Source organism: Hahella sp. CCB-MM4 (genome assembly GCF_002260525.1).
Classification (GTDB): domain Bacteria; phylum Pseudomonadota; class Gammaproteobacteria; order Pseudomonadales; family Oleiphilaceae; genus Hahella.
The window spans coordinates 1-57,671 of sequence record NZ_MRYI01000008.1 but is presented as its reverse complement, the minus strand read 5'-3'; the positions used below and the strand labels follow the sequence as shown (position 1 = coordinate 57,671).

Here is a 57,671-nt window from a genome sequence, read left to right as displayed (position 1 = left end):
CCAGACATCGACCCCCACAATGGGCTTGATTCCGGCACCAATCGCATTTTTGTAGTATTTCACCAGGCAGCACATATTGGACTGGTCGGTAATTGCTGCCGCCGGCATTTTCATATCAACCAGCTTGCTGACCAATGGCTTGATTTTCACCAGCCCATCGACCAATGAAAATTCAGAGTGGATTCGTAGATGAATAAAGTCGCCCATCGGGCAAAAAACCTCTTGCGTTGATTCAAACCGGTTCTACGAGCAACCTTGAGTCACTCCCGGCCATTTTGCGAAACTAGTCCGGCTTTATTGAGATGCCGTTTTTTTCAGGAGTCCCTGCTGTGTCTGGGGACCCTGTAGGGTATCTACCAGAGTACCGTTGTGAATCAGGTAGGTTACCGGGAGCACTGACGGCCAGGGTAAACTGATATCACCAACCTGTCCTTCCAGAATAACCGGAAACTGGATCTTCATTCTGTCGATAACTCCCGTCAGCTCAGCGCCTTCATGCCTGTCAAAATCCACGCCGAGCACCTGAATGTCCGGCGCTTTGTCCAGTTCATTGAGCTCGGGGATTTCCTTTCTGCAGGGCGCGCACCATTCGGCCCAAAAATTGACGACCACCCATTGTCCTTCCAAAGAGGCCGTTTTGATAGGCCCTGCATTGGCAGTGGCCAACTCATCCGTGGCTATTTCAGCTTTTTCAGATTCCTGAGGCTGGCAGGCGGTCAACAACAGCACTAGTGCGCCTGGCCAAAGAACGCTCCTGACGAAAATCAATGAATGCTCCCTGGGTTATCCGGTTTTATTAGCTAAGTTCGGCGCACATGTCCATCTCATTTAAATCAATCCATCTCATATTTAAATCAATAGAAAGACAGCTGGAGGTAACGTGGCGATCTTGGGCATTCTACTTTAAACTTGCCTACCCATCACAACCCCATATGAAAATTAATGGCAGGTCGGAAGAGATCGTACATTTTTTGGGCAATTTCACACCTAATCAATGCACATGAATCAATCTTCCGGCAATCTGCACATAGCAAGTGCGCAATATCCAAGAGGAATGTCCATGGCCACATTAACTATCTGGCACAACCCACGCTGCTCTAAATCCCGTCAGACTCTGGCTCTCATTGAGGAAACCGGTACCGAAGTCGACATCGTCAAATACCTGGAAGATTCCCCCTCTGCCAATGAAATCAAAGACGTATTGAAAAAACTGGCCATTTCAGCCCGAGATCTGATGAGAAAAGGAGAAGATGAATATAAAGCATTGAATCTGTCTGATCCTTCATTGAGTGAAGACGACCTGATTCAGGCCATGGTCCAGCATCCTAAACTCATTGAGCGCCCGGTGGTTATAAAAGGCGATTCTGCTGTTCTTGGCAGACCGCCGGAAAACGTCAAATCACTGCTTTAACATCAACCCCGAGTTACTAGGGAGTCATAAGGTGTCCTACATCCTGATCCTTTACTATAGCCACAGCGGCGCGACCCGACAGCTGGCACATCACGTTGCCAGAGGCGTTGGCAAAGTTGACGGCCTTGAAGCGCGAGTACGTACAGTTCCCCCGGTTTCCCCCACTTGCGAGGCCACTGAAGCAGACATCCCTGCTGAAGGCGATATCTATTGCACATTAGAGGATCTGGAGCATGCTGCCGGACTGGTGATGGGATCACCAACAAGGTTCGGTAACATGGCAGCACCACTGAAGTATTTCCTGGACCAGACCGGTGCACTCTGGCAGGCGGGTAAGCTGGCAGATAAACCTGCCGCTGTGTTTACCTCAACCAGTAGCCTTCACGGTGGCCAGGAATCCACATTGTTATCCATGATGCTGCCACTGATGCATCATGGCATGGTTCTGGCCGGCCTGCCCTACGGAGATGGACATCTCCAGCAGACTCAGGGTGGCGGTACGCCTTATGGGGCCAGTCACTGGTCCGGACCAAACGGGTCACGCCAGCCCGATGATACTGAGCTGGCTCTTTGCCGTGCGCTTGGCGAACGGGTTGCCAGACTTGCAAGGCAGCTGCAGACCAACCGCCAGCATTAAAACCGGATAGCCCCTGTTTCGACTTTATTTCCAATTTAGGTAACCACATTTTCCAATTTAGGTAACCACATTGCATACGATTAAACTGTTTCGCCAGTCCTACCAGATCAGCTACTTAATCCTGTTGGCCCTGGTCATCGCCAGCACCTGGCAGAGCATCCAGCATACCGACGCCTCATGGTTACTGATTACGGCAGTGAGAGTATTGCCGCTGCTGGCGTTTGCACCGGCGGTGTTCAAGGTCAATATCCGTGGCCTGATATGGCTATGCTTTGTACTTTGTCTGTACTTTACAGACGCCGTTGTCCATTCCATGACCGTGGCTCCGACGGCCCTGAACATTGGCATGGCAATCTTCTCAGCAGGGTTATTTATTTTCATCATGCTGTTTATCAAAGCGAATGCCAAAGCTCGCAAAGCCTGCGCCTAATCTTTCAGAAGGTTAATCCCCCATCTGGCAGACAAGCGATAAGCTATAATGTCGAAAGCGACTTGAAGAATGGACACTACCGCCATATGAACTCTGTATCAAAAGAATTAACCCGTGACTGGCTCACCCCTTTCGACGTTTTAAGCCGCTTGGTGAGAATCGGACGTCTAGCCCAGGACGAGGCAGACAAGTTTCTCGCCATGCCTACCAGCAAAGAAGACAAAGCTCTTCACCCTCTGGAACAGATCGTTAAAGCAGAACTTAAAGATCTGAAGTCTGGTAAGAAATTTGACCTTGAACAATTGACTGAGTGGCTGGCTAAAGAATCCGGCCAACCCTACTATCATATTGACCCTCTGAAAATCGATACCCGCGGCGTTGCCAGCCTGATGAGTTTTGCCTATGCACAGCGGCATCGTATTCTGGGGGTGGAGATTCGCTCCGATCATGTTGTCATTGCCAGTGCGGAACCTTTTGTCACCGGGTGGGAAGAGAACCTGCGCCATGTGATCCGCAAGGATATTCGCCGGGTTGTTGCGAATCCGGCGGATATCTCCCGCTTTACAGTGGAATTTTATCGGCTGGCTTCTTCTGTGGACAAAGCCATTGGCGGGCAGGCGGCAGCTCCCGGCATCGGAAATTTTGAGCAATTGCTCGAACTGGGTAACGTTGCCAACCCAGATGCCAATGACCAGCATATTATCAATATCGTGGACTGGCTTTTGCAGTATGCGTTCGATCAGCGGGCCAGCGATATCCATATTGAGCCACGCCGGGAAATCGGTCAGGTCCGGTTTCGTATTGACGGCGTTCTACATAATGTTTACGAACTTCCCTCCCAGGTTTCCACCGCCGTTGTCAGCCGCCTGAAGATTCTCAGCCGGATCAACGTGGCAGAAAAACGGAAACCCCAGGATGGCCGTATTAAAACCAAAAATCCGGACGGTCTTGAAATAGAACTTCGTCTTTCCACTTTGCCGACAGCCTTCGGCGAAAAGCTGGTCATGCGGGTATTCGATCCGGAGGTGCTATTAAGATCTTTCAATGATCTGGGGTTCGGACAGGACGACAGCAAGCGCTGGAACAGCATGACCCGCCAGCCTAACGGCATCATTCTCGTCACCGGTCCAACTGGGTCGGGTAAAACCACCACCCTCTACTCTACTTTGAAATCTCTGGCGACTCCTGAAGTAAACGTCTGCACCATTGAGGATCCCATAGAAATGGTGGAGCCGGCCTTCAATCAGATGCAGGTACAAAGCAATATCGGAGTGGACTTTGCGTCTGGGGTCCGAGCTCTGTTGCGTCAGGACCCGGACATCATCATGGTCGGTGAGATACGAGATCTGGAAACCGCAGAAATGGCGATACAGGCAGCCTTGACCGGCCACTTGGTGCTTTCCACTCTGCACACCAATGACGCTCCTTCAGCCATCACCCGGTTAATGGAGTTGGGCGTTCCTGGTTATCTGGTTAAGGCAACCGTCCTGGGCGTTATGGCTCAACGATTGGTCAGAATACTGTGTCCTCAGTGTAAACAGACCAGCACCATCAGCACTGAAGACTGGCAGAGCCTGATTCGCCCCTGGAAAGCCCCAATGCCCGACCACACCTGTATCCCCAATGGTTGTCTTGAATGCCGCAATACCGGCTACAGAGGTCGAGCAGGCGTTTATGAAATTCTGATGATGTCCGAGATGGTCAAAGAGGCCATTTCCGACAACTGTGACCTGGACCGGGTCAGGAAAATCGCCATTAAAGAAGGTATGAGAACACTGAGACTCAGTGGCGCACAGAAAGTTGCCAATGGCCAAACCACAATAGATGAAGTATTAAGGGTGACACCATCTTCTCAGCTAAGCATAGAGTAACGGTTCAATAAGCGCCTCAATCTCTATAACCAGATGGAAAACCTGTCACTTGTAAAAGAAAGAACAACAACCCCAAAATACTGCGCCATCTGGCGACACCAAGCGCCAATGAAAGAGAGGGAAAAATGAAACTAATTAAAATAGTCTTTGGAGTCAGCCTGTTTGCATTAGCAATGAACAGCCTGGCGGAATTATCTCCAGAAGACCGTGGCCTGGAAATCGCCAAACAAGCCGACCGTCGGGACCGTGGCTGGAAAGACAGCCAGGCTGACGTCAAGATGATACTGATCAACAAAGGTGGCGACGAAACTGTCCGGGATATGCGTATGTGGGGGCTTGAAGTCCGGCTGGACGGTGACAAGAGTCTCACCATCTTTGATAGCCCCAGAGATGTTCGTGGAACCAAACTACTGACCTATTCCCATAAAGCAGAAGACGATGACCAGTGGTTATACCTTCCGGCACTGAAGCGCGTAAAAAGAATCGCCTCCAAAAACAAGTCAGGCCCATTCATGGGAAGTGAATTTGCTTTTGAAGATCTTTCCTCACAAGAGGTGGAAAAATACACCTATAAATACCTGCGCGACGAAGCCTGCCCGGAACCCTATCAAGATATTAAGTGCTTTGTCGTGGAAAGTTATCCGGTGGACGAGAACTCGGGTTACAGCAAACAGGTTAACTGGATTGATCAAGAGGAATACCGCACATTCCTGGTCGAATTTTATGACCGCAAAGATAGCTTGCTGAAAACTCTGACAGCGAAGGAATTTAAGCAGTATCTGAACAAATACTGGAGAGCCCACTACAGTATGATGGAAAATCTGCAGACGGGTAAAAAGACACTGTTGAAAACAGACAAGATCGAGTTCAAGACAGGTCTGGATGACAATGACTTCACCCAGAACAGTCTCAAGCGGGCTCGCTAAAAACAGAACCGATTATACAGTTGAAATGTATTTAACTTCGTAACCGTTGCATTCGAGCTGTTCAACGGGCTCCCACAGATTACTCGCCATCTCGAATACGTGATCTGGAACCGCCATGGAATAGGTGGTTCCCTGCTCCCTGTTGCGCCGCTGAACCCGCATCCGCCGAATTTCCCTCGGCGCATCCAGCACATAAATTCTCATCATGTAACGGGCAAACTCCACCTTGTCGAAAAATTTTTGCCGACTTGCCTGTTGAATCAGTCCCAGCTCAAGAATGACGTCGTTTCCTGAGCTGATTATCTCTGAGGTGACTTTCCAAATCTGCTCTATGCAACGTTCTTTACGCTCGATATACCATTCAATGGCATTTTCCATTGGGCGATCCGGGCTGAATAGGGTGACCATCCAGTCATCCAGATTCAGCACAGGCGCTCGATATTCCTGACCCAGTTGCGAAGCGTAAGTGGACTTACCTGCTCCCACCGGTCCTTCTACCAAATGTATGATTGCCAAAACATGTCCTTTTTATTGATAGCGCTAGCTTTGCCTGTGATTGATAGCACCAGCTTTGCCTGTTAATAAATAGTGTCAGCTTTTCCTGGGATTTATCGCTTTCTGTTTGATAGCCTTCTGTTTCCTAACCTTTGGCTTCGTTATCCCTTCTGGCACGAGCTCCCATCACCTGGCTGGTAATCTTTTCCGCTGACCGGCCGGCAACATACCCTCCCAAGCCTATTTGCAATAACAGCCAGGCTTCATCCGCCAGAGGCGTTGCCAGAATCCCGAAGCTATCAAATACCACCAGGACCAGAAAAGTTAACATGGTGATAGGACGCCAACTACGCTGCAGCCACGACTGTCCCATGGCCTCAGCCTTGATGATTGTGGCCTGGTTATCCATGAGTTTGGTCTCATATTCCAGCACCTTACCGAGAAACTCATTCTCAATCTGCTGAATCCGACGTCTCATATCCAGCTTTTCTTCTTCGCTGGTGTGCAGCTCATCCACCAACCTAACCGCTGGCTCAAAGATACTGCTGATAAATGACAGGACATTCATTGTTTTTCTCCTTGGCAATCAAAATTCCAACTTGTCTTCACGCAGCTTTCCTTTTTAGTTTCAGGCTTTCATGTATCAGGAAATGCGCTTAAAAGCATCGTAGAAGTTCTTTATCCGGCGACCGTATATATCCTTCTGGCCACTCCCGTTATACAGACCGGCAAACCCAACAAAATTGAGAACCTGGAGATATCTGATCATTGCCGCTGACATAAAATCGAACATGCCGGTGATCTGAGCTCCCATGTCCGCAGAGAATGCGTTGTACATCTCCTGCACCGAACGAAATCCCAATGCTTCATAGTTAAAGCCCATAATCTGGGGGCCCCCCATGCTGATTGACATCAGTGCAGCATCGTTATCAATCGAACGGGCAAACTCCAGGACCTCCCACTCGGCCTTCTGTATACCGTGAAAGATTTGCCAATGGTCACCGGGCGATTTGCGCCACTGGTGGCCTTTCCAAACCTGATTTGCATCATAGGTAAAATGTTGTCGATAACGAGCAGGGTCCGTCTTCCCCCAGTATTTCCAAAACTTATGATTTTCGAATCGGATGACCATGCGATTTTGATTATCCGGATCGAAGCCCTCACCCGAACTTTCGACGCACAAAACAGCTACAGAGCATGCTTCATCCACCCCTTCAGTATCACTGAGTTGGGCAAGCAGGCCTCCATACTTATTCCAGGTCGATGCGACTTTGCGCTCTTCGGCGGACCCCGAAACGGGTAACTGATTAGCCGGACTAAAGCGTTGATCTCCACCGACTGGGGCTGTAACAGCATCAGACGATAGAGCTTCGTCCAGTTCATTGGCGGCAATCGGGATGGAAGGTGTGACCTCTTTCTCCGGAAGAAGCTTGATGTATTGGGCGGCGACGTAACCTCGGCTGTTATTAAATGAAATCTCGTGCCAAGCGCCCAAGGTCGACTCAACAGTGATTTCCGCCTGCCTTCTTAGCTGGCCGAGAACAGGAGCTTCGGAGGTCGGATTCGACCTGACATTCAACAAACTTGCGCTCACCACCCCTTGTCTTCGTTGGCCTTGCCGATGCAGTTCAATATAAGAGGCTGAGCAATAACCGAGACTTCCATGAAAAGGAATTTCCAGCCAACCGGACTGACTTGATACCACAGGAACCACGGTTCCACTCCCCAGGGTACCTATCACCTCCGCGCTCACGGCCGGACGGCTCCTCACATTCAATAGGCTCGCAGTCACTACCCCAATCTGACGGGGGATATCATTATCGAGCTGTATGTAGTCGCCATAGACAAAGGCTGGTCTGCCCTGGTACTGAATTTCAAACCAACCGCTCTTCTGGCCAACGACCTCTACCAGAGTTCCCGAAGCTATTTCACCCAATATCCGGCTATTGGTATTGGGCTGAGATCTTACATTCAGATGTGTGGCAGTAACGGCTCCCATCATGTCTGAATCCTCTTATTGAATCATCAGGACCAATGACGTGTTTGCAGAAGGGAATCGTGGAATTCGCGCTTTCGTTCACCGGCCAGTTAGGAAATATGTGAAATTCCAGAGAGGAAGGATTTACGCAAGCGGAGTTATAGAGTGAACAGAAAAACTTATGCATTGTTGCTGATCCACATCTGCAAGTATCAATCGTTTCCGTGCAAAAATACCTGATACTGCCTGGCAACTACGCACTGATTAATTTTTGTACGCCCTTGGTGACTGAGTGTCAATATCTTTATACCCAGTCATATACAACCTGATCATAGCGACAGGAGTCAGCAAAATCGTCTGCTATTCGCTCTAGTCCAGTGTGTAGCGGCATCATGAAAAAGACCAACCCACAGAAAAATAAATCATCTATGGCAGGTTGGTCTGTTTCACCAAAAACTGACGGAAGGTGGGCCTATGAGATGATGGTCCATCCTTCCTTAATCAAATCCAGAAGGTATCCATATTGGCTGCTCAGCACTCCGATACATAAGCCCGAAAAAACCAGTCCAACATGTTTCAGGGGGCTGTCTGATTCTGCTTGCTGAGCACGACTGTCAGTCGTCAGCGCCTTCAGGTTACAAGTGCTCAATTGCTCCAGAGATACCCCAAACACCTCATCAAGCAGGTAAATATCCGGCATTTTTTTCCTTTCCAGCTTCCAGAGTGCTTTGCGTAATGCCCTGATCTGGAAGAAGGTTAGTCCCGGCTTCGGTCGCATTCTGGTCCTGGGTCCTCCAAAATACAGGCATCGAAGCACCTGTAAAATGGCATACCAGTCACCCTCTCGCTTTGGGGCTTGGGTCGGATCATGATTTTTAATGACGAAATCAGGAAGTGCACGATAGAGGCGTTGAGGAAGCTTCGCCATATTATCCAGGCACGCAGCTCCAAAATTATTAAGATATAACCTTCCATCCGGCCTGATAACAATATTGGCAGGTTGGATATCACCGTGCACAATTCCCTGCCGGTGCAAAGAACCGACGACAGCCACAAGCTGCCATATAATCCGCCGCTTTACCTGGGCACTTAGCGGATAATGAGAATCCTTCATCATGTTTTCCAGTGTCCGTCCCTCGTGCCACTCCAACAGCAGAAATGGAATACCATCCTCGTTTCCTGAAATAAAGCTTCTTATCACGGATTCATGCTGAATCTTATGAAGCATGTCCCCCTCACACAGCAACGTATTAACCGCTTCTCGGCAATCTATCCACTGGTTTTTCAGGGTTTTGAATGCAAGAAAATGCTCCTGCCCCAATTCCGCCAACCTCCACAAATCCTGAGCTTTGAACACCACAAAGGCCCCCGACGAACAGGATTTTTCTACCAAAAGATATCGATCATTGACGATCTGCCCGACGGAAAATCCTTTCCCTGTTCCGCCGACAGATAGTGCTTTTCCTCTTGCTATCGAGGCGGAGTTGGACTGCAAACGTACGACACTACTTTCCATGGAATTCATAGGTTCCTTCCTTAATGGCCATGATAAATTTAGAGAGATTAGGGTTGAGGCGTTAGTGGTGACGTCCCTGTTTTTCCTCACCCAGCAAGGCTAACAACATATCAAAATCAGAGCTCTTGAATTCAGCGGGCAAGGTTTTTCTTTTCCGGTGGTTGTCCGCTAAATCTATGACCTCTCCCTTGTTTAGCCAGGGAGGTAGAAATATATCTGAGTGATACTGAGCAAGTACCTGATAGGAGCCAATTCGAAATTGGTCACCATGACGAATGGCATAACGCCCACCCTGAGCCAGAGGCATTGTATTGCGACAGATAATCAAGCCATCAGCGGCCAAGCCTTCAATCAAGAATTCGCCGTCGGAAAATATCACTTTTGCATGCCTTGGATGAGTATTCCGCCCCACAGGCAAGCACCAGTCACAATCGGTTGAGTGACCGATCAAACCACCGCGGTAATCGAAGGTATAGGAGAGATTAAAGACAGAACCAGAGTCGGTTCCAAGTACAGAAAAGGTTACTTCCATATGATGACATCCCTGTTTGTATGATGAAAATTTCTGGCTATCCGTGCCAGGGATGTGAACCATATCAAAAAATGATCAACTTTGCCAAGCGGACAAATGACCTATTGTCATTTTCCAAGGAGTCCTATCCAAACGGCTAGAAATCTCAAGGACTGGGAGGGTTTCCGGGGCTCAGCCCGCATTGTGCAAGTAACTCAGTCCATAGGATACCGTGTTCAGTGAGGCTCTGTTTGAAAGAGCGCATCAATGTATGATCAGCCAGATAAGCCTGGTAAAAGGCATTATCTTCATTTCCTTCAAGCGCGCTGTAGCTACGCTTCAGCATTGGCCTCCACTGCTCCATCCCCTTATTCAACTCCGCTAGATAGGGCTGGACTTTGACAATAAAAATATTGGTCAACACATTACTCAGTATTCTCGCTTTAGGATTGGGAGTCTGGTTAAAGCAAACCGGACGGCGCGACATTACCTGGCGCAGCCCTTGATTAATATTCTCGATTTGCAAGGTCGCCTGCCGGACGGACAATAGCAAACGGCCAACAACGGGATAGGACACCAGCTTCAGATTCATCTCTTCAGGTTCCGAACTATTTTCCATCCGAGTCGGATGCTCAGAGCCCTCCACTAATAATCCCAGTGCGGCGGTTAACTCTGACCAGTCGGCATATCGAAAGTCGGTTGGCAGAGGACCATCATGAAAACTCATGAGCTGTTGAAACTCGGGTCCAGCCCATGTGGCATTCCAGGCAATATCCACCATTTCGAGAGATTTCACCCTCAACACTTCAGCTAACTGTTTCTGCAGATCCGGTTTACGCTCCTCCTTCTGGAGCATTTCAAGGCATTGCTGCCCCACAACCAGAAACTCCTGTTCATAACGCCATCTCTGGCTGGCACTCATCACCTTACCAAGAGAACTGTTTCGCTGCCCAACCAGCCGGTTGAGGTCACAATGCATGATGGAGAAAAAGTCGAGCCAGTTAATGGTAAAGGCAGATGTACTGCGGCGAAGATTTTTCGGAAGAGAATATCGAATAGCCGGATCGCCGACATCAAGTTCTGGAAACTCCGTATCCAACACCCGCTCCAGACGTTCCTGATAGTCCTGGATACGGCCTTGCATGGTGTCTTGCTTCGCACAGCCTGTGGTGGATAGCAGCATCACCAGGATCATCAACGTGACAACCATGCCCTGGGGATTCATTCGCTCTTTCAGGCTGATTGAGAGAGATTGCTCTTGAATAAGCACACAGTCCTCAATGCGTCGCATGATCAGGATAATACGCTTGTTTTCAGGCCTTGGATGAGAAAAGACCTCGGCTAATCGAGGTCTTCCCGTCGAGATTTATTCAACCACACAATGAATATAACCGTACAAAGACCCGTGGTCGTCATATCATTCTCAGGCGAAGCTAAATACAATCCAAATAGTCCTCAGACCAGCCAAATAGTCCTCAGACCAGGGCAAAGGTCGCTCTCACCTCATCAAATGTTGCCGCCACGGGATAACGATCCTGTTTGGTCACTTCATCGACACGGACCAGATGACAAACCTTCAGTCCAGAAGCGGCAGCGGCATCCAGCTCATCCGGCACATCGGAAAGAAACAGGATTTCCTCTGCGGGTAATCCAATTTTCTCAACAATCCCGGCATAAGATGCAGCTTCCTTTTTACCGCCTATTTTGGTGTCAAAGTAGTCTGAAAAGAGCGGGGTCAGATCACCAAAATCCGAGTATCCGAATATCAGCTTCTGGGCAGCCACAGAGCCGGAGGAATACACATACAGTTTTAACCCTTGCTCATGCCAGGATTTCAGGTTGTCAGCCGCATCTTGATAAACATGACCGGTAAAGTCCCCTTGAGCATAGCCATGCTTCCAGATCATCCCCTGCAGGGCTTTCAAGGGAGTAATTTTCTTGTCTTCCCTGATCCAGTCAAGCAACTGTCGACATAGAGCATCCACATCTCTCACGTCGATACCTGATTCAACGGACACTGCAGTCAACTGAGCCTGCACCTCATCATCGCTCAGGTGCTCCCTGACAAATGCCTCCAGACGGCTGGCGGCATAAGGAAACAGCACTTCGTGAACAAAGCTGATACTGCTGGTGGTTCCTTCGATATCGGTCAAAATAGCTTTGATGGTCATGCTGTCTCTTGTTTTCCTATATCTGTGTGTCTTTTACTTCAATTAAATCTGTCTTCTACTACGAAGATTTCAGGTCTATTTGGGCGAACTCAGCAGGCCTCAGGTAACAACTGCTCGAATCGAGGCCCATGGGAGGCGATTTCATCACCAGTAAACTGGGCTACCCAACCTTCAGGGTTGGTAAACAGACGAACACAGGTGAATTCCGGAGTCGGTCCCATATCAAACCAGTGCTTGGTGCCATTGGGCACACTGATCAGGTCGTCCTGGCAACATTGCACAACATAGACTTTGTCTTCCAGATGCAGATAAAACAGCCCCTGCCCTCTGACAAAAAAGCGGACTTCATCTTCCGAGTGGCGATGTTCGTCCAGGAATTTCTTACGCAACTCATCCTTTTGGGGATGATTGCTGTTCAAACTGATGACATCCGCCGTGGTAAAACCGTTTTCCTTTTTCAAACGCTCTACTTCATCGGCATATGCTGTCAGAATATCATCCGGAGACGCACTTGCTCCCAAATCACGAGTTGACCAGCGTTCAAAGCGAACCCCCATCTCATTGAGTTGCCGACTGATTTCCGCACCGTCTTCTGTATACGATACCGGCTCACCAAAATCAGTCTCGTTATAAATTCTCAAACTACTCATCGTTTAATCCTCAGCATTTCTAATTCACAGCTTAACAAGAATTCCATCGCTTCTATATGGCGCAGGCATTCCTGCATAGTTTGCCCCCAGGTGTAAACACCATGCCCTCGGATCAGGTATCCCGGACATTCCGGATGCTCCAGGAAGAGCTTCCTGGTATCTTCGGAAAGCTGCCCGATATCCTGTGTATTCTCGTATATGGGGATGTTCACCATCCCTTCATGGCTGGTAATCCCGGCAAACGCTTTCTGCAATTCATAATCCTGCAGCTCAAGACTGTTGCGATCCGCATAGTAACGTGACACGACCGTCGCACATACAGAATGGGTATGCAGTACTGCACCGACTTCAGGCTTTTCCTGGTAGATCACGGTATGCAGCAATGTCTCAGCAGAAGGCTTCGCCTCACTGGCAACAGGCCTTCCCTTTAGATCCACGACCATAATGTCCCTGGGAGTCAGTTCGCCTTTGTGTTTGCCGGAAACGGTGATGGCCACGTGTTCCCAGTCTATTCGGGATGAATAATTGCTACTGGTGGCCGGGGACCAGCCTTTGCCGTATAAAAACTGACCTGCACTGATAATTTCCTGGCTGCATTCAGCCAATCGTCTGATATCGAACACTTGCAGTTTCCCCCCAACATATTATTCGGAACCCTGGGCCGCATGCACTGATCATCGGCGGGTTTTTATGGACCAATATTATAGAGGCGAATGATCCGGGAAGCGAAGCTCTGACTTGAAACATCTTCATGACAGAGGCCGGTCTGATTGATACCATTTCAGCAATTCATCCGAAATATGACGGGAGGTCATCATGGAGTTATCTGTTGAACTCAGTTTTTATCCGTTTGATGCCGATTTTAAACCACCGGTTAAAGATGTTATCGCCAAATTGACTTCCTTCGCCGATATAGAGGTTCAGCCTAATCGCATGAGCACCCAGGTCTTTGGTGAATATCAAAAGGTTATGAATGCCCTTAATCAAACCATGGCCTGGTCCTTTGAAAAATATGGCCACTGCGTTTTCGTCGCCAAGTATATGCAAGGGGACAGGCGGCCCAAAACCGTTTGATGTCATCGCAGAAAGCTTTCGGCCCAATACTTTCCCCCAAAGCCGCCCGCTGGTTCTGGACACAAAAAAAAGCCCATCGACTGGCGGGCCACCGGCAACCGATTTTAGTCGAAGTCTGCGCACCCTCTTGTGCTCTCTCGGCACACACCCATACGGAGCGGCATCCAGAATCACACACGGAACTCCATCATGCCTCACATAGCATGCTGAAGTGGGTCGTGCGGCAGAAAGTTTATTCCAGGATACTTTGGGTTTCCTCGATTAACTACGAGTCCGATTCGAGCAGCACCGGCTTTTCCAGGTCTGTGGTTCATCTCACTGCCGGCAAATACAGCTCCGTTCTCGGACAAGAATTTGACTGTGTCATCTTCGACATGTTTTCCGGTCTGCATCCAGATGCATTTACTGCATTAAGCGGCACCCTGACAGCAGGAGGCGCTTTCATTCTGGTTGGCCCAAGACTGAAGGACTGGCCCACGTTCGCTGATCCGGAATATCACCGGCTTCTTGCCTACCCTCAAAGTCAACAGGACATCAAAGGCCACTTCCTTCACTATCTTTCCAGGCATATCTCTCAATCAAAGTCCTGGGCAGTATTCAATCTGTCTTTGCTACAGGACAATTCACGACTGGAGATACGGCGTTCAATCCAGGTATCAGGCAATCATCCGGTAAAAGTGTCAATACAGGCAAATCTCCCGGAACGTAGCACTCTGCCCTCCTCAAATGCTCCCCCACGTTTTACCGCTACCGGGGACCAGCAGAAACTCATCCAATGGGTCCTGAAAATGTCTCCCGGTCGCAGGAATGCCTTGGTCGTCACTGCAGGCAGGGGGCGGGGAAAGTCGTCAGGGTTAGGTCTTGCGGTAAACCAATGGCTGGAGAAATTTGCCGGCCAGATCTGGGTAACGGCCCCTTCGAAAGCCACCCTGCACAGCTTCTATCGTTTTCTTGCCGACAACTCCGCGGAGAGTTCCGATCCAAGGGTACATTTCTACGCGCCGGATGACTTGTTGCAGAAGGGACAGCTGCTAAGTCCCAAAGAACTGCCCACGCTGGTCATCGTTGACGAAGCCGCCGCCATTTCCACCAGCCTCCTGAAGGCTATGGCGAATACCTTCCCCCGACTGATATTTGCGACAACCACGCACGGTTACGAAGGTACCGGGCAAGGGTTCGCGCTAAAGTTTTTCCCTGTATTGTCATCTCTGTTCCCCCGCTGGAAAACGATTACGCTGAAGCACCCGGTCAGATGGCAACCCAAAGACCCATTGGAAAACTTTATCGAGAAAAGCTTCATTCTCGATAATCAGCCGGTGTATCAGAAATCATTCGATGAAGCGGCGTTAAATGCTTTTTCCCTACGTCGGCTAAAGATGTCACTTCACCCGGCGGAAACGCTGTGTGGCGATCAGCATTTGTTAGGCAAACTTATGCGACTTCTGACCATCGCCCACTATCGCACAACGCCTGACGACCTCAGGACAATCCTCGATGCTCCAGGGGTCAGAACATTCTCCGTAACCCTGAGAGAGGGAAAGGGCGAGGGAGAAAGAGAGGAAGTGGTCGCAGCGGCGCTGATTTCCATGGAATCGCCTTTTACTGACCCCACGATGATCGATGCGATCTGGCAGGGTGAAAGACGGCCCAGAGGTCACCTTCTGCAACAATCACTGGCTCAACAGCTGTGTATCCGGGAAGGCTTGGGAACACCTGTGGCCAGGGTAATCCGTATCGCCGTTCATCCCTTACTACAACATAAAGGCATTGGTTCCTGGTTATTGGGCAAACTAAAGCAGCACCTGAAACCACAGGTTTCATTGATAGGCGCCAGCTTTGCCGGTGAACCTGACGTCGTGCGGTTCTGGCTGAAGAACGGTTATCACTTGGTACGCATGGGTTCAAAACGGGACCACGTCAGCGGCACCTATGCCGCGATGGTGCTGTGCCCAATGAGTCCAGAGGGTAAGCACATACTCCGTACGGCCAATATCAGGTTTCAAAGACGTAGCCATTACGATCTTCATTTTCAGAAATACCCGCGCCAAACCTCTGAAATATTGGAACAGGCTTTATTATCTTCCCGTTCAAAATTACCATCCCGTTCAAAATTACCATCCCGTTCAAAGCGCAATTCCCAGTGGTCCCCAAGGCAAAGACTATATGATGGAGAAAAAGCACTGCTGGCACTATTTGCAGAGGGAGCCCGCCCGTTTGAAAACATTGAAGATCTGCTGACAAGACTGCCAGGGGTTTCAGATTATCCCGCCTTGAAATATCTGCGCGATAAGGCGCTCAAACAGGAATCCGTTGAATTACAAGCGCTGGCGTCCTGGTTTTCGCTTACGGGTAGAAAGCAGGCTGTCCAATTGTTAAGAAAAGAACTGAAAGAGTGGCTAATAGCTTCAGATAAACCTTCCTGATTTGCCAAACAGAAAATTTAGTTCTGTAATCATAAAAGGAATATGAAGCCCGTTATTTGACTTGACGGAAGAACTCAAAATCTGGAGCCATTGCTTCGGTAGTGCTCCAGTTAGCCATAACTGGTGATAGTCGGTCATATAAGTAGTCTACCCGATTGTTGGAGTTCCCGCGGTTATGTTCCTATAGCGCGCATTCCACAACACCCGTGCCGTCCTGCTTTGGCGGCTGTTTATTTGTCTATCGGAGGCGATGATGTCTGATACCCGTCTGGAACATGATTTACTGGGAGACGAAGCTGTCCCCGCTGAGGCTTACTACGGCATCCAGACCCTCCGGGCACAACGGAATTTCAATATCACCGGCGTTCCCATCAGCCATTTCCCTGAGCTGATCATCAGCTTGGCCATGGTCAAAATGGCCGCAGCCAGAGCCAACGCAAAGACCGGTCACCTGCCGGAAGACAAGCTCAACGTGATTGAGAAAGCCTGCCAGGACATCATTGACGGAAATCTTCACGATCACTTCATTGTGGACCTGATCCAGGGCGGTGCCGGCACTTCCACCAACATGAATGCCAACGAAGTCATTGCCAACCGGGCTTTGGAGCATCTCGGACATCAGAAAGGCGAATATCAGCACCTTCATCCGAACAATGACGTCAACATGTCCCAGTCGACCAATGACGCCTACCCCACAGCCGCTTCCATGGCCATCATCTTTGCCTCAGAGCCACTGCGGCAGCATCTGCATAATCTGATCCGGGCTCTGGAAACAAAGGCGACTGAATTCAATGAAGTGATCAAGATGGGCCGCACCCAAATGCAGGATGCTGTCCCTATGACACTGGGCCAGGAATTCGGTGCATTTGCCGTGACCCTGCGCGAAGATATCGATCGTATCGAATATGCTGCCAGCCTGCTGCACGAAGTTAACCTCGGAGGCACGGCTATCGGTACAGGACTTAATGCCCATCCGGATTACCCTGACTACGCCATTGCCGAGCTGACAGACATCTCCGGCCGCCCCATGCAGCTGGCCCACAATCTGGTGGAAGCCACCTCTGACATGGGCGCTTTCGTGCTCTTTTCCGGCGTTCTCAAACGTTTGGCAGTTAAACTGTCCAAGATCTGTAACGACCTGCGTCTGCTGTCAAGCGGCCCTCGCACAGGTTTGAATGAAATTAACCTGCCCGCCATGCAACCCGGTTCCTCAATCATGCCCGGGAAGGTCAATCCGGTGATTCCAGAGGCGGTCAACCAAACAGCATTTCAGGTCATCGGCAACGATATGGCGATCACCATGGCCGCTGAAGCGGGCCAATTACAGCTCAACGCCATGGAGCCTTTGATTATTTATAACCTGCTGAATGGCATGCGTATGCTGGGCAAAGCCATCAGTATGCTGGAATCCAAGTGTATTACCGGTATAACCGCCAACGTGGAACACTGTGCCAATCAGGTCAAAAACAGTATCGGCATTATTACCGCGCTCAATCCCTACATTGGTTATCAGAATGCCACCCGGATTGCGAAAAAAGCCCTTGAAACAGGACGTGGCGTGGTAGAGCTGGTTCTTGAGGAAAAGCTGATGTCTGTTGAACAGTTGGATGAATTGCTGCAACCCACCAACATGCTGTCCACCCGTCGAAGCTAAAACCCGAGTCGAAGCTAAAATCTGACTCCAAGCTAAAACCTAACAAGTTTTCATGGGCAAACATTCGTTTGCCCTTCTCCCTCTTCCCATAAACTTTGTCCTTGTTAATCTTTTTTAACTGTGGCTAAATTTCCCGGTTCGAAATTTCTAAATTCGGGAACGATGAAAGGGACTCCTCATCAACAAAATCAATTCAGGAAACCTGGGCATCAGTTACTGCTGACCCTGTTGTTGTCCTGTTTGATGCTGCAGGCACTGATTCCCCACGGCTATATGCCGGGCAATCTTGCCGCTGGCGATGGTGCGTTGGTATTTTGCGGGCTGGATCTTTCCCAAAATGCGGATAACCCGGATGACAACAGCCAGGATTCCCATTATCTGGCGGAAAAGCACAATCTCTGCGCATTTACTTCATTTGCCCAATCCGCCACCCTAACCTCATTCGAAGCTCCTGATCTTTATATCTCCGCGTTAACGAATTCATTTACCGGCTATGATCCACCATCCGACCTTCTAACTCCCCACTACATCCTACCGCTCTCCCGGGCACCTCCCGTTTCTCCCTGCTAATCACCCTTAAATCCCAGCACAATCCGGTCTTTGCCAGATATTTGCCTGTTGCTGAAACCTGGCGTTTATCATGCTTCTTCGGAAATACATATGGCCATTGTGTTGCGGAATGACATCACTAAATTAGCAAGGAAACAGTATGAATCCGCTACAATCAGGCGGCAGAGTCGCATTGCTTTTCTCTGTCCTGACAGTGCCCGCTGCTCTTTTCGTATCCGCTACAGTACAGGCACACGTCTCAGTTACCTCGAAGACGGCATTTGCCGGCTCTTACTACGAAGCCACTCTTGCGGTCCCTCATGGGTGCGACGGAGATGATACTTATAAAGTTGTAATGACCATTCCCGGAACATTCGGAAAGGTTCGAGCCATTCACAGCAGCTTCGGTCCAAGCTCCATTGAAACCATAATGGATGGTGAGACCATTACCAGCTATACCGTTACCTGGGAACGTAGCGGCAACGTATCGGAAGCAGATACTGAGAGTTATAACTTCGGCTTTAGAACCAAGCTACCCGACACACCTTTTACCAGCATACATTTTCCCACAGTCCAGTATTGCCGCGATGACGAAACTCTTGAGGAATCCACTTCCGAATGGGTCGGTACTGCCGGTCATGATCATGACAGCACATCAGACGAGCTTCCTGCTCCCAGCTTATTCATTTATCCAAAGCGCTACCCAGGCTGGAACCAGTATACCGTTGATGAACACATTCATGATCTGAGCGTTTTCGATGACGCAGAAATCGTCTGGTTCGGCACCAGTGCTTACAGCAGCAATCCTGTCACGATGGAAATGATCAGAGCTGATGGAAATGCCGGCGTACTCGAACAGATTCATCCCGGCTCTGAAATCTGGGTGAAGTACTGAGGAGGCAACCATGCTCTACCGATTCCTGCAAAAGGTCTCGTTATGTCTTGTACTGGCTTGGTCAGTCGTGGCGTGTAGCAACGGTGACAATCCCTCCTCAGAGACAAAAGACAATACCAGTTTCCTGGATCAACTGAATCCTGTCGAGAAGCAGGTAATGGCTCCTCCCCGAACTTTGCGCGGCCTCAGCAATGACCTGAAGCCACCAAAATAAGAATGAATGGTGCTTGGCACAAGGCAACTTGTGCCTTTTTTTCACCTTATAACTTTCGAACGATTGCCAACGACTATTTAAAACTTACCAACGACTATCAGGAAAACATCCAATGAAAAAGTTCATGGCTTTTTTTGCATGCACCCTATTGCCTATCACCGGCTGCGGCGGTGGAGGCTCCACCAGCACATCCAATGACGAACCGTCCGCTGATCACTCCGCTTCAGTGACTGTCAATATTCCTTTTGAAGCCAGCGCCAACAACATCCCCATAGATTGCGATACCGTTTTGACTGGCCTGGGGATTGCCGGCACAGACGCCAGTTTGAAGGACTTTCGCTTCTACCTTCATGACATTGAAGTCACCACGGATGCCAGCCGCACACTCCCTGTCACTCTTGATACCAGCATCTGGCAATCCAACGGTGTTGCACTGCTGGATTTCCAAAATAAAAGTGACTCCTGTTCGGGCGACGCCAAAGAGACTCACAAGTCCATTAGCGGCAAAGTCAAACTAAAAGCGGGAGAATCCATTACCGGTATCGGCTTTAAAATTGGTCTGCCATCCAACCTGAACCATCAAAACCCCACCGACGCTGTTAGCCCGATGAATATCCCAGGATTAAGCTGGGGCTGGCAGGCCGGGCACAAGTTCATGCGCCTGGATATTGCGCCTGTCGGCGGAATTACACGGCCAACCGACGGCAACTACAACGGAACCAGCTGGAATTTCCATCTGGGCAGCACCAACTGCACCGGAACCCCTGCGCTAGGTGAAGAAGTTGTTTGTGGCCGCAGTAACCGTCCAGAGGTCAATCTCAACGACTTCACGCTTGGGAAAGATACGATTGTCGTGGATTATTCGGCCCTGGTCGCCAATGCCAATCTTGGCCAGGATGAAGGAGGTGCCGGGGGCTGCATGTCCGGCAGCACAGATCCGGAGTGCGCAGCCATCTTCACGGCCCTGGGATTGGATCTTGCGGAAGGCTCTTCTATCAGAACACCCGCGCAGACCGTTTTTCGGCTGAAATAGGTTGGGCAATCACTTATGAATGATGTATTGGTGATTGCCGGAAAACCTCCCCGGTACGATCAGGCACGAATACCTGGGCTTTTTCTGATAGCTGTCGTGGCTCTGCTCACTGCCTGCGGAGGGGAAAGCAAAACCACTTTTGATGACCTCGGCGTTAACCGAACGGCTTTTAACTGGTATTTGCCGGATTCAGCTCCTCTTCCTGTCGAGCCGGAAATCAATCCCATGACAGAGGCCAAGTTTCAGCTTGGCCGTCATCTGTTTTATGACCGCCGGTTGTCCGGTAACGGCACACAATCCTGTGCAGATTGCCATCAACAGTCCATCGGATTTACCGATGGACTGGCAGTTTCAGTGGGATCAACAGGGGAGCTACATCCTCGCAATGCACAACCATTGTTGAATGTTGCGTACAACGCCACCCTGACTTGGGGGAACCCCTCACTTCGCACACTTGAGCAGCAGATTCTGGTCCCTCTGTTCGGAGAGTTCCCGGTGGAACAGGGAATTAACGATGGTAACCAGGAGCAAATACTGGAAAGGCTAAGGGACGAGTCCCGCTACCAGGAATTATTTCCTGATGCTTTTCCTGAACAAGGTGATCCCATCGACTACAACAATATCGTCTTTGCGTTGGCCTCATTTGTCCGCGGAATGGTGTCGTTCAACAGTGACTTTGACCGTTATGAGCGAGGCGATTCGTCAGCGCTAAGTGCCAGTGCAAAGCGAGGCCGTCAACTGTTTTTTGGGGAAGACATGGAATGCTTTCACTGCCACGGAGGCTATAACTTCAGCGATTCAACATTTGACCGCACCCAAACTTTTATTGAACGGCCCTTTCATAACACCGGTTTATTCAATATTAACGGTACAGGAGCATTCCCGGAGAACAACCGTGGGGTATTTGAAGTTACAGAAGATCCCTCAGACATGGGTAAATTCCGCGCCCCCACCCTACGCAATATTGCCTTAACAGCCCCCTATATGCATGACGGCAGCATGAATTCTCTGGAAGACGTCATCGAATTCTATGCCGCTGGTGGCCGTAATATCGAAAGCGGCCCAAATGCCGGGGACGGACGTTTCAATCCCTTCAAGGATGGTTTCGTCACAGGTTTTGAAGTTACCAATCAGGAAAAAGCCGATCTTATTGCCTTTCTTAACAGTTTGACGGACGAAACGTATCTGGCCAATGACCGTTTCTCCAACCCCTGGAGTACCCCTTGATGTTTCGAGTAACACTAGCCACAACAATGGCGTTCCTATCAACTTACACCCTCGCTCACAGCGACCAGCCCTTTGATATCGAGTCACATTCCCACACCGGGCTGGACTCTGTACTTTCGCAAACCCGCATCAGCGCAGGACTATCCACCAGCTATAGAAGCGATACTGTTGCAGAGAACAGTGTATGGCAGATCCCCGGCGTACTGATGGGCGGAGATGCGCACGCTCCCGAGAAAGACTTTACGCTGGATGATGCCAGCCTGATGCTCGATTGGAAGGACCCCGACGGTGTTTTTGCCGGACTCGAGTTCAGCAAACATGGAGATCATGATCTGGAGTTGGAAGAAGCTTATGCGGGTATGGACTTTGAAGTGACAGACCATCTGAGTATGGAGATCACCGCAGGAAGCATGAAAGGGGCCTTTTCCCCGGAAAACGGCACCCATGCCTATCAACGGCCATTTAGTGACAACAATCTTCTTTTTGATGCCTTCTACGGCGGCCATTATGTTGACGAAGGCGCGCGGCTGGCAATGAGCTCAGGGAACCTGACACTGGGCACCGAGCTGTGGCGGGGAGATCAATTTCCAGCGACTTCCGGCACCGGAGGGGAAGCGCAGGATATTTATCTCTATTGGCTTGGCCAGTCAGACACCATCTGGTGGCGCTTGGGAGGCTGGATTTTCCATTCCAGAGCGGAAAACCGAAAGGATGATCGCCTATCAGACGACCATCAACACGGCACCACAACAGATACGAGCGTGGCAGCCGGTATTGAATTTGACGGATCACAAAATGCTGCCGGCATTCACGTTACATTAGGCTGGATATTGCAAGACGACTGGCAACTGAGGCTCAGCGGCGAAGTTCACCAGGTCAAAGTTGATGGTAATCTCACTGACAGCACTCGCCTGGCGACCCTTGAGGGACGCTACAACGGCTATTGGATTCAGCCGGAACTGGAATTCCAACAACATCAGATTGCACTTCGTTATGCCACTCTTAATCTTGATAATCACCTGATCGGTGCCGCGGGTAAAAGCCTGGCCAATGATGCCGGCCTCACGGATATGGGGCAGAACCCCGAATGGCTTGGGCTGAGCTATCGCTACCGCTTGCACGAGAACCTGGCTCTCAGACTGGAGTGGATTGAAAATATGACCCAGGAGTCAGACAAAAACTATGGTGCTGTTGGCGTAACATGGGGGGCTTCGCTTTAGGCTATCGATGCTTTTGTTAGACCTCTTAGTTGTTGTTGGAGCTCTCTGGGTTGTTGTTGGAGCATTCTGGGTTCTAGTTAGACCGACCTGGCTCCTGTTAGAACACATGAGCACTGGTCGGTACCTACCTGAAAGCTTGCTATCAGGTTGTTAATAAAGGCAGACTTGGCACTGGTAAAATTTGATTCGGGTCACTCCGTGAGCAGCTCCAAAGCTTCCAAAGCAAAATCAGGCAAGTCTGCCTCCGTTCCCTTACCTGCATTTATTGTCGGGCTGGGGCTGCCCGTGGTCGGTATGTCTCTTGTGCTCATTTCGGTCATTGTCCTTTGGGTATCCCAGGCCAACAGCCCAGCCCGCCCGACATCAGTAGAAGGAGGCGTCCGTTTTCAACCTGCCAAAAAACTACAGTTGCCAGTGCTGGAAAATGTGGATGGGAGCCCGCTCACTGAACAGACAATGCATGGTCACTGGACGGTCGTCAATTTTGGCTACTTATCATGCCCTGATGTCTGCCCGGTCAACATGGCTGCGATACATCGGGCTCTGACAGTGAAGGAGCCTCCTTCTCTTCCCGACAACATTACTGTGCTTTATGTCACGATGGACCCGGCGCGGGATTCTGCCGAAGAGCTGCACGACTATCTTTCCTATTTTGATCAAAGCTACCAGGGAGCAACGGGACCGGTTCAGGATATTGCAGAGTTCGCCAAGAATCTGGGGACCGTGTTCATGAACAATGATCCTGAACCCGGTGGCTTCTACTCACTCTCCCATAATTCCGTGTTAAGTGTCTTAAATCCGGAGGGAGGACTCGCGGGCCAGTTGATTGGCTCTTACGATAGCGCTAAATTACGTAAGTTTTTGATCGACTTAACCACAGCTTCACCTCAATCCAAGTAGTCGCCCAGGATACCCCCATGAACCAGGGAATGATTTCAATCTCCCGCCTCACGACGTTATTTTTCCGCAACCGCCGCTTTTGGGCGAAGTTGTCCGGTCTGTCGATGATATTTGCCTTAAGCGCTCACTGTCAGGCAGAAGGATTCGCGCCAGATCCCATGACCCTGAGAGAGTTTTCTCTTCTCGCCGGTGCCTTTGTGGCATTAATGACCTTCATGAGCGGCCAGGTCCTGATCCCTTTATATAAATACCAGCGGGAGCAAAAGAGGGGCAAAGAGCTGATTCTCACCATTATGAAAGTCATGGCCGACAAAACTCTGGATTTCTTTGGTGACAACACCTCAACCTCTATTTTTGACAAGGTCTCTTATCAGATAGAACAGCAGATAGAGAGAGCGGCAAAAGACGAGAGCTATATCGCCCACGTATCAGTATCAAACGAAGACATCATTCGAACCAAACTGATGGATGAAGAACATTTCTGGTTGGTAGAAGAAGAGGTTCTGCGGGCTTTTATCAAATTCGAGGAAAATGCTTCCAGAGCAAGGTTTATGTGTCGCTCGGTAATGGATAAAGAGTATCTGGAACTGGTGAAGCATGATAGGAAACGCTATGTCGCAGCCTTGGAACAGGTAAAAAAGCAGTTTGATGCCTGGTTGGTCAGTACTAGAGAATTAAAAGAGGTTCTGAAGGACCACTGAGGGAGATCAGAAGAAGGATGGAGAGATGAAAATTGTTACAAAACAGCCAATTAGCTTATGTAACGTCTTAAATTACCAAAGGACCAGGACCTTTCATCAGAGCGCCTCACTAGTGGAAGTTACGGACTTGCTCGGATTATAGCACGCAAATTTCGGATCTGACAAAGCCCATCAACCCAACACTACACATAAGGGCTTCAGTCACCACCATCCCCTCCTGAATCGGAACTCCCTCCATAGTAGACCGCATGCGAATCCATCCCTTCCCCTCCTCCACCGTAGATTCCAGGGGCATACATCTTAGAGTGGCGAAACATCAGTGACGCCGGCCAGGGCATCAGTGCTTTGGGCACCGCTTCAGGAGAATACTGACGTACCAGAGAGATTACCAATACGGCACCAATAAAAGGCAACAATACGACAACCCCGATCTGGGCTTTCTTCTGGAATGAATCCAGTGTCGCATCTCCAAAAACTGACACAATTGCGACCAGGTTCAACCAACCCCATGTGATGGCGATAAATCCTAATAATACTGCCAATACGTTACTCACTACGACATCCTATTCTCTTTTTCCTGCCTGCCAGTTTCGCTGCACAATGCCCCTGAGGTCAAATCGAGCGGAAATCTGTTGATAGTGACAGTAGCGAAGTTAGAGCCCCATCAAAGTTTCATGCCTAACCAAATGACCAATTCAGTACAAATCGACACAGCTTTAACGTAGGGCTTATAGAACACACAATCCTTATTCGAGTTTTCACCCTTTTCCAAATGTTGCATTTCATCAACATAAATACTCTTTACAGCATTATAGGCATGCTCATCCCCAGCCCTTTCCAAAACCTTCAGCTGCATTTCCAGGTGAGTGATAACAACCGATTCCACTGCAGCGGTACAGGCCAAAATTGAATTCCTGCCCAACAGCGCAGATATCAATCCCAGGCAATAACCTCCAATACCACACAACAAATAACTACGGCATTGCCTGACATTTCTGGCTTTCAGTTCAGCAGCAAAAATATCACGATGGGACGTTTCATGGGCCAGAAACTCCTCTAGCATATCAATCTGGTTAGAGCGAAATATCTTCGAAACGGCAATCTGAGCCCGGTAAATGTTCATAGCCCCGAACTCACCAGAATGATTGACCTTCATATACCGATCAGCTATGTCCAATTCTTCGAAATTCATCAGTTTTCAGTACTGCAGCCCCTTGTAGTTTTCCGACCCTTTACTCTTTATCTATTTCACTTTCTCATGCAAGTATATGTGAAGAAGCAGTATGCTTTTTTTCGAAATGCCGAGACTCTACTGAAGTAATGCACCGAACTGACCCAAGAAGCATTCTGACAAACCAAGTGGAGGGGACACTCCCCTCCACTAAAATTGTTTCCGAATAGTTCCTGCAGTTTCAAAAACATCAAAACACAGAGGAATAGAGCCTCACACTAATGACGTGGAACAACAGCATAGTTAGGCATGGCAGAGTAGTCCGGCTTCACTGGTCTGGCCATAAACTTCTCCCAGGCTTCCCGTCCCTTATCTGCCCCTGAATCCGCCGCCGCGGCCAATGCAATTTGTAAATTGGAAGGAAACCCGGTGGGACTGGTCGAATAACCGATCATCTCACCTTGCTGCAATCCCAACACCTCAGCCTGCTCGGCACTGGCGCACTCTGTTCCCTTATCATCAAAGGCACCGTGATACGGAATATCCTGTCCGTTGGTGTTCTGGTATACCTCAGCAATCGTTGAGAACATGTCGTCATCTTTACTCGGCGCCACCAGCAAATGATAGGCAGGTGCGAATATCCAGCAATAATCACTGGCACTGGCGGAACCCAACCCCATACGCTGAATCGGAAATTTCGCTTTCCACCTCAACAGATCAGAAGCTTCGGAATACCCCAGATCAACAACCGCACTCAGAGACCAGGTGAAGAAATCGTCCATCCAGGGAGAGGCAGTGGGATAGGAGTAATTTGGAATCATCGCACCATAGCCGTTAGGCGGAGAGGTAAGATACTTTTCATTGTATTTCGCAATATTGCCCAGCAACTTAGTGTGAAAATAGCTTTTAAATGAATCATCGTCCGGCGTGATGTAGGCAGCATGCCCCAAGGTACGCATGGACCAGGCCTGTGCCCTGTCCTGCATGGCACGCTCAAAATATCCTGCGCTAAAACCGCGATAGTGAGGATTCATTTCGATGAAGTTGTAGTTAGCCCAAAACTGCAGTTCTTCCAGATAGAAATGATCCCCTGTTGTCAAATACGGAACATAGGCCATGGATGGCTGATGAGATGAATCTGCCCGGTAAGGCAAAACACAGTCACTCACCGTACTTGAATCACAACGGGCAATATTTTCAAACTCTCCCGTATCCGGGTTTTTAGTCAGATTCTTGTCCCAAATAGTCGAAGCATAAGGATACTGGTCTACAGAGACCGGCTTACCCGTGTTGCGGTCGCGGAAATGAATAGAGTACGAACCAGCCTGGTTCCCCATTCCCACAGCCGCCTGTTTAGCGCGCTTATCCTGACTTAACAGATACATTGCGCCCCAGGTCGGTAAAGGGCCGATATCAGGCCGCGCCCCTGTGGTAGGCATTTGCGGATGAGCCAGCCCCAACCCCATCGGGCCTATACGATTGTAGGTAAACTCATGACCACCGCTACCAACGGGCACAATATATCCGTTGTCATCAACAGCGACCGTCACCTGTGTGTCTTTCCACTGTTGATCGTACCAGGTCAATTTATCTTCACTGACGTTATTAATCAGAGAGGGATCAAAATTGGGCACTGCACCGGTAGTAATCAGGGAGTGGGGGTTATGGGATATACTGATCGCCGGCTCTGCATCGGACCAGAAAAACTTGCTCCAACGGGCGTGGCGCAGATGAGTCAGGTGTGTCTGTTGATCCAGTGTCAGGCCATTCTGCCGAATGACAGAATCGTAGGTGATATTTCGGGGATGTTCTTCAAACGCCCAACCATTTTCCGCCACCACACCGAACCGGATATGATCCATATTTCCGTATACTCTGACGTAAAACACCGCGGACAGTTGATCATGTTCAACGTTAGCACTGGTCTTTAAAGCTCCATTGGCGTACCACTCGTTCGCAACCGGTCCGGAAAGCCACTGTGTGGCACCATTGCGCAAAAGATCCTTGGCATTGGCGGTGTAGGTTTCACCATCAACGTTGACTACAAATTCCACATTCCAGGCACCGTTTAACAGTGCATTCAAATCCACTGGAGCATCGGCACTGTCAGCAGTCCTTTCGGCCAGGGAGCCGGTCAGAATCTGGTGAGCATCTAAATTGGGTATTACACCGGAAAAAACAGCATGACGGACAGAGCCGTCGCTGTGAGTTGCCTTAATATTGGATTGCAAATCAATCACAGCATTGGTTTCTTCAATAACCAATGAATAACCCTTATCAGCTGAATACTCACCCTGTTTGAAGACATAAGCAAAGGTGAAAGGAATATCACTCTGCGCCACATCAGAAGTGCTTTCAATTTTGATCGAGAAATCATCAGGCGGAGTAAGAATATGGATCGTTTTGGAAATGGTCGTCTGATCAGTACCATCACTCACCATCAGCTTAACCACGTAATCTCCAGTCACATCAGGGGTAAATCCTGCCGTCTGGTTTGTTGCATCCAACTCCGCTAACGACGCCGCAGGCTTGGTCAGCTCCCATTGATAGACTAAATCATCGTTATCGGCGTCATAACTTGCTGATGCGTCTATGGCGACACGTCCGCCGAGAGTGGAAGAAAGCGGAATGGAAAACGAAGCGACCGGACGATTGTTTTCAGCTCTTGTAGGAGTATCCCCTGAGCCATTACTATCTCCCGCATTGGAAGAAGAGTTACCCCCACCACACCCTGTGGCCAGGATAGTTGTAAGTGCGAACAAGCCCCACCGCGTGATACTGGTGCCAGCTGGAATGTCCATATAAGCATCCTTCAATGTTGAATAGAAATCTCCAACGCCTCCATACGGATATGGCTTTTTTGATTTCGTTGCATTTCCTTTAAGGGAAAACCATGTGTTTATCGCTACAGCGGCATGAACATTCAGAACCCCTCACGCACAATGTGACGAGCCTCACGTTTGCGAAACAAAAATTCTCATGGCCTATTTGAGTGACGTGCCTATAGAACAAGAACAGTCAATTCATAACGGCCTGAATATGCGGCAGTGATAATGACCAAACACAAGTTAATACGAGTACATATATACCCGGAAGCGCATGTTGAGATTTGGAATGGCGTAGGGGATATCGTCTCCGCAGGCCGAATGAAGACGGTTCCAGAGAAAACAGCCTGCCGAGGCAACGTACGTCGGCAGGCGTATGATTTCAGCAACTATACATCCAGAATTTGCCTGTTGGTTGGTCCAGGCAGGACTTTCAAAGATTTCCCATATACATCCAACACTCTGAAGTCCTTATCTTTCACCGTATCTACCAGAATCCACTGGGAAACGGCCTCTTCAGGAGTAAACGTCACTGTCATATAGCCACGATATTGGGTGTTGGCCCATTTCAGGTCATCAATAAATGCAACGGCCCCGGCAGCTACCAGATCAGGATCCTGCCCTTCCAGATAGGTCTCCAGGCCTGGCGACGTCACGCCCGGTGTCGCAAACTCAACACCCACCAGGTCACCGGACAGGGTTTTAAGATTGCTGGCCCAGGCATTGTGGGTATCACCTGCCAGCACCACCAGATTTTTATTCAGCAGGCGAGCTGTTTCCAGCACAGTTTCACGCTCCACCGGGTAACCGTCCCAGGCATCCAGGTTATAGGGCACTGACGGCGCCTGGAGAATTGCCCATTGTTCAGGTGTCAGTTGATCAGGGTTGGTTTGCGCCAACTGCGTCAGTTGAATGTACTCAGCGAACCCAATCTGGAAGGTGATCAGTGGAATCGGCAGATTCATTCTCCCCATCAGAATTTGCTGCCCCAGCACTTGCCAGGTAGCGCCGGATGTTGCCATACCATTTTGCAGCCAGGCTTTCTGTTCCTCTCCCAACAGCGCCCGGGCAGGGTTGGACAAATCCGCCAGAAATCGGTCACTGTCAAATCCACCGGTCGGCGTCATGTAATCGGCATAATCAAGTTGCTTATCCCGCGCCAGCAAACGAGTTTCCAGCATATACAAACTGACCAGGTCACCAATTTCAAATGACCGGTAGATATCATCGTTATCTTCTCCGTGACGCTCCCTGATCGGTAACCACTCGAAATACGCTTTTATCGCATTGGCTTTCCGCAGAAAATAATCACCTTCTCCATCATTGTGGTTTTCCGCACCGGCTTTCCAGGCATCGTTGGCTATCTCATGATCATCCCAAACGGTAATAAACGGTAGTTTGGCGTGGAGTGCCTGAAGATCTGGGTCGGTATGATATTGAGCGTAGCGGGCGCGATAATCCTGTAGCGTCAGCAGCTCATTCTCCGGCGCGGGAACCCGCCCCATTTCTTCGGCATCTTCGGTTGCATAACCGCCCATGCCGTACTCATAAAAATAGTCACCAATGTGCAGCACAGCATCAATATCATCCCGTTCGACAGCATGACGATATACGTTGAAATACCCCGCCGGATAGTTGGAACAGGAGAACACCGCAAACTTAAACTGGTCTACTGCTCCCTGCGGCAAAGTGCGGGTGATTCCAGTGGGAGAAACATCCATGGTGGTCCGGAACCGATAATAGTAGCGGGTTCCCGGAGTCAGCCCTTTAACATCAACCTTGACGGTATAATCGCGGAATTCATCGGTCACATAGATTCCGCGCTGGACCACGTTATGGCATCCGAGGTCAGTGGCCACCTCCCACTCCACCGGCACCTTCCCCATCCCTTGAGGAGTCACCCGGGTCCAGATAATGACCCGGTCCTGCAAAGGGTCGCCACTGGCAATCCCGTGAATAAACTCACCCGTTGCACATCCGCTCAACATTCCAGTAGTCGCCGCCGCACCGGACACTAACAGAGTGGATTTTACAAAGCTCCGCCGATTGATTTTCAGACTCATCTTTTACTCCATTGAATATTCTTTGAGGCTATTGTTATTTTTGAGGTGCATGGTTATTTTTTTGATGCACATAGCTATTTTTTGGGGAACGCCATTGTGCTTTGGGCCTAACGTTATACCAGCACCCCATGAATGGTAGATGACACTGAAAAGGTTTTATTTAACTCCGTTCACATAATCTGATTCGGCCCTGAATCTGACCGAAAGATTCCGTAACCTGAAACCCGGCTTAAGATGAAGTCCCGTTTGCCAGACACGGCAATAACCGCCGGCCATAGGAGATGGCCAATTTCGCGAGATAAACAGCTAGACCTAATATCCAGTGACACGGGAGAACCAGTGACACGATACAGCTGGTCAGACAAGATCGCCGGTTACACAAGATAAAAAGGATGATCCCGAAACCAACGCTCAATCAATTCCCGGAAAGTGATGATTTTTCGCGGCAACATACGGTGCCGGGCGACCACAACCGATAAGTCGTGTAGTGGCAGAATATATTCAGGCAACACATGCTTCAGGCGTCCCTTTTCGATGTCCTCCTCCACCAGATAAACCGGCAGACTGGCAACCCCCTGACCCGCCAGGGCCAGCTGTCGGGTGGCGGTGTATTGATTGGAGGACAACTGCCCCTTGGCATTGACCTGTACCACCTCGTCACCACGAGTCAACTTCCATTCGTTCCATGCCGCCCGATGGCTGCTCAACAGGCACTCATGCCGGTTCAGGTCCTCAGGCCGAGCAATGTCTCCATGTTGAAGAAGATATTCCGGGGACGCTAACAGGATATTTCTCATCCGGCCAATATGCCGGGCGACAACATTATCGGGCATCCGGTCAGCGGCCCTCAGGGCAATATCCTGATGCCCATGTTCGATACTCAGGGAAGCACTAGAGAAATCCAGCTCCACCTTCACACCGGGGCACAGTGATCGATACTCCGGCAACAGGTCACCCATCAAGCGCTCCCCGAGAGACAGAGGGGCCGTGAACCTCAATACACCACTGGCCTCTTCGGTGATATCCCGAACCTCCCGCGCCGCCTCCCTGGCCAGCAAAAATATTTGTTCAGCCTTGGTAAACAGACGGCTGCCTGCCTCGGTTAGGGTCACCACTCGAGTCGTCCGGTGAAACAGTTGTGCATTCATGTCTTTTTCCAACTGACGAACATGGCGGCTCACCAGACCTTTTGAGACATCCAGAGCATCTGCCGCCGCAGAAAAACTCTGCAACCTGGCCACTTCATAGAAAGTTTCCAAATATACGAGGCTCATCTTTATACCCAAATAGTAAACAATGAATTCAATATATGTTGTTTTTCGCCAATTTCACAGGGTATAGCATTCTTATCGTAAACATTAATCAGCACTCTTCAGGAGACAGATATGAAAATTGTGATTGTCGGCGCTACCGGTACCATTGGCTCAGCAGTTGTCAGTGCTCTGGAATCAAAGCATGAGCTGGTAAAAGTCGGAAAAACCAAAGGGGACGTAAATCTGGATATCACCGATGTGGATTCCATCCGCTCAGCTCTTCAGCAAATCGGCAGCTTTGATGCACTGATCGTGGCCTCAGGAGACTTGGCCTTTAACAGCCTGTCTGAGATGTCTGCACAGGAATGGAATGTAGGCATCAACAGCAAACTGATGGGTCAAATCAACCTGGCCCGTGAAGCGCTGGAATACCTGACACCAGGAGGTTCAATTACCCTTACCTCCGGCATACTCAGCAAAGATCCAATTGCTGGGGGAGTGGCTGCCACAACCATCAATGGAGCCCTGGAACACTTCGTTAAGGCAGCAGCAACCGAGATGCCAAAGGGCATTCGTATCAATGTTGTCAGCCCCACTGTGCTGGAAGAATCCCTTCCAATGTACGGCGATTTCTTCCCGGGCTTTATCCCGGTTCCAGGCAAGACAGTTGCCCAGGCTTATGTAAGATCGACTCTGGGTGTCGCCTCCGGAGAAACGTTCGTGGTTGAGTAGTCTTATTGGGTGGTGAGAAGTCTCATGAGGGGGTAGATAGTCTCATGAGGTGGTAGATAACCTCGTGGTTTTGACAACCTGCAATCAGGCACAGGAATACGGCAAACTGCCTTCCTGTGCACTGGTGCACGATCCAACTAATGGTCCTGGTCACAGAATACCTGGCTTTAGGTGGCTATAATGGTGATGATAACAATTAGAAAACTAAAATTACTTACGACTACAATCATCATCACGGAAAGAGCCCAATATGAAGCGAGTCAATATTCTGGACGCTGCCTGGCTGGCAGTGGAGTCAGATGATACGCCGATGCATGTCGGCAACCTGCATATCTATTCTCTGCCTGAAGGTGCGCCGGAGACATTCCTGCGTGATCTGGTACAGCGGATGAAAGATACCAATGAAGTGGTTCCTCCCTGGAACCTGAAACTCGCCTACTCCGGGTTACTCGGAAGAACCATTGCACCTTCCTGGAAGATTGATAAAGACATCGATCTGGATTATCACGTTCGGCACTCGGCCCTGCCCAAACCTGGTGGAGAACGTGAACTCGGGGTACTGGTTTCGAGACTTCATTCCAATCATCTGGACTTTAAACGCCCTCTCTGGGAATGCCATATTATTGAGGGTTTGGAAAATAACCGATTCGCGATGTATACCAAGATGCATCACTCCCTGATTGATGGCATCAGTGGTGTACGTCTGACGCAGAAAATCCTCTCTAAAGATCCCAATGCCAAAAACATGCTGGCCCCCTGGTCGATTGGTCCTAAGCGCAAACCTCACGGCTTGGCAGAAGACCATGTACCGACAGTACAGGGAGCTGCGCTGCAGGCCATCGATTCACTACGCCAACAGGCATCTACCCTGCCCAAACTGCTATCAGCCCTGGGCCGCCTGACCTATTCGGCCAGCCACAATGGCAGTCACCTGGCGGCACCATTTGTCGGGCCTCAATCAGTGCTCAACAAGCGCGTCACCGCCCAGCGCCGCTTCGCTACCCAGCAATACCAACTGGACAGGCTCAAGAACCTGGCGCATCAGGTAGATGCATCGCTGAACGATATAGTGTTGTACCTGTGCGGTTCGGCATTACGCCGGTTCCTGTTGGAACGCGACAGTCTGCCGAATCAGGCACTCACTGCAGGCATACCGGTCAATATTCGTCCGGCTGATGATGACGGTACCGGTACCGCCATCAGTTTTATGATTGCCAGTCTGGCGACGGATATCGACGATCCCGAAGAGCGTTTGGAAGTCATCAAGGATTCCACCCGCACGGCCAAGGAACATTTGCAAAGCCTGCCACGCCAAGCGTTAAATCAATACACCATGCTGATGATGTCTCCCTACATTCTGCAGCTGATGACAGGTTTAGGCGGCCGCATGCGTCCAGCGTTCAACATCACCATATCCAACGTCCCGGGTCCGGAGGAAGAACTCTACTTCGAAGGTGCGAAGCTGGAGGCCATGTATCCTGTATCCCTCATCGCCCATGGTGGTGCGTTAAATATCACCTGCCTGAGCTATGCCGGGTCCCTGACCTTCGGCTACACAGGCTGCAGAGATACGCTGCCAAGCATGCAGCGCCTGGCGGTCTATACCGGTGAGGCCTTGGAAGAACTGGAACAACTGTTCAAACCGGCGAAAGCCAAACCCAAGCGGGCTATACGTAGCAGGAAAACCAGTAAAAAAGCAGAAACCGCCTGATTTGCGGGTTTCAGGCCTAGTATGAGTCCAGTCAAGTCGCCGGTGGTCTCCCCACCGGCGTCTTCGGCGATATCCGGGCCACAACTATCTTGCCCACAAACAAACTTTTCACAACAATAAGTCATTACATTCGATACAACGGAGTCTGCGCTTGAAAATCAAGAATCACTGGATGAAAGTCAAAGCCGTACTTGAACGCGGGCAGGCATCCTCTATTTATTGTTCCATCGCTTCCATTAATCCCGATGGAACGCCAACCATCACCCCCATTGGCACCGTTTTCCTCCGCGAAGACAATACCGGCTACTACTTCGACCACTATACAAGTGCCCTGGCGCGTAACCTCGATCACAATCCGAATGTCTGCGTCATGTCAGTAGACTCAGGCTTTTGGTTCTGGTTCCGCTCCTTCCTGAAAGGTCGGTTTCTCGCACCGCCCGGAGTCAGGCTTTACGGCAAAGCCAGTCCGCTAAGGCCTGCCACGGAAGAGGAAATTGCCAAAATAGAGAAACGGGTCCGCCCCACCAAATGGCTAAAAGGCAGCCGTTTGCTATGGACAAACTTTACCCATGTCAGGGATATCACTTTCACAGAATACAGACCCGTCACTTACCCGGTCATGATGGATGGATTGTGGGATGAAAGTGAGACTTAGCATATTAAGTAGCAATTGACCTACTGCTGAAACAATAGTGGCTACTGGTACTTACGATGGATGCTGTCGTAGGTACCATCCGCCCTCATGCGTCCCAACTCCCTGTTAAAGACCCTCAAATACTCTTCGTAACCCGGCCAGGATCTACTGAAACATACATGAAAATAACCGGCGCGTCGGTCTTTCAGTCCGACATATTTTATCTTCTCGGATAGCCCCATGTTTTTTGCAAGATACTGAGTACTTTCCTTAATTGTATAGAATACATCTGCGCGGGATCGGGTAAGAAACAACAGTGCTTGTTGGTCAGTATTCAGAATCTGATGTGGTGCCCCCAGATCTACGAGCTCCCTCTCATAGGAATAGCCGTTAATCCCAATCCCCCTTAGTGTTACGGTATCCGCTAACGTCTCGGGAATAGGACCACCATAGTTTGTCCTGATAGCCAACACTGGAGTGATCGTGCTGATCGGATCGGACAACATGCACATGTCCCGCCTCTCAGGCGAATCACCGACGGAAAATCCCGCTAAAGACTGTCCCTCCGTCAACTGCCTCACCGCCCTTTTCCATGGAATGAAAATGACATTAGCCTTAATACCGGCACGCCGAAAGGCCTCCTGAACCACCTCAACGTCATACCCTACCAATCCATCTTGCGGGGTTTCTATTTCGTAAGGAGGATAATCAGCCGTTACCAGTGTAATTTCATCTTCAGCATCTGAATAAGAAATACCGGCATTGAATAAGAGCACCATGCAAATACTTACAATGTAAAATACCGGGGCTCGCATATTCATCGAATATTTTCTCTACAGTGTTACCTGCCAGTGCCTGTACTAAGTGTAGTCCGCTTTACCCGACTTCCCCATGTCGTCTTCATTAACAACCACTTTCACATGCACAAGGCACCGCCTGATATCCACCACCCAGCCTCCCTATGGACAGAAGTCACCTCATTCCAGCCATACCCTTAGTAATTAGACTAAAATTAAACCTGATGCCCCAGCATCGTAGATAACGACTCAAGCAAACACAGGAGACAACGAGTGAAACGGCTACTCTTACTCCTCCTGGTAACAGAAACCGCCATCGCCGGCGAACTATCCTGGAATTTAACGCTAAGCACGACTCTTTCAGAGACAATCAACACACCTGAAGAAGATGCCCGCTACTTCGAGAGTTTCTTTCAACTGGACAGGTTCCCGCAGGAGGAAAGCCCGACCCGTTGGTCATTAAGAGAGGACTATCGCTCCTTTCACCAGCCCAAGATAGACAATCATGAACCAGCCAGCAACGGCGATGCCCACGCTCTTTCCCTACGATGGTTTGCACATTTTTCCCAGTGGCAAATAGAACTGGCACCGACAATCGCCACCAGTTCCAATGTCCTGGTTCATCCGGATGAAATGAAGCTGGAAGACTGGCAGCTTCACGGATCGTTGCTCAGATCAGATACAGGCCCTGCGGCGGGACAGTGGCAATGGGGAGTGATCGCAGACAGCAGATTTGGTCGCTATCTGCCCTATCCTTCGGTGCAATGGCAAAAAAATGTCGGCAACACTCAGATAGGATTAGGTCTGCCGAACAGCGATATAGCCTGGCGTTTTCGATCAGACTGGTCCGTTGGTTTGGAGGTGGGACCTGATGGCGGGTTCTGGCATGTCAGGGATAAAAATTTCAGACAATCTTCGGATTTAAGCCAAAAACGCTGGAATGCTTCGCTCTATCTCCAATGGTCCCCTCCTTATCTTCAATGGTCCCCAGTCCGATTGGCCTCATTCAGATTGGGGCTGAACCACTATTGGCGACAGGAATGGAAGTATCAATTGGACGATGGACAATCCACTTATCTATCTATTCCAGATCTGGACACCCTGCAATTCAGTCTCTTTTTATCGTCCTGGTAGCCATTCTAAAGCGTTTATCTCCAGACGATGGACATACATTGATGTGGCATTCTGCATCTGCCGGAGGCTAATATGCCACTTCACATTTCCACCGAGAAACCGGTACTCGATATGCCCTTTACCCCAATTCACATGGGCCCTGGAATCTTCATTAAAGCATTACTCCAGGGCTCCTTCAGTCTGATGGTATTTGGTTGGACCCAGATTGTGATGGATATCCAACCCCTCGTTGTGATGATTACCGGCGAAGGCCACCTGCACGGATTTACCCATACCTACATCGGCGCTGTTCTCATAGCCGTGGCATCAGCACTTAGCGGGAAATACCTGTCAGAGCTTGGGTTGAGAATTCTGGGCGTTACCAACGATGGCCCGATCAAAATCAGTTGGCTTGTGACGTTTATCAGTGCCTTTATCGGGAGCTTCAGCCACGTATTGTTGGACAGCATCATGCACGGCGATCTACAACCTTTTTATCCATTTACAGAAGCCAACGAGTTTCTTGGCATTATTTCAGTCTACGCATTGCATAAGTTCTGCCTGTATAGTGGAATGTTAGGTGCTGGAATTTATTTTCTTGTTAACAGGAAACTGTTCACATAAGAGTCGCGAGTCCATTATGCCAAGCCCCGTCTTCGTTCGTCGCAAAGTCCTGTTTGGTGACTGTGATCCAGAGGGAATCGTTTACACCCCCAGGTTTTCCTATTTTGCCCTGGAAGCCGTTCATGATGCTCTGTGCATCTGGCTGGATGGCTCCGGTTTCAGACGGTTGATGGAGTTTGGCATTCTTCCGCCAGCAAGGGCTTTTTCCCTTGAATTTCTCCACCCTGTCACCTGGGATGATGAGTTAATCATGGAAGTCTCCGTCGCCGAACTCCGTGAGCACTCCTATACCTTCTCAGTCATAGGAAGACTGGAACCGGACATCGTGGCATTTACCGCCAGTATTACTCAGGTATGCGTCTCGCCTGAGACCAAAAAACCGGTGAAGATTCCCGACGGCCTGAGACAAGCTTTAGGATAATTCTCTTATGGATATTCATGATCTGCTCAATTATACCCAACAGAATCTAGCCTCCTGGGACGAAGCCGCTCCACTGCATGCGGGGATCAACCAACATCTGCTCCAGGAAGTATCAAGAGCCGACTATTCCAACCTCGACCCGCACCTGACGGATCTGATGGATGAGGTCGATATTACAGGTTTGTCCTGCGTACAAATTTGCTGCAATAACGGTATCGATCTCATCTCATTAAAAAAGAAAGGGGCGGGAAACTGCCTGGGTATTGACGGATCACCAGCGTTCATAAAGCAGGCGCAGGAGCTGGCCGAACTGGCCGGGCTCAAAGAGATCAGCTTCGTCAGGCACAATATCTACGAGCTACCGGCCGGCTATCAAGGCCAGTTTGATGTTGCCCTCATTACCGTGGGAGTGCTCAACTGGATGCCAGACCTTACGCGCTTCATGAAGGTGTGTGCCTCCTTATTGAAACCGGGAGGCCGACTCATCATGGAAGAAATTCATCCGATACTTTCAATGTACGTCGAAGGCGAACCTTCTCACATCGGCGCTTCCTATTTCGACAAAACACCTTATGAGGACGAAAACGGATTAGATTATTTCAATGCGACCCAATACAAGGCGAAGAAGAACTTCTGGTTCAATCACTCGCTGAGTGAAATCCTGATGTCGGCATTGAATGCCGGGCTTCAACTACAGCATATTGAAGAACTGGCAGAGAACATCGGAAATTACTGTGCCGACCTGGAACAGGCAGAAAACAACCCTCCACTGGGTTTTACTGCTGTCTGGAACAAGAGAGATTAATCACCTAAGAATACGCCAGCCACCGGCGGAATGACCGGCGGTAATTGCTGACATCATAGTAATTCAGGTAGTTGGCGACCTGCTCATCATCAAAACTCATCACCTCTTTCAGGTGAAACGCCTCCTGTTTTCTGACCAGATCGCATAGTTTCTGGTAGCTGGTATCATGCTGTTTCAGCTTTCGCTTCAGCGTTGCCGGACTGATCGATAGTCTATCGGAGATCGATTCCAGAGATGGCAACTGTTTAAGATCCTGCCGTAACTGACCCTCGATCATCCCAATCAGCCCGGGAGCCGCCTCCGCCGATTCAAGCTCCTTAAGCGCCAGCCGATAGGGAGTTTCTGACGCTCCCGGCCAGGAACTATTCAGATCAGGAGCCGGAATCTTTATTGAGCAATAGCCCGCGTCAAACGTCAGATGACTGGAGAGATAGACTTCGTAAGCGTCCCGACAGCAGGGTTCCGGATAATCGAAATGGAGTTCCCATACCTGTTTCTTTCCGGATAACCAGGACGCCAGAGAAACAAGAAATGAAATCAACTGCTCCAGGAGAAACCGCTTAAGTGGCCACTGGGGCTTCCCCACCCCCTCCACAAAACCAAAGACATCGTTAAAACCCAGATACAGGTCTTTTGATGAGGCCAGTTTTCGTATTGTCATCAGGGGAAAGAACTGCTGGGAATGGTCAATCAGCAATGAGATAAATGTGCGTAAATCCGGGGCATAGCGGATGGCAGTGGAGAGTGCCCCAAAGCCTCCGGAAAACAAGCGCTGGCCGGACAGGAAGCTAATGTCGGGCACATCGCCAATCATGCTGACATTGCGGGAAAACTGCGCCAGCTGTATGGGGTTGATCATTAGGTTGCCCTTCAGGACATCTTCGTAAAATATCCCGGTTTTACGAAGATAGTAATGCTGATTCAAGCCACGACTGTTGAGCAAGTCAATCAACAATGCCGGTAACCGATCAGCTGCAATAAATCGGGTCGTCCGCTCATGCCAACGTTGCCGGTTCCCGGGTGACGGTATCATTCCGGGGGCCTACACCAGATTTCCCGAAGGTGCCCCGCTGGTCAGATCACTTCCGGTTGTTTCAACGCCGACAGCGCTACTGTCAGCAGTGTCATTCGGGTTCCATCTTCCCTGCTTCGCCATGGCCATCATACGTTCAGACCAGGGCAATTTATCTTCTTCCTCACCAGACTCAATCACTTCATTGCCATAAGCAATTCCGAAAACAGGGGTCAGATAGACGGCCGCTTGGTGATTGCCGCTCCTAAACGGAAAGTACCTGATCAGGCGATCCAGATCCTCGACCATTTGATCAGCCATCTCCGGGCTGACGTCAGTCAACAAAAGGTAAAACCGATAGCCGACACTGTGGCACAACAAATCATTCTGGCGAATTGCCACCCTCAACACTTCCGACAGATCCGCCAGAAACCGGTCTGCCACAGCATGTCCCAACTGATGAGAGAGGCCCTCTGCATTACGGATGTCCAACTGGATCAGCGCAACACGACTGCGCGCCTGATGTTTTCGCAGACGATCCAGTTGCTGTTTCAGATAGGAAGGTTTTGAAAGTGATGTCATATGATCAAGTGGACGATGATCTCTACATCGCAGTTCACGCCGGTCAAAATAGCGGTTAATCACCTTCTGCTCCCGGGACCACAGCCAAATACCATAGGTCAGTATGACCAACCCTAGGGGGATTGATTCAATGAGGCTGTCCCAGTAAACGTTTTCTGGAAGCTCAATTAACTCATCCAGCAGATCCTGGAAGCAGGAAGCAAACACGCCGATCAGACCTGCTGTCAGGAAGGTTGTGACGCGGCCGGAAGGCCTTACCGAAAGCAAGATCAACAGCCAGGTAATGACAAAGAAAGCCGCGCCGCCTTCCCCGACGATATCTATCCAGTCCAGATCAGAATGGCTTTTCCAATACCCGTACTGAATGTTTAAACCCAGCTGGAAAACAATCCAGCTCAAAAGAAATACCAACCATAGCTGATGGCGCAGTATATTCCTGATGAATTCTGCTCCCATGTAACGGATTCGATAATAGAATTCAGGCATGAGTCGGGTGCCATAAAATTGAAACATAGGGCTTTTTACCGACCGGAGATGTCACTTTTGTGACACTTCAAATATCATTTAGTCCGATCAGCTCAGGGAAGTTTCCAGGCTCTTTCCATTTCCATACCTTTTTCAGTTTCAATTTCAGCGCCTATCAACGTTTAAGTCGCCTCTTTATCACAACGCTTCCGATATCCTCCAGTCACAACAGCTCAACCGACTAATTTTCAACCAGAAAATAGTTGCATTTTCATGGTCTTTCAGGCCGTTCCAAAATCCCTGTCACATAGATGACATCTCTCATTTCTAGGGTCTGCCTGCATCGAAATCGACCACAGGATCTCATCATGAAACAACAACTCTCTATGAAATTTATCGGCATTCCTATCCTGCTATCAGGACTCATCCTGAGTGGCTGTAACAACAGCGACTCACAGCACAACCCCGCTGGCGACGATAACCACTCCGGTTCAAACAGAGCGATAACTTCACAGCTCTCAACGTCGCAAAGCTACGAAGATATTGCGGACGCTGCCGTCTGGGAACACCCCACAGATGCCACAAAAAACCTTCTGATCGGCACTCTTGAAGGGGATGGCCTAGCCGTATTTGATAGTCAGGGTGAACAACTATGGCGGGATGACAGCCGGGAGATTCTGGGGGCTGATATCCGTTATAACATCAGCGACGGCCTCGGCCACTCTGTCGATCTGTTGGCAGTGGCACTCCCTGAGGAAGAAGCTTTTGCCTTCTATGCCATTAACGACGATGTTACGAACCCACTGACAGATCTCGGTACTTTGGATATCAGTACATTGGATATCGGTCTGGAGCCCGCCGGTGTTTGCCTCTATAAAAACACCACCACAGACGAACTCACAATTTCCGGCTTTTCCGAACAGGGTGAAGTCATTCAATACAAGCTCCGCTATGATGGCTCCGGCATGATCAGCACCGTTAATGACAGCATGGGAACCCCTCTTCCAGTCAGACGATTTACCGTCGGCGGCGAACTGAGCGCCTGCATTACAGATGACGAAACCGGCACAATGTTTATCGCCGAACAGGACCTGGGAGTGTGGGCATATGGTGCCGATGCTGAAAATGTAAAGGCCAGGCAACTCGTAGACAGCATCACTCCTCTGGGTCACCTGGAGGAGATTGAAGGTCTGGATTTGGTTTACATGGCTGACGGTAAAGGCTATCTGATGATTGCAGACGAAGGTGCCGGATTCCTTCTATATCAGCGTCAAAGCGACTACGCCTTCGTTACCCGAATAGAAGTGGAGAATTTTGATGAAATAAAAGTCCTGGCCACCTCATCAGACGCGTTATGGTTGGGAAATACTGAATTAGATGATCCCGTCTACGAGAAGTTTCCAATAGCCGATCTCACACACTATTTGTCAGCTAAAAGCGTCAGGTTCCTTGACCTTCTGTCTCCTCGGGATCTGGAGATTCAGGATGTGCACCTAATTGCGGCAAAGGGTGAAACCACTCCTGTAGACGATGATGGTGACGCCGCCGACGATCCAGCCTTCTGGCTACATCCGACGGATGTCAGCAAAAGTATGATCATCGCCACCAACAAACAGGGTGGATTAATGGCTTACGATCTGCAAGGCAATCTACTGCAATTTCTGGAGGGGGGTGAACCCAATAACATAGACTTGCGAACAGAAGTCAGGGATTGGGATAACACTACTTTTTCACTAGCAGCAACATCCAACCGGGAACTGAACACCATAGCGCTTTATCAGATTGTGGAAGCAACTGATACCCAGTCCCCTATCCAGCCACTCAATGCTGTTGGAAACAACGTACACGCTGAAGCCGCTCAGTTGATCTCCGGCGTGGACGAAGTCTACGGCCTTTGCATGTATCAGGCCGTAGATGGTACGCCTTATGTATTCGTGAACGGCAAGAATGGACAGATTGAGCAATGGCGGCTCACGACGAGCGAAACCGGCATTGAAGGCGCCGTTGTCCGAACATTGACTGTCGCCACCCAACCGGAAGGCTGTGTCGCAGACGATACTGACGGAAAGCTTTATGTTGGCGAAGAGGACGTCGGTATCTGGGTATTCGACGCCGATGAAAGCGCCGATACCTCCGCCACCCAATTCGCCAAAGTTGATGGAAAGCATCTGGTGGCAGACGTTGAGGGTTTGACTATATTTGATAATGGTGCGGAAAAATTTCTGATTGCTTCCAGTCAGGGTAACAATACGTATGTGTTATACGACCTCCTGAATAACGGAGACTATATCGGCACGTTTGCCATCATCGGTGATGACAGCGCCGGCATCGACGGCGCCAGTGATACCGACGGTATTGATGTCATCTCCGCTAATCTTGGCGCAGACTATCCGGAGGGCATGTTCATCGCCCAGGACTGGTATAACATTGATAAGCGCTATCAGCTCGAAAACCAGAACTTCAAACTGGCGAGCTGGAAAGACATCATTGAAACGGTCATCGACTGACCATATCCCTCCTTGCTGCAAGCCGGCTGTATCGGGCAGCCGGTTAAGATCGCCACTCACGGTGAACTTTATGAACAAAACGACCAATTAAAACAATATACCTATTATTTGAATATTCCGTCGTACTCCAACCATCTGTCCTAAGCTCGCATATTACTGCCAGCCTAGTCTTCTGGGACTACGTCCTGACCGAGGAGGCAGCCGAGCGTTCCAGTCCAACAAGAAAGAAGTGGAATTACCATGCGAAAATCAGCCGCCCGCATACTCCGTTTAGTCTTCATTCTTCTCTTATCTCCTTGTTATGCCAGTCAGGCAGCCTCATTGGCTGATCTGGACATTTTGATCCCTGCCGGACAGGGGGGCGGATGGGACACCACCGCCAGAGAAGCCGGCAACACCTTGCAACAGCTTAAGTTGGTAACATCTGCCAACTACACAAATCTCTCCGGCAACGGTGGAGGAAGAGCTCTGAATGAAATCATCTCCAATCCCAAATATAAGAATCACCTCATGGTGCAATCTTTACCGCTGATTATGCGCAACATCAGCGGCCAGTATGATCACTCATTCAGGGATATCGTGCCCGTTGCGATCATGATCGCCGAATACCAGGTGGTTGTGGTCACCAAGGACTCCCCTTTCCACACGATGTCCGAACTCCTGCAATCAATCCAGGAACATGGCAAGAAAAAGCCTCTGGTAGGAGGTTCCGCAAAAGGCAGCCTCGACCACATCACCGCCTTGGCAGTTCTGGACGCAGCGGGTATTCCTGCCTCTAAGCTCAGATACTCTCCAAGCAACGGCGGTGGGGATGCCATTCGGAAATTCTCCGTCGGCTATGCCCTGGCGATGGTGACGGGTCTCGGTGAGGTCATTGAACAAGTCAAAAGCGGAGAGTTCAGGGTTCTCGGCATTACCAGTGAGCAACGCATCGAAGGATTGAATGCCCCAACCATGAAAGAACAGGGAATTGATGTGGTACTGGCTAACTGGCGTGGCTTCTTTGCATCGAAAGGCGTAAATGCAGAGCTGCTGAACAATTACAAGGACCTGCTCTCAGAGATGAACCTGTCGCCGGAGTGGAAACAGGCCCGAAATCGATACGGCTGGGAGCCGTTCTATATCAGCGGTGATAACGCTGAAGCATTCCTGCTGACGCAGGAAAGGACGATTAACAAGCTTGTACAAAAAATAGACTAAAATCAGCAGGCACGTCCCAGGAAACTCAAGGCACCCAGTAACAGTCATTTGATCGGTACAGTCTTACAGTCGGTAGTTGCATATGAACATCATCTATAGGTGGCTCTCCCATACCAGTGTCGTTGTCCGAATTATGGTTCTGGCAATGTTCTCGATTATCGTCTTTGGTCTGGCATTGTTTTTCACGCTTAACGCTGTCACGGATGTTAAATCGGAAAGCCTGGAGCAACTCACCAAAGCCAACGCCCAGGAAACCCTGATCCAACAACAGGCGCAGCTCATTCACAGCCAGGCGGATACCCAGTTGCTGCTGCAAAAGCTGCAACAGATTCAGAAGTCCTATTCCGATATGGTGTTCTGGTACTTCGATGGTTCGGTATCTCTGTTTCCCGATTCAGTTAACCGTGCCAACGAGTCAGCCAACACTCTTTCTTCCAGTCTTGAGCAACTGAAACAGGACTCTTCACTCAGTGGAGATGTCACCAATATTCAGGAGCGGCTGGCCAGCTATAGGGAGTTCATGGACCAGGCCATTCAATACTACATGGTCGGGAAAAATAATCTGGGCGGCTCCGAAATCTCGGAGGCGAAGATTGAAATCGAAAGCATGAACGAAAGCCTGCTGAAGATCGGTCTTAATCTGCAGGACCGGTTGAATGCCTCCAATGAAAAAATCCAGAACTCGCTCAAGCAGACCCAGGCCGGTAGTGAGAATGTCGCCAACTCCAGCCAGCAGAACACTGCCAGAATCGAGGAAATCCAGAGTATCATTCTGGCAATCCTGGTGATCTGCGTTCCTATTACCATCGTGGTCGCCTTGATCATTGTTTTTTCTATCACCAAACCTCTGCACGGGCTGCGGGACAGATTAACCGTGATCGACCGCAAACAGGATCTCACCCAACCTCTGGAGCTGGAGTTCAGAGGCCGGAACGAAGTCAACGATATGGCGGATGCCACCCGGAATGTGATTACTCATATTCGGGACACCCTGGTCAGCGTGGGAGACGTTGCGAGTCAGTTGATTGAAAAGTCGGAGAAGGGCCTGAATCTCAGCCAGCAAACCCATGAATCCTGCATGGAACAGCAACGCCTCACGGAAACCATTGCCGCAGCCGCAACAGAACTGGGGGCAAGTTCAGAAGACATTTCCAACACGGCTAAATCCGGTCTCGATCTGGTGGAACAACTCGATCAGAAAACCAATAGCGGCAGAGAGGATGTCAACAACACCGCCGCCGCCATTCAGCAGTTAGCGGAGCGCTTTGAAGAAGCGGAATCAGTTGTCAACCAGCTGGCCGAACAAAGCCTTTCCATTGGCGGCGTACTGGATGTGATTAACAGCATTGCCGAACAAACCAATCTGCTGGCACTTAACGCAGCGATTGAGGCCGCCCGCGCAGGTGACCAGGGGCGGGGGTTTGCGGTGGTGGCGGACGAAGTCAGAACGCTGGCTGTACGCACCGCAGAATCCACCCGGGAAATCCAGAACATGGTCAATCTCCTGCAAAAGCTGGCCAATGACGCGATCAAAGCGTTGGAAGAGAATCGAACCCAGATGGAAAGTGGTGTTATGCTGTCCAGACAGGCCAGTCAGTCTCTGGAGGAGATCATCCAGGATCTGTCCCATCTGGTGGAACGTAATCAGGCGATTGCCTCCATTACCCAGGAACAGCAACAGGCGGTGATTGGGGTCGATCAGGAAATAAATAAAATCAATGAATTATCAATCGGGGTTAAGGACTTTGCGGCGAATTCCGCCGAGGTTTCCCAGTTGATCAGCCGTCTTTCCGAAGACCTGCAAACACAACTGGCGCATTTTACTTATCGTTGACGATAGTTTCGTTAACCGGATATTTACCTCAAAGCAATGAACACGATAAACCTACACCAGGCACTGGCGGGATTGCCAATGCACCTGGTTTTATTTGCACTACTTCTACTGCCCGTTCAATCCAGCGCAACCAAGATTGAATTTGTTAATTTCCTCATCCCCAGTGGTGAAGGTGGAGGCTGGGATACCACCGCCAGAGAAGCAGGCGATGCCCTTTTGGCATCCAACCTGATTAAGAAAGTCAATTATGAAAACCTGGTGGGCGCCGGAGGCGGACGAGCCATCATTGATATCGTTGAACATCCAGACCGACACACCGATACGTTAATGGTGCAATCCACCCCGTTACTGTTGCGCCGGTTAACTGGGACCATTAAATACGGATTCCGCGATATTACGCCTGTCAGCATCATGATCACGGAATATCAGGCAGTAGCAGTGCCGTTTGACTCAAAATACCAGTCCATTAACGAGCTGGTTGATTCAATACGAATGTCTCCGGCAAAACATCCGATTATTGGCGGGTCTTCCTACGGCAGCCTTGACCATATTTCCATTGAACTAATTGCCAAGGCAGCCGACCTCCCCTCAGGCAGTATCAGGTACATTGCCTCCGATGGCGGCGGCGAAGCCATGCACTTGTTGGAACAGGGGTACGGTACTGCTTTGGTGAGCGGAATTGGCGAAATGCTGGACGCTTATCAGGCGGGTAAGATCAGAATCCTCGGTGTTACCAGTCCTGCACGTCTGCCGGAACTCCCCGAAGTAAAAACCTTTATCGAGCAAGGCATTGATGTGGAGTTTGCCAATTGGAGGGGCTTTTTCGCCAGCCCAACCATTTCCAGGAAAAAGCTTGTACATTGGAGATGGATGTTGGAACAGTTGAACGACACGGAAACCTGGCATGATGTACGCCGACAACACTTTTGGTCAGAGAAATTCCTGCACGGGGACGAGATGATAAAGTTCCTTGAACAGCAGGAAAAGCAGCTAAAAATCGCGTTGGATCAGCTGAAGCTCTAGCTGTCGGCTCATGTTCATTAAAGGGGGATATATCCCCCTGACCGTTATCGCTTTGAATCCGCCTCCTCTTCCTCATTGCTTTCTTTTACTCTACATTACAGCTCTTCCGCTTCACCTCGGTCATAGAATCAAGGAGAGTTAACACCATGGAATCCCCTGCCAAAGCCCTCCCCTCGGAAGGATATGCCCTGGTTGCAGCAGTGATGACCTCCCTAACCTGGAGCCTGACCGGAATATTCGTGCGTCTGCTCCCTCCCATTTCACCGCTGACGATTACCGCCGGGCGACTGTTCATTGCACTACTTGCAATGATCCCCCTGATGTTATTGGCTTCCGGCCCTCGCGGTGGATTGATCTCTGCACTCAGGCATCCCTCAGCTTACCTGTTGTCGTCATTTCTGGTGGGCTACTACTTCCTGGCAACCGCCGCATTTCAATATGCGCCTGTTGCTGAAGTCACCCTGCTGCTGAGTACTCCTCCCCTGTTTGTTTTGTTCTTCCGGTGGCTGAAACGGGATATACCTGCCCGCACCGAACTGGCGGGAGCGGCGATGGCAGTCGCAGGTATGGCTATTATTATGGCTCCTGGTTTTTCTGTAGAGAGCGGCCTCTCCAGCACGCATTTATATGGAGACGCAATAGCCACTTGCGCTGCCGCGTTAACCGCTTTGTATGCTTTTATATTCCGAGGTTTATCTGAGCAGAGCCGGGCACCGGAGTCGACAGGAGTATCCATGTTGACCTTCATTGTCGGCACCGTCCTGTTAACGGCGGCGATGGCAGTCACGCCACTTCCCAGTGGCTTGAACAGCATCCAGCCTGACTCCGTTGTCATATTTTTAGGCCTGGGCATCCTATCCACCGCAATTCCCACTCTGGGCTTTGCACTGGCTTCAAATAAACTGCCCGCAGTGGTGACGGCCACCATACCCTTATTCGTGCCCTTGCTTGCCGGACTCATTGCCTTTGTCGTGTTGGGCGAACACTTATCAGACTATTTTGTCATTGGCGGCATGCTGGTTCTTGCGGGAGTGGCGTTGATCATTCAACGCAACAGGCGTCCGCCAATGACAGTCAATGCAGCCAATATCCGAACAGGAGGTTTTCCGGATGAGTGATCGTACCTTTCGAATGGCTCTTATCGCCACAGCCTGTCTGTTCTGTGTCTTTTTTTCGATAACGATCATCCCGCCGCTTGCCAGGGATTGGGACATCTTCGGTGCTTTTGCTGCTGGATTCGTCAATCCCTTTGCCGCGGGCTACTCTATCGACGTCATTCTCTGTTGGGTAGTACTGGCAATCTGGATTATTCACGAGAAAACTACCCGGCAGATCAGGTACGGCTGGGTATGCTTGATACTTGGCATTATCCCTGGTGTCGTGGTTGGCCTGGCCACTTATCTGATATTGCGTTCAGCTGCTTTTCAGCCAAAAACACAAAAGTAAATGGAAACACAGGAATCAGAATATCTGCCCTAACCTCGGTACTAAAAAACCAGACGTTGAAAAAGCCAATAAGCACCAAACAAGGCGATATTTCCCGAAAGGAAGCCAGCAACAGCCCTTCCCTTTTGCCATCGAAATAGCAGATATACCGGTACCAGAAACAAGGCAACCAAAGCGAGTTGACCCAACTCAACTCCGAGATTAAAGAAGAATAATCGACCGACAGCCGGTATGCCGTTTCCAAGCTCAATGAGCATGTAGCTGAACCCCACGCCGTGAATCAGGCCAAAAACAGGAATAATCACAGACCGCCACTTCAGCATGGATTCTCCATGACGCATCACCAGAATATTCTCTATCCCTATTGCCAATACGGTGAGAGCAATCAAGGGCTCTGTTACTGATGGGAATAACAGGATGACTTTGAAATAAGACAGCGCCAAAGTAATGGAATGCGCCACTGTAAACAGGCTGATCCAGAGCATCCAGCGCTTCCAGGATACGGGAACCAATAGCAAAGCAATCACAAATACCACGTGGTCAAGCCCTGTCCAGATATGCTCCATCCCCATCCAGATAAATCCGGGATCAGCCCAGTCAGGTTCAGCCGTCCCCAGGCGGCTGAAAGGATTGGAAGAATCACCGGCAGCATTGGCGTTATCGCTATTTTCCAACTCTTTGATCACATGGTTGGGATCATCAGCAAAGAAACTTCCACCAAGTTCCGATTTCCATTCCTGTAAAAGCTTCGCGACAGGAATGGATAGCTTATTCCGGTCGAAAGCGAACCGGGTTCTCATCTGCTCGCCAGCCATATAAACACGACTGTAATTGCGGTGGCCGCGCCATTGCTCTGTAAACAGAGAATAGTAAATATCAACATCATCCAGTCCCTGAGGACATTCAAACACCATGGTGTATTGATAGGACGCGATCTGTTCCAGATCTATTGAATGCATTTCCTGCAGATGACAATTCCTTTTGCGAGAATCCACATGCCATCCCCGGGACACAAGATCTGCATAGTAATCAGGCGGAAACACCTCTTCCGGACTGTTTTCATCTGAGCCTGTTTTTTCGGTGCTGCTTTTTTCGGTACCTGCTTTGTCACCTTCTGATGTGCGGATACGATCATCGGGGCCCTGCTCAAGCTCGATCAAATTATCACTGGGCAATGTATAGATAATTTTGATGCCGGGCTCGGCAATCTGGATCGAGGTATCAGTGAATCCCACCAGATGCGCCTGAGCTTTGCAGACAAACAACAGGAGGAAAACGATCAGCTTTTTCATTGCATTATCTCACCTGCACAGCGACCGCTGTGCAGGAATCTGGACAAACTTAACGGCGCGCTCTGGCACCACAGATACCAAGAGCAACAACCATGAATGCCAACGAGGCTGGTGCAGGCACTTCATTGACATGCAGAGTCAGGGAAGTACCAAAGTCAGCGATATCCGACAGATAAAACAATCCCTGGTTGGGAGAGGACAAGCTATCGGATACGATACCTAGCGACAGATCTCCGGCACTGAGCACATGAAAGTACAGAGTCCCGAAGAACACCTCGGACTGCCCCAGATCATCAATGCCCGGAAAATTGGATGCGGCAACATCCGTATCTGCAAAGAAGTCCGAGTCATCATCCCACAGACTGGAAATATCCCGACCGGAAAATTCCAGGTTGTTGGAATCAAACAAAAGATCGAAGCCAAAACCGGACAATACATCACCGGAGAAAGCCCCTTCGAAAGGGTCCTTGAGAATGACATCAATCCCGATGGTATCCCCTACGAATATCTGCTGCTGATTTGGCGTGAGCGTGATCAAGCCGGCATTCGCAAAGCCGACACCAAAGACACTCAGACTAATGAATAATGCCACCTGCAGAAAAAACTTCACTTGTTTCATTTTAAACCTCAATACAAACATCTCTGCTGTGCAGAACTAAATTGGGAAAGGCAGCCTGAATTCGGCTACCTGTTTTCATCGTGTTTATTTAATCGATATGGAATTCAATCGATATGGAAGATGGTTTCAGTTAGCGCGATAGAGGGATAACCAGAGACGGTAATCCTGCATGCTGACACAGCCATCGCTGTCCAGATCCGCCGCAGTTTGATAACCGGCATCTCCTTCACAAAGGCCAAATGCCTGTCGCAGCTGATTGCGGTCAGACAGGTCAAGAACCCCGTCCCCATTGACATCACCTTCCACAGAGGCAGGAACGACCGAGAACGAAACTCTTGGTGTCACTTCCTCATAACCGTCATTGGCAAGTACCACTGCGAAATAGTCACCAATTGGCAGACCGGAGAATTCGGCAGAGCCTTCATTACCGTTCAGGTATTGCCAGGCAGTGGAACCTGTCTCTCCCGGTGTATCGCCGGATTTGTATATTCCGATCCAATCCTTGGCATTACCGGGAGTCGACGACCATGACAGGGAAACACTCTCTCCTACATCAACCGGATCTTTGGCTACGGTGAGCTGTCCCAATACCGGCCCATCGCCACAGCCGTTAATATTACCGACGACAAAACAGGCCCGGTTGGATACCTGGTCGTAGGAATCATTGGTATACATGGCGAGAAAATACTCACCGACGGGGAAATCCTGGGTGAAGGTCACGTTGCCGGTTACAGCGCCATCGAAGTACAGATACGCCACCAGCTCACTTCCTGTCTGCCCGGGAATGGCACCTTTTTCAAACACGCCGATATAGTCTTTGGGGATCCCCGGACCTCCTGAGAAGTAGACCGTGACATCCTCGGATTCCTCAAACCGGGTTTTCGCCAGAGTGACTTCTGCAATCTCTTCACCGACGGAGAAGTACACTCTGTCAGAAACTTCTGCATAGCCGTCGTTGATAAAGAATGAGGCAAAGTAGTAACCCTTGGCGAGCCCACCAAAGGTTTCGCTGCCACTTTCCGCCGGAGTGTACTTCCATAACGTTGAGCTTTGGCTGCCGGGTGTATCGCCTACCCGATAAATACCAATCCAGTCTTTGCTGCCCGCGCCGGAACCGCTCCAGCTCAGAGTAACAATGTCATCCTCGGCGTAATGGGATTTGTCCGAGCTCATGTCAACGACCGGCCCGACGTAGAAGTTCACCCTTTCGGCGATTTCGCTATATCCGTCATTTTCAAAGAAACCGACAAAATATTCGCCGTCCTGCAATCCATCAAAGGTGACAGTTCCGCTGGGAGTGGGAACATACTTCCACTGGGTTGCCGCAGTGCCCTTGGGGGTCTGGCCTTTGCGGTATATACCGATCCAGTCTTTGGGATTGCCGCGGCCACCGCTATAGGTTACCTCAATGGATTCGCCACTCTGGTAACGGGTTTTGGCTAGATCCAGTTCAGGATCGCCGTCACTACTCCCCTGCACTGAAAATGCCACGGCATCAGACCACTCAGACCACTCGGTATTGCGGTCACGATGGCGAACCCGGATAAAGTAATCTCCGTTTGCCAATCCATAGGCGGGTATCTCCCAATTCAGAATATTCACCCCTTTGTGAATATCGACAGGCTCGTACAGAGGAGCGCCGGTGTCGCCGAAGATGTTTTCATAATCGCGGATACGATCGACTTTCAGGTTTTCAAAATTACCATCGCTGGCAATCTGAAACTGGGTGCTGTTGAGCTGCTCAGCATCCAATGAGCCAAAAGGTGTGCTCTCAAAGGTATAAGGCAGTTGAACGGGTGCTTCAACCACGTTCTTGATGGCCGGTTTCATGGGTGCGCCACCATCAAGCTTACGATGAAAGCTGTCAATTAACCGGCTGTGATAATTAAAGCCTTCCGTTTTGTAGATGATCGGATGAGCTTCTGAATAGGTTTCTACCGACATTTCCCGGTTAACTATGTCGATATCAATAACCTGCCAGGCCCAGTTGGAAATCGTTTTCTGCACATCGTCAAAGTCTTCTTCCGTGGACTGCCCCCAATACTGATCCCAAGCTGTTCCACCCGAAATCATATGGTAAGTGGGCCATTCCCGGGTCTGGCCTCGGGCGTACAGATGGTGATGACCACCAATATTCAAAACGTGTTTGCGGGTACTGGACAGAATACTCATCCAGCTTTCACGTAAGGTTTTGGAGATGTCTCCGACGTATTGTTCCGCCTGATAGGGATGGTGAAGCACACTGATAATCCAATCCACGGAAGTATCTTTGTCCGCTGCTGCGACAACCTGGGTCAACCATTGTTGCTGAATGGCATCCGCCTTCATGCTGTTCATGTGCACAAACAGCACCCGGCCGATCTGATAGGCGTAATAACTTTCGTCATCTGCGCCCTGGATCCCCTGATAGCTCAGGCCGTCATATATGAAATGGGCGCTATAGTTGGCCAGGTTACCGTCGTAATAGTATTCATGATTACCAACTGTCGTCATGATCGGCAGATAGGGAGACAAGGCTGCAGACTGGGCAAAGTGCAGATTTTCGTAGTGGTCAAGGGTACCCACGTCCACCTGGTCACCATCATTGAGTATGAGGTTGATGCTCTCCTCCACCGGTGTACCATACATAGACTCAAGTTTGTTCTTGGCGGCATTGACCAATTGTTCGTAGCGGTTCTCATTACGAATCTGGTGATCCCCCATCACTAAAACACGCACATGACCGTTATCAGTCCCTTTTACCGGCGGTGTTTTAAAACGATAGATACCGGAGATATTGCTACCGGTTCTGGCGCGATAGTAGTAGAGAGTATCCGGTTGGAGTTCCGTCAACTGTACACTGTGGTAAAGGTAATCAGTTTTCAGAGACTGGTAACCGCCACTGACGGTTTGATTCAGAGACGTTTTACTGGTCCCATATTCTACGACAGTGTCAGTGCCGTCAGCTGTCTTCCAAGACACCCAAATAGATGTTTCAGTGGGTGATTGCAGGTAGGGAGTAATTTCTGCCTGAGCAGCTCCTCCCACCATTAACATGAATATCAGAACAATCCAGACCGACCGGCTGGAATGTCCCTGTTTTAATTCCGGTTTCATACCGCATGCTCCGAGTAGTTTTTTTGCGGACGCCATTGGATCATCGTGTTATTAAACTTAAGTGACCTTTTTATGAACGTCGTTAATTTTTTGTCATTTGGGAGCTATACATTAGTCTAATCCCTCGGCATGACGACCATATGAAGCCACCTTTACTTTCCATATCAGGTTGATTAATCTGGACGGGCTCTGGCGGAGCTGAAAGGAAATCTTCACTCGCATACCGGTTACTTTGAAGTTATCCCTAAAAATAAGTGCTCCTTGAATTGAACTTTCCATAAGCTAAACGATTGGAGAACTTACATGTCTGAAATTCAAATCCCCCTTCCTGGCGACCACCCACAGAAAGATACGAATGACTCAACTGTCTCAGTAGAAACCGGCTATGCCTTCTGGTCAGAGAGCTATGACAGCTTTAGCAATCCCATGACCTATCTGGTGGAAAAACACCTCGCCGATTTAGTTTCTCATGGGGCACATGACATCAGCCCGGTGCTGGAATTGGGATGCGGAACGGGCCGAAATCTAGAGCACCTGATGCAGATGGGCGCGTCCAATGGAGTCGGGGTCGATATCTCAGAGGAAATGTTGGCGATTGCGCGAAAACGTCTTGAGGGTACAGAGATAACTGTTCAGCGACATGATCTGAGCAACGGACTCCCCCTGAACGACGAGTCCTTCAACACTATTTTGATCAGTCTGGTTCTCGAACACATTGAAAATATCCAGCCTGTTATTGCCGAGGCCTCACGGATGCTGGCCCCTAACGGACAGCTGGTAATCTTCGAGATTCACCCCTATCAACGCCTGAATGGCAGACGTGCTCACTACAAGGATGAAAGTGGAACAGACCGGTTTCTTCCCAGTTACCCTCACCTCATCAAAGACTATGTTCAAGCAGCCCGGCAGGCCGGTCTGATCCTTGACCGGTTAGAGGAATATCAGGGAACACCGGAACTGGTGAAAGAATTCCCCAAACTGGCACGCTATGGAGACACCCCGATCGTATTGGGGCTCCGCTTCCGCTGTTCGGAATAGTAGAGAAGCAGGAACACCAGTTCCGGAAAAAGCCAGCACCGGAACACCCAAATAAAAGCCCTTAAATGGAAGCCCAATTTCGAAATAACACTCGGGGTCTGACTCTGCGAGTCTGACCCCACTCTACACCCTCCCTCCGACGGATGTTCATTCATGGAGCAAGGGCTGTCCTAAGGCATATGAACCCGAAACGATTGGTGACGAATTGGCTCTCAGATTTGTCAGCCCGTCGCCATAGAAATGTTGTCATTGTTGCATTAGCCAATAAACTGGCTCGGATTGCTTGGGCAATGCTTTATCAACACAGAAGTTATGACGAGCATTATCGAGTGGTTTGAACAAATTGAATGTTGACGTCGCGTTGTGTGTGGGAAGGTCAAATTGATGGCAAATCGGTTGAACCGTAATCCGAAAAATCTGGGCTTAACATCGTTTTAATAGAACGTCCAAATGTTTAGAATCGGATTGGCGGAAATCATCAGGGACATAGACATGGCAGTATGGCAAAGTCCGAATAGATGGCTGCACAACCAATTAATCAATGGATCTTCTTGCAACAAGTGGAGCGTCCATAGATGTTATGTGATTCAAGGATGACGTGTATGAGATTCCCTAAAAGAGATATGTCAATTGAACACCCAATCCCCGAGGTATGGAAGAAGCCGTTAGAGCAAGTAGTTATAGCGATGAGTAATGATGACTTTGAGTTATCGAATTGTGTTTTAAATGCTCGATTGCAGTCAGACGATATCGCTCAGCTGAATAGGTCTAATGTATTAGGTTATGGCTGCTCTTTAGAGCCTCTATCCGAAGAGGTTTGGGAAACATCGCGTTATCAATGGATGGGAGAATATTGGGAAGTAATCGTTGATCTCTGCACAAAAGAAGAAGGGGTTAGTGATCTCGCTTTATCATGTCGAATTTTTTCAGTAGAAAATGACTTCAGGTATGAAATTGGGCTTGTATATGTTCCGTAGTTTATACAAGCATTCACATAATAAGTTGCAGCACTTCATCTGCTGCGCGGCTCGGACCTCCAAAAGCTACGCTTTTTCCGGCCGGTGTGCAAAGCGTTACACGATATGTTGAATGTCATAGACTTTCTTGGAAAAGCCTTCACTGCAGAAGAAGATGGTTCCTTCATACGAACTACCATAGAAGGTGATGAAGGGCATGGTCTGTATTCCCATCACATCGAAGCAAGAAATGGGCTTTGGCAAATGAATTTGGATGGCAATGGTGTGGTTCAGACCATTTTTCTTCAGGTTGATCCGAAGTCCTCTTTGCCTTTCGGTCTTGAAGCAGGAATGGCGCCAAGAGATGTATTGGCTCGTTTCGGAATCCCAGACAAAAAAGGTGACGAGCAAGTGAATAAACTTCTGGGTAAGTATGGTCCTTGGATGCGTTTCGACCGGGAGGCTATGAGCATTCATGTTGAATTTCACGCAGATTCACACTTGTTAAAGCAGATTACAATTATGCTTCCGGAGGTTGCACCATAATTTCGTGTAACAAGTCACAGCAACGGGTGTCCTTGTCAGGACACCGATGTGCGAAGCTTTATACGCAAGGAGAGTCATGAACGAAAATGAATTCTGGAGCATTATCGGAATGCTCAACTGGGAAGAATCAGGAGACGACGAAGCTGTCGTGGAGCCGGTCGTAGACTTGTTGTCACAGAAGTCGGACGAAGAAATATTTCAATTTGAAGAGATATTGGCTCAAAAGCTCCACGCATTAGACACCAAAGCCCATGCGAAAGAGATAGGAGAAGACGCCTATGTCAATGAGAAAAAGTACTTTTCTGTAGATAGCTTTCTTTATTCTAGGTGTGTTGTAGTAGCCAATGGTAAAGAGCTTTTCCAGCATATCTTAGAGAACCCAAAGGAGTTCCCTAAAGATATGGAGTTCGAGGCCATACTGTACGTCGCGCAGGAAGCATACGAGCAGAAAAATGATAAAGAGTGGGAGTATGTCTCCCCAACAGATTATGAAACTTACAAAAATATCAGTGGCTGGCAGTAAGCGTATAACAAGGCCAGGCACAATCGCCCCTGCGGGGCTGGATCTCCGCACTGCGTGCTCCGGCCTGTGCTGGCGGCGTAATACGAGGAAGGACTTCAATTTATGACTCAGGATTTGGAAGCTCCACTATTTGAAGGTTTCAAAAGCATCTATTTCGAATCTACTCCTGAAGAAACCGTTTATCCTGGAATTGTTTCTATTAAATGGAAACAATTTGAATCGGAGCTTAAAGAGTTTATCTTGGATAAGATAGCATCGGCAGACTTAAGTCGTTTTAAGCGTTTTTGCTTTGTGAGTTATGGCTGTATTGCCTACCCAAAAGAAAGTGTTGAGGTCGAGTTTAGATTGTTTGGATTAACGGAGTCAGGCGTAATTCCATGTGACGAACCCTATGAAAATACGCCAACCGGCTATTTACAGCTAGCCACCTCTTCAGATTGGAATCGATGGGGCTCCTTCGTTCATATGTTAAATTCTGCAGACAGAACCCCTGATGACCGTGACTCTATCTGGCAGGAGCAAATGGAAGAACAATACAATATATGTGCGCTTAAAGCATTAAGGTCAATTGCAGAAGAGCGCGAAGTCTTATTTTATTCCGGTTTTTGGGGAGAGACCGGAGAAGAATGGATAAATAGGGCAAATGATTTACCAAAAAATGTATAACCATGCGCTGAAAAAGACGCAAACAACTACGCGCTTATTAGCTAAGCGTTGAGGCTGTAGAAAAACCTCCCACCCGAATCAATTTTGCTATGCTGGCAGTATATAACAAGGATCTGTTGCCATGCCCAAGTTTAAGCCCTACAACTATGACCAGCACTCCATGGTGGTCATCAATTATCAAGACCAACTCCAGCCCGGCACTTTCGAATACGCAGTTCACTATCTGATCGA

Annotated in this window: 56 protein-coding genes (1 of these 56 running past the window's edge); 34 read left to right on the top strand and 22 right to left on the bottom strand. The window is 49.5% G+C overall.

The genetic code is table 11. From position 1 onward, the window contains the following. On the bottom strand, positions 1-207 hold the start of the coding sequence (gene dnaE, locus BTA51_RS15105) for a DNA polymerase III subunit alpha (protein WP_094708638.1). Its footprint begins 3,273 nt before the window's first position; only the first 207 of its 3,480 coding nucleotides appear in the window; the start codon lies at positions 205-207; its stop codon lies beyond the left edge, outside the window. A gap of 87 nt (positions 208-294) precedes the next feature. After that, on the bottom strand, positions 295-729 hold the full coding sequence (locus tag BTA51_RS15100) for a TlpA disulfide reductase family protein (protein WP_210404843.1): 435 nt from the start codon (positions 727-729) through the stop codon (positions 295-297). A 331-nt stretch (positions 730-1,060) separates the two neighbouring features. On the opposite strand from BTA51_RS15100, the gene arsC reads away from it, so the two are divergent. The 5 genes from arsC to BTA51_RS15075 all read left to right on the top strand — a co-directional run bounded on the left by arsC (position 1,061) and on the right by BTA51_RS15075 (position 5,275). Beyond that, the gene (gene arsC, locus BTA51_RS15095) at positions 1,061-1,411 is read left to right on the top strand and encodes an arsenate reductase (glutaredoxin) (protein WP_094708634.1); all 351 of its coding nucleotides are present in this window, start codon (positions 1,061-1,063) and stop codon (positions 1,409-1,411) included. 31 nt (positions 1,412-1,442) lie between these two features. Beyond that, entirely contained in the window at positions 1,443-2,048 is a 606-nt protein-coding gene (gene wrbA, locus BTA51_RS15090; protein WP_094708632.1) for an NAD(P)H:quinone oxidoreductase, read from the top strand. Between the two features lie 70 nt (positions 2,049-2,118). Beyond that, on the top strand, positions 2,119-2,478 hold the full coding sequence (locus tag BTA51_RS15085; RefSeq protein WP_094708630.1) for a DUF2069 domain-containing protein: 360 nt from the start codon (positions 2,119-2,121) through the stop codon (positions 2,476-2,478). An 86-nt stretch (positions 2,479-2,564) separates the two neighbouring features. Then, positions 2,565-4,349, top strand: coding sequence for a GspE/PulE family protein (locus BTA51_RS15080; protein WP_094708628.1), 1,785 nt, complete (start codon positions 2,565-2,567; stop codon positions 4,347-4,349). A gap of 125 nt (positions 4,350-4,474) precedes the next feature. Beyond that, complete coding sequence (locus BTA51_RS15075) at positions 4,475-5,275, top strand: outer membrane lipoprotein-sorting protein (protein ID WP_094708626.1); 801 nt, start codon at positions 4,475-4,477, stop codon at positions 5,273-5,275. A 12-nt stretch (positions 5,276-5,287) separates the two neighbouring features. Here the strand turns inward: BTA51_RS15075 and BTA51_RS15070 are convergent, their stop codons facing one another. From BTA51_RS15070 to BTA51_RS15030, 9 genes are all read right to left on the bottom strand, one after another. After that, on the bottom strand, positions 5,288-5,791 hold the full coding sequence (locus BTA51_RS15070; RefSeq protein ID WP_094708624.1) for an AAA family ATPase: 504 nt from the start codon (positions 5,789-5,791) through the stop codon (positions 5,288-5,290). Between the two features lie 124 nt (positions 5,792-5,915). After that, on the bottom strand, positions 5,916-6,338 hold the full coding sequence (locus BTA51_RS15065) for a 3TM-type holin (protein WP_094708622.1): 423 nt from the start codon (positions 6,336-6,338) through the stop codon (positions 5,916-5,918). 75 nt (positions 6,339-6,413) lie between these two features. Further along, the gene (locus tag BTA51_RS15060; RefSeq protein WP_094708620.1) at positions 6,414-7,772 is read right to left on the bottom strand and encodes an SH3 domain-containing protein; all 1,359 of its coding nucleotides are present in this window, start codon (positions 7,770-7,772) and stop codon (positions 6,414-6,416) included. A gap of 448 nt (positions 7,773-8,220) precedes the next feature. After that, on the bottom strand, positions 8,221-9,273 hold the full coding sequence (locus BTA51_RS15055) for a protein kinase (RefSeq protein ID WP_094708618.1): 1,053 nt from the start codon (positions 9,271-9,273) through the stop codon (positions 8,221-8,223). A 52-nt stretch (positions 9,274-9,325) separates the two neighbouring features. Then, positions 9,326-9,796: an FHA domain-containing protein gene (locus tag BTA51_RS15050; protein ID WP_094708616.1), complete on the bottom strand. Its 471-nt coding sequence runs from the start codon at positions 9,794-9,796 to the stop codon at positions 9,326-9,328. Between the two features lie 145 nt (positions 9,797-9,941). After that, positions 9,942-11,045 carry a DUF3080 family protein gene (locus BTA51_RS15045; protein ID WP_168188186.1) on the bottom strand — a complete coding sequence of 368 codons (1,104 nt, stop codon included), beginning with the start codon at positions 11,043-11,045 and terminating at the stop codon, positions 9,942-9,944. 205 nt (positions 11,046-11,250) lie between these two features. Beyond that, the gene (mtnC, locus tag BTA51_RS15040) at positions 11,251-11,946 is read right to left on the bottom strand and encodes an acireductone synthase (RefSeq protein WP_094708612.1); all 696 of its coding nucleotides are present in this window, start codon (positions 11,944-11,946) and stop codon (positions 11,251-11,253) included. A gap of 89 nt (positions 11,947-12,035) precedes the next feature. Next, the gene (locus tag BTA51_RS15035) at positions 12,036-12,596 is read right to left on the bottom strand and encodes an acireductone dioxygenase (RefSeq protein ID WP_094708610.1); all 561 of its coding nucleotides are present in this window, start codon (positions 12,594-12,596) and stop codon (positions 12,036-12,038) included. After that, complete coding sequence (locus BTA51_RS15030; RefSeq protein WP_094708608.1) at positions 12,593-13,219, bottom strand: methylthioribulose 1-phosphate dehydratase; 627 nt, start codon at positions 13,217-13,219, stop codon at positions 12,593-12,595. Before BTA51_RS15030 ends, BTA51_RS15035 begins: the two co-directional genes overlap by 4 nt. 193 nt (positions 13,220-13,412) lie before the next feature. On the opposite strand from BTA51_RS15030, the gene BTA51_RS15025 reads away from it, so the two are divergent. The 11 genes from BTA51_RS15025 (at position 13,413) to BTA51_RS14975 (ending at position 24,486) form a co-directional block, all read left to right on the top strand. Further along, complete coding sequence (locus BTA51_RS15025) at positions 13,413-13,670, top strand: hypothetical protein (RefSeq protein ID WP_094708606.1); 258 nt, start codon at positions 13,413-13,415, stop codon at positions 13,668-13,670. Further along, positions 13,670-16,093, top strand: coding sequence for a GNAT family N-acetyltransferase (locus BTA51_RS15020; RefSeq protein WP_094708604.1), 2,424 nt, complete (start codon positions 13,670-13,672; stop codon positions 16,091-16,093). Before BTA51_RS15025 ends, BTA51_RS15020 begins: the two co-directional genes overlap by 1 nt. Before the next feature lie 253 nt (positions 16,094-16,346). Continuing rightward, the gene (locus tag BTA51_RS15015) at positions 16,347-17,747 is read left to right on the top strand and encodes an aspartate ammonia-lyase (protein WP_094708602.1); all 1,401 of its coding nucleotides are present in this window, start codon (positions 16,347-16,349) and stop codon (positions 17,745-17,747) included. A gap of 162 nt (positions 17,748-17,909) precedes the next feature. Then, positions 17,910-18,317 carry a DUF2946 family protein gene (locus tag BTA51_RS15010; protein ID WP_094708600.1) on the top strand — a complete coding sequence of 136 codons (408 nt, stop codon included), beginning with the start codon at positions 17,910-17,912 and terminating at the stop codon, positions 18,315-18,317. A 139-nt stretch (positions 18,318-18,456) separates the two neighbouring features. After that, positions 18,457-19,191 (top strand): DUF1775 domain-containing protein, encoded by a 735-nt coding sequence (locus BTA51_RS15005; protein WP_094708598.1) that lies wholly within the window; start codon positions 18,457-18,459, stop codon positions 19,189-19,191. Positions 19,192-19,201: 10 nt separating this feature from the next. After that, positions 19,202-19,405: a hypothetical protein gene (locus tag BTA51_RS15000; RefSeq protein WP_094708596.1), complete on the top strand. Its 204-nt coding sequence runs from the start codon at positions 19,202-19,204 to the stop codon at positions 19,403-19,405. A 112-nt stretch (positions 19,406-19,517) separates the two neighbouring features. Then, positions 19,518-20,438 (top strand): MbnP family copper-binding protein, encoded by a 921-nt coding sequence (locus BTA51_RS14995; protein WP_094708594.1) that lies wholly within the window; start codon positions 19,518-19,520, stop codon positions 20,436-20,438. A 15-nt stretch (positions 20,439-20,453) separates the two neighbouring features. Continuing rightward, positions 20,454-21,665 carry a methanobactin export MATE transporter MbnM gene (locus tag BTA51_RS14990; protein WP_094708592.1) on the top strand — a complete coding sequence of 404 codons (1,212 nt, stop codon included), beginning with the start codon at positions 20,454-20,456 and terminating at the stop codon, positions 21,663-21,665. Next, entirely contained in the window at positions 21,665-22,885 is a 1,221-nt protein-coding gene (locus tag BTA51_RS14985; protein ID WP_094708590.1) for a hypothetical protein, read from the top strand. Before BTA51_RS14990 ends, BTA51_RS14985 begins: the two co-directional genes overlap by 1 nt. 198 nt (positions 22,886-23,083) lie before the next feature. Then, positions 23,084-23,785, top strand: a complete 702-nt coding sequence (locus BTA51_RS14980; protein WP_141215606.1) for an SCO family protein — start codon at positions 23,084-23,086, stop codon at positions 23,783-23,785. A gap of 17 nt (positions 23,786-23,802) precedes the next feature. Further along, positions 23,803-24,486: a hypothetical protein gene (locus BTA51_RS14975; RefSeq protein WP_094708586.1), complete on the top strand. Its 684-nt coding sequence runs from the start codon at positions 23,803-23,805 to the stop codon at positions 24,484-24,486. 197 nt (positions 24,487-24,683) lie between these two features. On the opposite strand, the gene BTA51_RS14970 is transcribed toward BTA51_RS14975, so the two are convergent. The 5 genes from BTA51_RS14970 to BTA51_RS14950 form a co-directional block, all read right to left on the bottom strand. Then, complete coding sequence (locus BTA51_RS14970) at positions 24,684-25,040, bottom strand: hypothetical protein (RefSeq protein ID WP_094708584.1); 357 nt, start codon at positions 25,038-25,040, stop codon at positions 24,684-24,686. A 110-nt stretch (positions 25,041-25,150) separates the two neighbouring features. Beyond that, positions 25,151-25,678 carry a demethoxyubiquinone hydroxylase family protein gene (locus BTA51_RS14965; protein ID WP_094708582.1) on the bottom strand — a complete coding sequence of 176 codons (528 nt, stop codon included), beginning with the start codon at positions 25,676-25,678 and terminating at the stop codon, positions 25,151-25,153. 257 nt (positions 25,679-25,935) lie between these two features. Next, positions 25,936-28,458: a hypothetical protein gene (locus BTA51_RS14960; protein ID WP_094708580.1), complete on the bottom strand. Its 2,523-nt coding sequence runs from the start codon at positions 28,456-28,458 to the stop codon at positions 25,936-25,938. A 413-nt stretch (positions 28,459-28,871) separates the two neighbouring features. Further along, positions 28,872-30,545, bottom strand: coding sequence for an alkaline phosphatase (locus tag BTA51_RS14955; RefSeq protein ID WP_094708578.1), 1,674 nt, complete (start codon positions 30,543-30,545; stop codon positions 28,872-28,874). A 374-nt stretch (positions 30,546-30,919) separates the two neighbouring features. Beyond that, positions 30,920-31,819 carry a LysR family transcriptional regulator gene (locus BTA51_RS14950; protein WP_094708576.1) on the bottom strand — a complete coding sequence of 300 codons (900 nt, stop codon included), beginning with the start codon at positions 31,817-31,819 and terminating at the stop codon, positions 30,920-30,922. 111 nt (positions 31,820-31,930) lie between these two features. Between BTA51_RS14950 and BTA51_RS14945 the strand changes: the two genes are divergently transcribed. The 3 genes from BTA51_RS14945 to BTA51_RS14935 all read left to right on the top strand — a co-directional run bounded on the left by BTA51_RS14945 (position 31,931) and on the right by BTA51_RS14935 (position 34,896). Further along, a complete protein-coding gene (locus BTA51_RS14945; protein WP_094708574.1) occupies positions 31,931-32,530 on the top strand; it encodes a short chain dehydrogenase in 600 nt (199 codons plus the stop codon). A 250-nt stretch (positions 32,531-32,780) separates the two neighbouring features. Continuing rightward, complete coding sequence (locus tag BTA51_RS14940) at positions 32,781-34,241, top strand: wax ester/triacylglycerol synthase family O-acyltransferase (RefSeq protein WP_094708572.1); 1,461 nt, start codon at positions 32,781-32,783, stop codon at positions 34,239-34,241. A gap of 151 nt (positions 34,242-34,392) precedes the next feature. Next, on the top strand, positions 34,393-34,896 hold the full coding sequence (locus tag BTA51_RS14935; RefSeq protein ID WP_094708570.1) for a pyridoxamine 5'-phosphate oxidase family protein: 504 nt from the start codon (positions 34,393-34,395) through the stop codon (positions 34,894-34,896). A 41-nt stretch (positions 34,897-34,937) separates the two neighbouring features. On the opposite strand, the gene BTA51_RS14930 is transcribed toward BTA51_RS14935, so the two are convergent. Continuing rightward, a complete protein-coding gene (locus BTA51_RS14930) occupies positions 34,938-35,696 on the bottom strand; it encodes an ABC transporter substrate-binding protein (protein ID WP_094708568.1) in 759 nt (252 codons plus the stop codon). A gap of 249 nt (positions 35,697-35,945) precedes the next feature. Between BTA51_RS14930 and BTA51_RS14925 the strand changes: the two genes are divergently transcribed. The 4 genes from BTA51_RS14925 to BTA51_RS14910 all read left to right on the top strand — a co-directional run bounded on the left by BTA51_RS14925 (position 35,946) and on the right by BTA51_RS14910 (position 38,635). Further along, positions 35,946-36,806 (top strand): hypothetical protein, encoded by an 861-nt coding sequence (locus BTA51_RS14925; protein ID WP_094708566.1) that lies wholly within the window; start codon positions 35,946-35,948, stop codon positions 36,804-36,806. A gap of 72 nt (positions 36,807-36,878) precedes the next feature. Then, positions 36,879-37,409 carry a metal-dependent hydrolase gene (locus BTA51_RS14920; RefSeq protein ID WP_246841048.1) on the top strand — a complete coding sequence of 177 codons (531 nt, stop codon included), beginning with the start codon at positions 36,879-36,881 and terminating at the stop codon, positions 37,407-37,409. A gap of 16 nt (positions 37,410-37,425) precedes the next feature. Beyond that, positions 37,426-37,830 carry a thioesterase family protein gene (locus BTA51_RS14915; RefSeq protein WP_094708564.1) on the top strand — a complete coding sequence of 135 codons (405 nt, stop codon included), beginning with the start codon at positions 37,426-37,428 and terminating at the stop codon, positions 37,828-37,830. 7 nt (positions 37,831-37,837) lie between these two features. Further along, complete coding sequence (locus BTA51_RS14910; protein ID WP_094708562.1) at positions 37,838-38,635, top strand: bifunctional 2-polyprenyl-6-hydroxyphenol methylase/3-demethylubiquinol 3-O-methyltransferase UbiG; 798 nt, start codon at positions 37,838-37,840, stop codon at positions 38,633-38,635. Between the two features lie 4 nt (positions 38,636-38,639). Here BTA51_RS14910 and BTA51_RS14905 read toward each other — a convergent pair whose 3' ends face one another. Continuing rightward, positions 38,640-39,668, bottom strand: a complete 1,029-nt coding sequence (locus tag BTA51_RS14905) for an AraC family transcriptional regulator (protein WP_094708560.1) — start codon at positions 39,666-39,668, stop codon at positions 38,640-38,642. A 9-nt stretch (positions 39,669-39,677) separates the two neighbouring features. Then, positions 39,678-40,742, bottom strand: a complete 1,065-nt coding sequence (locus BTA51_RS14900; protein ID WP_094708558.1) for a diguanylate cyclase domain-containing protein — start codon at positions 40,740-40,742, stop codon at positions 39,678-39,680. Positions 40,743-41,062: 320 nt separating this feature from the next. Here BTA51_RS14900 and BTA51_RS14895 point away from each other — a divergent pair, with 320 nt between their 5' ends. The 6 genes from BTA51_RS14895 (at position 41,063) to BTA51_RS14870 (ending at position 48,704) form a co-directional block, all read left to right on the top strand. Further along, complete coding sequence (locus BTA51_RS14895; RefSeq protein WP_246841047.1) at positions 41,063-43,201, top strand: phytase; 2,139 nt, start codon at positions 41,063-41,065, stop codon at positions 43,199-43,201. Between the two features lie 240 nt (positions 43,202-43,441). After that, positions 43,442-44,401: a tripartite tricarboxylate transporter substrate binding protein gene (locus BTA51_RS14890; protein WP_094708554.1), complete on the top strand. Its 960-nt coding sequence runs from the start codon at positions 43,442-43,444 to the stop codon at positions 44,399-44,401. A gap of 82 nt (positions 44,402-44,483) precedes the next feature. Next, entirely contained in the window at positions 44,484-46,235 is a 1,752-nt protein-coding gene (locus BTA51_RS14885; RefSeq protein WP_094708552.1) for a methyl-accepting chemotaxis protein, read from the top strand. A gap of 36 nt (positions 46,236-46,271) precedes the next feature. Continuing rightward, positions 46,272-47,258: a tripartite tricarboxylate transporter substrate binding protein gene (locus BTA51_RS14880; RefSeq protein ID WP_094708550.1), complete on the top strand. Its 987-nt coding sequence runs from the start codon at positions 46,272-46,274 to the stop codon at positions 47,256-47,258. 146 nt (positions 47,259-47,404) lie between these two features. Beyond that, a complete protein-coding gene (locus BTA51_RS14875) occupies positions 47,405-48,376 on the top strand; it encodes a DMT family transporter (protein WP_094708548.1) in 972 nt (323 codons plus the stop codon). After that, positions 48,369-48,704 (top strand): DUF2834 domain-containing protein, encoded by a 336-nt coding sequence (locus BTA51_RS14870; RefSeq protein ID WP_094708546.1) that lies wholly within the window; start codon positions 48,369-48,371, stop codon positions 48,702-48,704. The genes BTA51_RS14875 and BTA51_RS14870 overlap by 8 nt, the downstream gene beginning before the upstream one ends. A 41-nt stretch (positions 48,705-48,745) precedes the next feature. Here BTA51_RS14870 and BTA51_RS14865 read toward each other — a convergent pair whose 3' ends face one another. The 3 genes from BTA51_RS14865 to BTA51_RS14855 form a co-directional block, all read right to left on the bottom strand. Continuing rightward, a complete protein-coding gene (locus BTA51_RS14865; RefSeq protein WP_094708544.1) occupies positions 48,746-49,996 on the bottom strand; it encodes a HupE/UreJ family protein in 1,251 nt (416 codons plus the stop codon). A 49-nt stretch (positions 49,997-50,045) separates the two neighbouring features. Further along, positions 50,046-50,615 (bottom strand): hypothetical protein, encoded by a 570-nt coding sequence (locus tag BTA51_RS14860; protein WP_094708542.1) that lies wholly within the window; start codon positions 50,613-50,615, stop codon positions 50,046-50,048. A 126-nt stretch (positions 50,616-50,741) separates the two neighbouring features. Then, on the bottom strand, positions 50,742-53,711 hold the full coding sequence (locus BTA51_RS14855) for a fibronectin type III domain-containing protein (RefSeq protein WP_094708540.1): 2,970 nt from the start codon (positions 53,709-53,711) through the stop codon (positions 50,742-50,744). A 303-nt stretch (positions 53,712-54,014) separates the two neighbouring features. Here BTA51_RS14855 and BTA51_RS14850 point away from each other — a divergent pair, with 303 nt between their 5' ends. The 5 genes from BTA51_RS14850 (at position 54,015) to BTA51_RS14830 (ending at position 57,440) form a co-directional block, all read left to right on the top strand. Further along, complete coding sequence (locus tag BTA51_RS14850; RefSeq protein ID WP_094708538.1) at positions 54,015-54,749, top strand: class I SAM-dependent methyltransferase; 735 nt, start codon at positions 54,015-54,017, stop codon at positions 54,747-54,749. Between the two features lie 602 nt (positions 54,750-55,351). After that, on the top strand, positions 55,352-55,726 hold the full coding sequence (locus BTA51_RS14845) for a hypothetical protein (protein WP_094708536.1): 375 nt from the start codon (positions 55,352-55,354) through the stop codon (positions 55,724-55,726). A gap of 105 nt (positions 55,727-55,831) precedes the next feature. Beyond that, positions 55,832-56,251: a hypothetical protein gene (locus BTA51_RS14840; RefSeq protein WP_094708534.1), complete on the top strand. Its 420-nt coding sequence runs from the start codon at positions 55,832-55,834 to the stop codon at positions 56,249-56,251. Between the two features lie 76 nt (positions 56,252-56,327). After that, on the top strand, positions 56,328-56,774 hold the full coding sequence (locus BTA51_RS14835) for a DUF4240 domain-containing protein (RefSeq protein WP_094708532.1): 447 nt from the start codon (positions 56,328-56,330) through the stop codon (positions 56,772-56,774). Positions 56,775-56,876: 102 nt separating this feature from the next. Continuing rightward, positions 56,877-57,440, top strand: a complete 564-nt coding sequence (locus BTA51_RS14830) for a hypothetical protein (protein WP_094708530.1) — start codon at positions 56,877-56,879, stop codon at positions 57,438-57,440. The last annotated feature ends 231 nt before the right edge of the window (positions 57,441-57,671 follow it).

Bases quoted from the DNA above. Each gene is read 5' to 3' on its own strand.
- BTA51_RS14915 (WP_094708564.1), top strand. From the start codon at position 37,426: ATGCCAAGCCCCGTCTTCGTTCGTCGCAAAGTCCTGTTTGGTGACTGT.
- BTA51_RS15010 (WP_094708600.1), top strand. From the start codon at position 17,910: ATGAAAGGGACTCCTCATCAACAAAATCAATTCAGGAAACCTGGGCAT.
- BTA51_RS15005 (WP_094708598.1), top strand. From the start codon at position 18,457: ATGAATCCGCTACAATCAGGCGGCAGAGTCGCATTGCTTTTCTCTGTC.
- BTA51_RS15015 (WP_094708602.1), top strand. From the start codon at position 16,347: ATGTCTGATACCCGTCTGGAACATGATTTACTGGGAGACGAAGCTGTC.
- BTA51_RS14850 (WP_094708538.1), top strand. From the start codon at position 54,015: ATGTCTGAAATTCAAATCCCCCTTCCTGGCGACCACCCACAGAAAGAT.
- BTA51_RS14950 (WP_094708576.1), bottom strand. From the start codon at position 31,819: ATGAGCCTCGTATATTTGGAAACTTTCTATGAAGTGGCCAGGTTGCAG.
- BTA51_RS14840 (WP_094708534.1), top strand. From the start codon at position 55,832: ATGTTGAATGTCATAGACTTTCTTGGAAAAGCCTTCACTGCAGAAGAA.
- BTA51_RS14890 (WP_094708554.1), top strand. From the start codon at position 43,442: ATGCGAAAATCAGCCGCCCGCATACTCCGTTTAGTCTTCATTCTTCTC.
- BTA51_RS15060 (WP_094708620.1), bottom strand. From the start codon at position 7,772: ATGATGGGAGCCGTTACTGCCACACATCTGAATGTAAGATCTCAGCCC.
- BTA51_RS14870 (WP_094708546.1), top strand. From the start codon at position 48,369: ATGAGTGATCGTACCTTTCGAATGGCTCTTATCGCCACAGCCTGTCTG.
- BTA51_RS14830 (WP_094708530.1), top strand. From the start codon at position 56,877: ATGACTCAGGATTTGGAAGCTCCACTATTTGAAGGTTTCAAAAGCATC.
- BTA51_RS14845 (WP_094708536.1), top strand. From the start codon at position 55,352: ATGAGATTCCCTAAAAGAGATATGTCAATTGAACACCCAATCCCCGAG.
- BTA51_RS15035 (WP_094708610.1), bottom strand. From the start codon at position 12,596: ATGAGTAGTTTGAGAATTTATAACGAGACTGATTTTGGTGAGCCGGTA.
- BTA51_RS14920 (WP_246841048.1), top strand. From the start codon at position 36,879: ATGCCACTTCACATTTCCACCGAGAAACCGGTACTCGATATGCCCTTT.
- BTA51_RS15025 (WP_094708606.1), top strand. From the start codon at position 13,413: ATGGAGTTATCTGTTGAACTCAGTTTTTATCCGTTTGATGCCGATTTT.
- BTA51_RS14985 (WP_094708590.1), top strand. From the start codon at position 21,665: ATGTTTCGAGTAACACTAGCCACAACAATGGCGTTCCTATCAACTTAC.
- BTA51_RS14955 (WP_094708578.1), bottom strand. From the start codon at position 30,545: ATGAGTCTGAAAATCAATCGGCGGAGCTTTGTAAAATCCACTCTGTTA.
- BTA51_RS14930 (WP_094708568.1), bottom strand. From the start codon at position 35,696: ATGAATATGCGAGCCCCGGTATTTTACATTGTAAGTATTTGCATGGTG.
- BTA51_RS14910 (WP_094708562.1), top strand. From the start codon at position 37,838: ATGGATATTCATGATCTGCTCAATTATACCCAACAGAATCTAGCCTCC.
- BTA51_RS14990 (WP_094708592.1), top strand. From the start codon at position 20,454: ATGAATGATGTATTGGTGATTGCCGGAAAACCTCCCCGGTACGATCAG.
- BTA51_RS15050 (WP_094708616.1), bottom strand. From the start codon at position 9,796: ATGGAAGTAACCTTTTCTGTACTTGGAACCGACTCTGGTTCTGTCTTT.
- BTA51_RS14860 (WP_094708542.1), bottom strand. From the start codon at position 50,615: ATGAAACAAGTGAAGTTTTTTCTGCAGGTGGCATTATTCATTAGTCTG.
- BTA51_RS14880 (WP_094708550.1), top strand. From the start codon at position 46,272: ATGAACACGATAAACCTACACCAGGCACTGGCGGGATTGCCAATGCAC.
- BTA51_RS14995 (WP_094708594.1), top strand. From the start codon at position 19,518: ATGAAAAAGTTCATGGCTTTTTTTGCATGCACCCTATTGCCTATCACC.
- BTA51_RS14835 (WP_094708532.1), top strand. From the start codon at position 56,328: ATGAACGAAAATGAATTCTGGAGCATTATCGGAATGCTCAACTGGGAA.
- BTA51_RS14865 (WP_094708544.1), bottom strand. From the start codon at position 49,996: ATGAAAAAGCTGATCGTTTTCCTCCTGTTGTTTGTCTGCAAAGCTCAG.
- BTA51_RS14965 (WP_094708582.1), bottom strand. From the start codon at position 25,678: ATGAATTTCGAAGAATTGGACATAGCTGATCGGTATATGAAGGTCAAT.
- BTA51_RS14945 (WP_094708574.1), top strand. From the start codon at position 31,931: ATGAAAATTGTGATTGTCGGCGCTACCGGTACCATTGGCTCAGCAGTT.
- BTA51_RS15000 (WP_094708596.1), top strand. From the start codon at position 19,202: ATGCTCTACCGATTCCTGCAAAAGGTCTCGTTATGTCTTGTACTGGCT.
- BTA51_RS14960 (WP_094708580.1), bottom strand. From the start codon at position 28,458: ATGGACATTCCAGCTGGCACCAGTATCACGCGGTGGGGCTTGTTCGCA.
- BTA51_RS15055 (WP_094708618.1), bottom strand. From the start codon at position 9,273: ATGAATTCCATGGAAAGTAGTGTCGTACGTTTGCAGTCCAACTCCGCC.
- BTA51_RS15020 (WP_094708604.1), top strand. From the start codon at position 13,670: ATGTCATCGCAGAAAGCTTTCGGCCCAATACTTTCCCCCAAAGCCGCC.
- BTA51_RS15065 (WP_094708622.1), bottom strand. From the start codon at position 6,338: ATGAATGTCCTGTCATTTATCAGCAGTATCTTTGAGCCAGCGGTTAGG.
- BTA51_RS14875 (WP_094708548.1), top strand. From the start codon at position 47,405: ATGGAATCCCCTGCCAAAGCCCTCCCCTCGGAAGGATATGCCCTGGTT.
- arsC (WP_094708634.1), top strand. From the start codon at position 1,061: ATGGCCACATTAACTATCTGGCACAACCCACGCTGCTCTAAATCCCGT.
- BTA51_RS14895 (WP_246841047.1), top strand. From the start codon at position 41,063: ATGAAACAACAACTCTCTATGAAATTTATCGGCATTCCTATCCTGCTA.
- mtnC (WP_094708612.1), bottom strand. From the start codon at position 11,946: ATGACCATCAAAGCTATTTTGACCGATATCGAAGGAACCACCAGCAGT.
- BTA51_RS15075 (WP_094708626.1), top strand. From the start codon at position 4,475: ATGAAACTAATTAAAATAGTCTTTGGAGTCAGCCTGTTTGCATTAGCA.
- BTA51_RS14885 (WP_094708552.1), top strand. From the start codon at position 44,484: ATGAACATCATCTATAGGTGGCTCTCCCATACCAGTGTCGTTGTCCGA.
- BTA51_RS14940 (WP_094708572.1), top strand. From the start codon at position 32,781: ATGAAGCGAGTCAATATTCTGGACGCTGCCTGGCTGGCAGTGGAGTCA.
- BTA51_RS14975 (WP_094708586.1), top strand. From the start codon at position 23,803: ATGAACCAGGGAATGATTTCAATCTCCCGCCTCACGACGTTATTTTTC.
- BTA51_RS15080 (WP_094708628.1), top strand. From the start codon at position 2,565: ATGAACTCTGTATCAAAAGAATTAACCCGTGACTGGCTCACCCCTTTC.
- BTA51_RS14905 (WP_094708560.1), bottom strand. From the start codon at position 39,668: ATGATACCGTCACCCGGGAACCGGCAACGTTGGCATGAGCGGACGACC.
- BTA51_RS14855 (WP_094708540.1), bottom strand. From the start codon at position 53,711: ATGAAACCGGAATTAAAACAGGGACATTCCAGCCGGTCGGTCTGGATT.
- BTA51_RS14900 (WP_094708558.1), bottom strand. From the start codon at position 40,742: ATGTTTCAATTTTATGGCACCCGACTCATGCCTGAATTCTATTATCGA.